This window comes from Sutcliffiella horikoshii, from assembly GCF_002157855.1.
In the GTDB taxonomy this organism is placed as follows: domain Bacteria; phylum Bacillota; class Bacilli; order Bacillales; family Bacillaceae_I; genus Sutcliffiella_A; species Sutcliffiella_A horikoshii_C.
Map to the genome: position 1 here is coordinate 1,783,035 of NZ_CP020880.1, position 56,817 is coordinate 1,839,851.

Below are 56,817 nucleotides of genomic sequence, written 5' to 3' on the forward strand. Positions count from 1 at the left end.
AAACGTCCTCCCAATACTACACAATCTTACGGTAATTGACAATATCCTCAAGCAGTTAACAAGGAGGAAATTATTATCGTGAAAAAGGTTGAATAATGGGGTGGAGTTTGCTAGTAATATATAAGGGAAGTTTGTATTTAGCTTCTTCATTAGAGTGAAGAACTTCGACAAATCCTATTATATACCGTTTTATTACGCACGGGTTGCAATCTCTCTAGGTGACACAAATTAGTCATATTTTCTTCAAATATAATTCACAAAGTATTTAGCAAATGTGATTTAATATACAGAGAGAATGTTGCCAAGCACTTGTTGCTCGATATGTGGATAAAACCCGTATTATAGTGTGGTAGTGAAAACGCATTCACATGCTCATTTGTACTTTCAAATGATTGCATTAAGGTTCAAAGGAGGAATATAAATGGCAAATTTGAGGACTTTGGACCAAGCGCCTGCTTCATTATCAGATGAACGTCCTCAAGGTATGGAAGTTGCTCCTTCAAAATGGAAAGACTTCTTAGCGCTAATTAAAATTGGAATTGTAAATTCCAATTTCATCACTACGTTTACCGGCCTCTGGTTAGCTATATATTTTACCCAGACAGATGGTTTTATCGCTAATTTGGATATTGTTCTTTTAACTATGATAGGATCTTCACTGGTAGTTGCAGGTTCCTGTAGTTTAAATAACTATATTGACAGAGATATTGATCATCTCATGTCTCGAACCAAAAACCGCCCTACCGTAACCGGAAGAATGAATCCAAAAGGAGCGCTTTATCTTGGTTTGTTCCTTACAGCAGTAGGAACCATCATCCTAGCTTTTACAACGATTACAGCAGCTGTAATCGGACTTATCGGGGCTTTCACCTATGTGGTTTTATATACAATGTGGTCAAAAAGGAGAAATACGCTTAACACTGTAATAGGAAGTGTGTCGGGTGCGGTGCCTCCGCTTATCGGATGGGCTGCAGTTGACCCGGGACTATCGTTGATTGCCTGGATATTATTTTTCATCATGTTTGTATGGCAAATACCACATTTCCTTGCCATCGCCATCCGAAGGTGCGAGGAATACCGAAATGCAGGCATTCCAATGCTTCCTGTTGTTCATGGCTTTGATATAACAAGAAGACAAATGCTTGTATGGGTTGCCTGTTTATTGCCGCTACCTTTTTGGTTGTTTGACCTTGGAGCGGGATTAATCGTACTTGCGACTCTGTTGAATTTAGGCTGGCTTGCGCTGAGCATAGCCGGTTTCAGGATGAAGGATGGAATGAAATGGGCAACATTAATGTTTGTCTATTCATTAAATTATCTAACTATCTTATTTGTTTCCATGATCATCGTGACCATCTTTTAAGATCAAGGAATATATTTGTACAACAAGAAGAGAGCACGACAGCTATTGCTTATAAAGGGTAGCTGTCTGTTTTCACGCACAACACCTCAAAATTTAAGGGTGAAATTACATAACCTGTGGTATAGTAAACAATGGGTGCGAAATTTGTCCTTTTGAGGTAAAAAGTGTATAGCTGGTATGGTGAAAACCGATTGGCTCTATAATTTGTGATTAGATTCTTTCTCTAAGCTTTGAAGGAATTTATCAATACATTCTACTTCACTCACTAAATATGAAAGAGGGGTTTGATTAGGCTATGAAGAAATGGCTACCTAATTGGCGTATAGTATCACTTTTCAGTGTAATGGCGCTATTCTTAGCAGGCTGTGGTAAACCGTTCTTATCTACACTTCAGCCAGTAGGTGAAGTGGCAGATATGCAAAAATCACTGATTTTGTTAAGCTCAGCAATTATGATTCTTGTAGTAGTTGTGGTTTCTATTATCTTCGTTTACGTTGTGGTGAAATTCCGCCAGCGTAAAGGCGATAAAGAAATAATTCCAAAGCAAGTGGAAGGAAGCCACAAGCTTGAAATCACCTGGACTGTTATTCCGATTTTATTACTTTTAATCTTAGCAGTTCCAACTGTATCTTACACTTTCAACCTAGCTGATGTCAGCGAAATGGATAAGGAAGAGTCTGATGCACTTGTAGTAAACGTTACTGCACATTTGTACTGGTGGGAGTTTGAATACCCAGAGTATGGAGTTGTAACAAGTCAAGACCTTTACGTACCGACAGATGAGAATGTTTACTTCAACTTGGAAGCAAGTCAAGTAAAGCACTCATTCTGGATTCCTTCTGCGGGAGGGAAAATGGATACAAACACGGACAACGTTAACCGTTTCTGGTTGAACTTCGATTCAGAGCGCGTTGGTCAAGCTGAAAACCTATTCCACGGTAAATGTGCCGAGTTGTGTGGGCCTTCCCATGCATTGATGGATTTCAAAGTGAAAACCATGCCTCGTGAAGATTTTGATCAGTGGATTGAAAACATGCAAGGCAAAGAGCATGCTGCAGATACTGATCTTGCGCAAGCTGGTGAAGAAATCTTCAACCAAAGCTGTATCACATGTCACGCGGTTGGTGCAGATGCACAAGCTGATGCTGGGGTTGCACCTAACTTAACAAACTTCGGAGACCGTACTAAAATTGCAGGTATATTAGACCATTCTCCAGCAAATCTGGAAAAATGGTTGAAAAATCCTGAAGAAGTTAAACCAGCAAACTTGATGACAAATACTTACGGTAACTTAAATCAAGAAGAGGTTGACGCTCTTGTTGAATATTTAATGTCATTAAAAGTGGACGAAGAATAGATTTTACAGAAAGGGAGGTTACATTGTGAGTACGTTAGCACAGAAAAAAGGCTTTGGCGCAACAGTATGGGATTACCTGACAACAGTAGACCATAAGAAAATCGCCATCCTTTACCTTATTGCCGGCGGTTTCTTCTTTATCGTCGGTGGCTTGGAAGCGATGTTTATTCGTATCCAGCTGGCAGTACCAAATAATGATTTTTTAGCTGCAGGCCTTTATAATGAAATACTTACTATGCACGGAACAACAATGATTTTCCTGGCAGCTATGCCATTATTGTTTGCGTTTATGAACGCAGCTGTTCCTTTACAAATCGGTGCACGTGACGTTGCATTCCCATTCATCAACGCACTAGGTTTTTGGTTGTTCTTCTTCGGAGGAGTATTCCTGAACATGAGTTGGTTCTTAGGTGGAGCACCTGATGCTGGTTGGACTTCTTATGCATCGCTTTCAATGGCATCTGATGGCCATGGGATTGACTTTTATGCGTTAGGACTTCAAATATCGGGTATTGGTACACTAATTGGTGGTATTAACTTCCTTGTTACAATCATCAACATGCGTGCACCTGGTATGACTTATATGCGTATGCCATTATTCACATGGTCTACGTTTGTAGCATCTGCTTTAATTCTTTTTGCTTTCCCTCCATTAACTGTAGGGTTGGCATTAATGATGTTTGACCGCCTATTCGGAACAGCTTTCTTTGATCCGAACCTCGGTGGTAACACAGTAATCTGGGAGCATTTATTCTGGATTTTCGGACATCCTGAAGTTTACATCTTAATCTTACCGGCATTCGGTATTTTCTCTGATGTATTCTCTACTTTCTCTAAGAAACGTCTGTTCGGATACTCTTCCATGGTATTTGCAACAGTATTAATCGGTTTCTTAGGATTCATGGTATGGGCTCACCATATGTTCACAACAGGTCTTGGACCGATTGCGAACGCAATCTTTGCGGTGGCAACTATGGCAATTGCCGTACCAACTGGTATTAAAATCTTTAACTGGATGTTCACAATGTGGGGCGGACAGTTACAAATCAATACAGCAATGCTTTGGTCAGTAGCATTTATTCCTACTTTCGTACTTGGTGGGGTAACAGGGGTAATGCTAGCTTCAGCTGCAGCTGACTATCAGTACCACGATTCTTATTTTGTAGTAGCTCACTTCCACTACGTAATCGTAGGTGGGGTAGTGTTTGGTCTATTCGCTGGACTTCACTACTGGTGGCCGAAGATTTTCGGTAAAATTCTAGATGAGACTCTAGGAAAGATTACTTTCTGGTTATTCTTTATTGGTTTCCATTTAACATTCTTTATCCAACATTTCCTTGGACTAATGGGGATGCCACGTCGTGTATTCACATTCGGTAAGGATTTAGGTTGGGAACTTGGAAACTTAGTTAGTTCCATTGGTGCTATTTTCATGGCACTTGCAACAGTTGTCTTATTCATTAATATCGTAAAGACTGCTTTAAGCAAGCAGACGGTAGCTGGCGATGCTTGGGGCTATGGCCGTACATTAGAATGGTCCATTCCTTCACCACCACCAGAGCACAACTTTACGCAAACACCACTTGTTCGTGGACTTGATCCGTTATGGGTTGAGAAGATGGAAGGTAAAAAAGGCATGACGCCTGCAGAACCAATCGGAGACATTCATATGCCAAACGGTTCTATTCTTCCGTTCATTATTTCATTAGGTTTATTTATCGCAGCATTTGGTGTTATGTATAGAGCTGATTATTCATGGGGTCTTCCATTGATGATCATTGGTCTATTAGTAACATTTGGTGCCATGTTCTTCCGTTCTATAATTGACGATCATGGATATCATATTCATAAAGAAGATCTTCTTGCTGAAGATGATGACAAGGGGGCGAAGCTATAATGCATACAGAAGAAAAATTCACAGCAGAAACTTTCCCAGCTTCGCCTGAAAAGGCGACCCTTGAAGGCAAAAACAAGTTTTTAGGCTTCTGGCTTTTCCTAGGTGGAGAGACCGTACTTTTTGCTTCATTGTTTGCAACTTATTTAGCTTTAAGTGGACCTGATTCTATTGTTTCTGGTCCGGACCAAAAAGAATTATTTGATTTAGCACTGGTCTTTGCTGCTACGATGATTCTTTTAACAAGTTCTTTAACAAGTGTGTACGCAATGTACCACATGAAAAACTTCAACTTCAAAAAGATGCAATTGTGGATGGGTATCACATGGCTTCTTGGATTATCTTTCTTAATCTTAGAGATCTATGAGTTCAATCATTATATCCATTTAGGCCATACAATTACTAGTAGTGCATTTGGTTCTGCATTCTACGTATTAGTTGGTACTCACGGTGCCCACGTATTCTTTGGTTTACTTTGGATTGGAACTCTTTTAATCCGTAACATGAGACGTGGTTTGGATCTATACAATGCTCCTAAGTTCTATGTAGCATCTCTATACTGGCACTTTATCGACGTTGTATGGTTATTCATCTTTACTGTTGTATATTTAATGGGATTGGTGTGATGACTGATGGCAAATACTCAATCAAATACAGGTAACCCAAAAGTAGACTTAGAATTCCGTCGCAAAAAGAATAAGGAAGAAATGAAATACCAGGTTGTATCCTTCGTATTGATGATTTTCCTTACTCTACTTGCATTCCTTGCAGTAGGAGCAGAGATGTCCAAGTACTTTATCGTACCGTTCATCATCTTGATGGCAATCGTACAGTGTATTTTCCAACTTTACTATTTCATGCATATGAACCATAAAGGGCATGAAACTCCAGCATTATTCTTATATTCTGGATTGGCAGTTGGATTAATTACAATCTTGGCATTTACTACTATCATCTGGTGGTAAAACAAAACAAAAAGGCAGCCCTTAGTGGCTGTCTTTTTGTTTTTTAGGAAATTATAAAATAGATGATGACACCGGAATGAGGACCTCGATGACGAGAATTCAGGAAAAGAGAAGTCCTCATCGCTCGTATGAAGACATCAGTTACGGGAAATCAGGGGGAGAGAAGACCTCATCGCTCGTATGAAGACATCAGTTACGGGAAATCAGAGTCAAGTCCATATTAATGTGTAAAAATAGTTACAATGAGATCTAATGCTAAATGTGTTATGGGGTTATGTTTTCAGGTCTTGTTCTTCTTAAAGGTTTAGGGTGTATTCTTTACCCCCTAGGGGGTAAAATTTTCCCTTTTTATGGCCCAGTCACTGTAAGCGCTTTTTTATTAACAAACATTAATGTGACAGTTCACATAATTCCGTTTAGGGAATTAAAAAACTATTTTACTTAGATATGGTGTATATACTTTGACTTACTCCATTCTTCCTCCATTTTCATCAGTACAGATCCAATTATACGTATTGCAGATTGATCGTTCGGGAAAATTTGAATTACCCTTTCTCTTCTCCTTATTTCCCTATTTACTCTTTCTAGCATATTGGTTGTACGTAAGTGTTTGTGAAGCTCAGCTTTTTGAGAATGAAACTGCATTGCATCTTCAAAGCCAGCATCCAACGTTTCAATTACCTTAGTAAACCCTTTTACTTCGTAATACTTCTCAATAAAGTCGCGCTTCAGTTCTCGGCTCAATTTAATGTTGGATGTTCTAAAGATTTCCTTGAGTTCTGTTTTTGCTTCTGAAGAGTTTTTCTTAGGAAAGGAGTCCATTATATTCCTAAGAAAATGAACACAACACCTTTGCCAAGAGGTTCCTAAAAAGGATTCTTTTATAGCAGCCACTAACCCTGCATGTGCATCAGAAATCACCATCTTAGGTGATTGTATCCCTCTTGATTTTAGGTGATCAAAGAAATTAGACCAACTTTCTTCTGATTCCCCATGGGTAACCCTTAACCCAATAATCTCTCTATGTCCTTCTTCGTTTACACCGCAAGCTATAAGTACTCCTTTTGAAACAACCCTATCGTTCTCACGAACTTTAATATACATGGCATCAACATATATGTATGGATAATAAAGGGTGTTTAGTGGGCGGTTTCTCCACTCATTAACTATTGGATCCAATGATTTAGTGAGGTTAGATACTAGTGATTTAGATACACCTTTTCCACACAGTTCTTCTACAATCTTGGTAACTTTACGAGTTGAGACTCCATTTACAACCATCTCAATCATAGAAAGAATTAGAGCTTGTTCGCATCGCTCATACTTTTGGAATACAGAAGTTGAAAATTCACCATCACGAGTTCGGGGAACCTTTAATGTGAGTGAGCCAGTGCCGGTAATTAATTCTCGTTCATAGTAGCCATTCCGATATCCTCTGCGGTCATCCGTTCTCTCGTGAGAGAGAGCATTAATATATTCGTCCCTTTCTTTCTCCATAAGCGAATTCAATACAAGGGCTAAAGATGCTTTTACCGGGGATCCTAAAGAGCTTTTTTCTACCTCGGCTTTAAGTTGTTCCAAATTTATAGTAATATTAATGTTGGTCATTATCATTGCCTCCGTGTGTGATTGTTTTTCGTCGAACACATTGTAACACGGACATTGATAATGGCCTTTCTTTTTACACAATTATATAGACTTAATCGAAATCAGGGGGAGAGAAGACCTCATCGCTCGTATGAAGACATCAGTTATGGGAATTCAGGAGAAGAGAAGTCCTCATCGCTCGTATGAAGACATCAGTGACGGGAAATCAGGGGGAGAGAAGTTCTCATCGCTCGTATGAAGACATCAGTTACGGGAAATCAGGGGGAGAGAAGTTCTCATCGCCCGTACGAAACCTCAGTGATGGGAATTCAGGAGGAGAGAAGTCCTCATCGCCAATTTAAAGCCCTTAGTGATAAAGGATTTTATTGAAATAATCAAATAGGAGCGCTAAGGGAAGATCCGGCCAAGGTCAATATTTCAAAACTATGCGAAAACCGAGAAAACGTCCCAAGAGATTATGATTTTGGAACGTGGTTTTAGGACGTGCTAGCGATTTTGTTCTTTAGTATAAGGATAGTACTGTTGATTTCCGTTCCAGGCGCTTCGCTTGCCTGCGGGCGGTCCGTGAGCCTCCTCGGCTTCGCCTGCGGGGTCTCACCTGTCCCTTCCTCCCGCGGGCGTCTGCGCGCCTTCCACTCCAATCAACAAGGTTAATTCGTTCACATTAGATCCTATATATAAATAGGCAATTACCTGAGTTTCCTGTAATAGTGATTACACCTCTTTTACCTAATTTATAGCAGTGGATTGGAGCAAATGGCGGAGACTCCAGCGGGGGAGTAACGGTAGGTTGAGACCCTTAAAGCGTTGTGAGGAGGCTCAAGCACCGTCCCGCGGAAAGGAATAGCGGCGATAGACCGACCACATATAGTTCATTTAAAATAGGAACATTGTCTAATTCATGACACTTTCTGTTAATCAGGGGTATCCTTTTTGTATCACATTGAACGAGCTTGGTCTTGTATAGTATAATATGGTTATGCATAGTGAGACAGATTTAAGTCTCGATTAAATTGAGGTGACAGCATAATGATTGGCAACTTGGATATGTTTGGATTCCAAGCTTTATGGAGTCCGTTTTTATTAATTTTCACCATTCTTACCATAGTATTATATTTGTATATAACAGGTAAAGGTAGACACCGCTTCAAGGACTCTGAGGAAATATCAAATAAGCAACGAACATTTTTCCTCATCAGTATGATACTGTTTTACCTTGTAAAAGGATCTCCAGTTGATTTGTTATCTCATTTGATGTTAAGTGCACATATGACGCAAATGGCGATATTATACTTGGTTATTCCGCCTATTTTACTGATGGGTATGCCTGCATGGGTTCTTAGAAAAATCATACATCTTCCGTTAGTAAAGCCGGTGTTCCGCTTTTTCTCAAAACCTCTTATTGCATTATTCGTTTTTAACGTATTGTTCTCTCTTTACCATATTCCAGTCGTATTTGATACGATAAAGGTTGATATGGTATATCATACAGCTTATACATCTGTTATGTTCTTAGGTGCGTTTATCATGTGGTGGCCACTGGTTAATCCACTTCCTGAAGAACAACGACTATCGGGCATCAAGAAGATTGGTTATATCATGGCGGACGGTATGTTATTGACACCTGCTTGTGCCTTGATTATTTTCGCAGATCAGCCTTTATACTCAACGTATTCTGAAATGACGGCATGGTTGGCAGCACTTGCCTTGTGTGTACCGGCAGGAACCTTAAGTGGTCTTGATCTTGGTGGACCAGAGTTGTTCAATGCTTTACCATTGGTAGAAGATCAACAACTCGGCGGTGTTATCATGAAAATCATCCAAGAAATCATGTACGGCAGTATTTTAGCCTATGTATTCTTTGGCTGGGCAAAACGTGAACGAGAAAAAGACGAAATTGACCTAAACAAAGCCATGCACCCCAAAATGGTCGAGTAAAGGAAAAAACAGCAACACTATATGGTTGCTGTTTTTCTATGTAGCATTATTACAAAATAATGAACATTTTATAATCATGTTGATTGATCGTGAAATGTTTCCTAAAATAAAGATGGAATAGAAGTACGAGAGGAGAACAAGATGGATCACTCAATCCCAATTATGCCTACAATAAGTACATTCTTTATTGTACTGAGCGCCATATTTGTCGCGATAGGCTGGTACTTAATTAGCAAACGCAAAATTGAAGCACATAAAAAAGCCATGTTTTTTGCAGCTATCTTCGCCATTATTTTCTTTGTCATCTACGCATCAAGAACAATTTTTGTCGGCAATACCAGCTTTGGAGGACCTGATGACATAAAAGTGTATTATACAATCTTTTTACTTTTCCATATCACCCTTGCTACAATCGGGGCTGTCATGGGAATCATCACCCTATGGACAGGCTACAAAAATAAGCTGGATAAGCATAGAAAACTTGGCCCGATAACCAGTATCATCTGGTTTTCTACCGCCATTACAGGCGTTGCAGTCTATATGCTTTTATATGTAATTTATCAAGGCGGCGAAACAACTTCTGTTTTCAAAGCAATATTAGGCCTATAAGAAACAAAAAGGTGGTTGGACTATTGTCCAACCACCTTTTTGTTTACGTGTTATATTTTAAAATTCATTTTAATAATACCTGCTTCGCGGGCAGAATTAAATGCAATCAATAATAAAGGTCCTACGATGAATCCCAGTATACCAAGGAGTTTTAAACCTAAATACATGGCAATCAAAGTTGCTAGAGGAGAAAGTCCGATATGACTTCCCATAACTTTTGGTTCAACAGTCCTTCTGATGATTAAAAGAACAATGGCCAAAATGGACAATTGTGTACCAAGACCAATATCACCGGTTATAAAATGAAAAATTGCCCATGGTCCCAAGATAACGATGGAACCAATAATAGGGATAAAATCAATTACCCAGATGATGAAAGACATTAATAATGCTACTTCAGGTGCAATAAATAACAATCCAATCAAGCTTGCGAAAAATATAATAACGCTGACAAGGAATTGTGCTTTAAAGAAACCGAATATTACATAAGATAATCTAGAGCTCATAAATTTAACCTTGGCTGCCGTTTCTTCTTTTAAATGTGAATATAGACCTGCCTTTAAGCGAGGCATATCAATTAAAAACAAGAATAGGGCAATCAGGTAGACAAGAAAACTCACCAAATAATTTGGTATGTTTGTGAAGATATTCTTAACATTTTGTATATTAAACAAGTCCGTTAAATATATTCTCAAATCATAAAGAAATTTGTCCACTTGCAAGCTAATTTCAGTCACAAACTCTGGTGGAAGATCTTCAGAAGCATTATTCATATCTAATTGGAAATCACGCCATACCCTATTAACTTCGTTTATGTAAGAAGGGGCATTTTCGACCAAGTTGATGCCTTCTGTAATTACTTTCGTTGTGAGGAAATATCCTATAATCCCGATACTTGTCAGGAATAAAAGAAATACAATGAAAACAGAAAGGTTTCGTTTCAGCTTTGCTCTCGCTTGTAAAAGCCTAACCAGAGGTTCAAGAAACAATGCAGTAATCAAAGCAATGATGATGGGAACCGATACCGGCAATATAAAAAATGCAATTACTGCTATTACAGCAATAATGATTAGTATAAAAAGTGTTCGAATACTAAACAGTGTTGACAATGGATGTCTCCTTTCTAATACCATACTCCTATATTAATTATAGTATGGATTTTATTGAAATAACAGTATGTAGGAAAATAAATATGTGAACGGTTTTTATTTATACATTCTTTTCATTGTAGAAGGGAAAAAGTAAACAAAAGTTAAACAAGCACAGCTTTAGCACAATGGCATACAATAATAAAACCCCTCAGGAGAAAAGGAGGTCTACATGATGTTGGTACTGAAAAAAGGACAGGAAGAGAGGAGTAATATGCTCCTGCAAACGGTTATCGCTATCTGCATATCAGATACTGGTGATTTTAAACTTCTTCCACCACGGTCGGTGGGAAGATTGTATTCAATTTTAATTAGAGACGAAATAAATCGTGCACTGATCCATTATGATGATGAAAATAACCTTAGCATTGACCTTTTTGTTGCCATTGTATACAACAAATGTATTCCGCAAAAATGCAAGGAACTTCAACAATTAATAAAAAATGAAATTGAAATCATTACAGGACAAACGGTATCGGCAATTCACATTTATGTAGACGCAATTTGTGTAAAGTAAATGTCATAAGAAAAAGGTGAAGCTAGGCCTATATGCCAGCGATTCACCTTCAAGAATGTTGCGTTATTTTATAGCATCCATACGTTCTTTAGCTTGTTTTAATAAAGAGGTCGAAGTGGATACGATATTTGATGGGAATGTTTCGCCTTCTCCATACTCCACGCCATGTGGATAGTAATGTTTACCTAATAGAGGTGTCAATAAGTTGATGATAGCATGAGATCCGCCAATATCACCTTCTACAGCATAACCTTGTACACGAAGGTAGAAAATGCCTTCTTTTGTTTCAAATTTACGGTCATAGGTTACTCGCTCATAATCCCACTGACCAGCAAGGTCAAAGCCTAAATCCTCCATAATGTCTGTCAAACGGGATAATTCCACTCTTTCATTTTCAAAGCCTGTATTTTCAATTCTCATGTATGTACACTCCTTTTTCTATCTCTGTGAAACCAAATAAAGTATGCTCCCTGTTAATAATAGTACGAAAGCGGTCAACTTTCAATAAGAGGTTCTCAATCTAGCCGTAGTCCAGCTAAGTTTTTTGGAAAAATTCATGATTTTGTAGAAAATGGTGAACCTAAAGATGTAGAAGATGATACCTTTATCCTCTTCCAAATGGTTGACTGCTATGTATGAAATATAACGGAGGTAGAAATATGCAAACAGTGAGAGATGTTATGACAACGAATGTAGATTTTTGCACGCCATTGGATAATGTTTTTGAAGTGGCTACCAAAATGAAAGACCTAGATGTAGGAGCTATTCCTATTGTGGAAAACGGTGAGCTTTTAGGAATGATTACAGATAGGGATTTAGTTGTTCGGGGGATTGCAGAAAAACATCCAGGTTCTAATCCTGTTACGAATGTAATGAGCGACCATTTAGTAACCATTGGTCCAGATACGTCTATAGCAGAGGCTTCTCATCTTATGTCTGAACATCAAGTCCGAAGATTGCCTGTAGTGGAAAACGGACATCTTGTTGGGATAGTATCCCTTGGTGATTTGGCAGTAAGGGATTACTCAGATGATCAAGCAGGAGATGCGCTTAGCGATATTTCAGAAAAATAACCTTGTTTAGAAAGCATAATATACTGTTGATTTCCGTTCCAGGCGCTTCGCTTGCCTGCGGGCGGTCCGTGAGCCTCCTCAAGCTTCGCCTTCCGGGGTCTCACCTGTCCCTTCCCCCCGCTGGCGTCTGCGCGCCTTCCACTACAATCAACAAGGTAATTTCACTTACCAAAAGATTAAAGAAAGGTATCTTAACGAATTAGTTGGGTTAGGATAAACGTTTATTTAACTTAATTTCTAGCTGTGGAATGGAGCCAATGGCGTAGACTCCTGCGGGGGGTAACGGTTGATTGAGACCCCGCAACGAAGTGAGGAGGCTCAAACATCGTCCCGCGGAAAGCGAAGCCATTTGCGGAATGGAACAGCGGCGAAAAAGCAATAACCAAAGTGTTCAGGAAGGCCGGTTGTTTTTAACCGGTCTTTTTAAATGTGAAAACAAAAGTATTCATTCTACTTTTATAGGGTATAGATAGAATAAATCTACCAATGTCTACTAAAACATAAAAACGTGAATGAAAGTGAATCTAGTAAATATAATGATAGAAAGGGAGGGAAAAAGAGAAATGAGGGGTTTATTCTTCTTGCTATTCATTGCATTTTGTTTATATTTATTTGTAAATGTGGAACCACATGAATTGGAACAGCTTATAAAAGAGCCACCACTCACTGGCCAAATCGCTCCTGAGAAAAGGCAATCTGAAGAACAGGCTTTTGTACAATCTGAAGTACAAATGGGGGAAGATATTGACGGATTAGCATCTTTCATGGGGGAAGAATCCCAAATCTTACTGGACAAGTTAGGTGAACCAGTGAGGAAGGATTTGTCCTCTTATGATTACGAATGGTGGGTTTATAATGAGAATCTGGAGAATTACATGCAATTTGGAGTAAGTGAGGGAAAGATCGTCACTATCTTTACAACTGGCAGTGAAAGTAAAGACGACCTGTTTGAAGTAGGGCAGTCTTACGAAATTCTGAATAATAAATTTAAGTTTACGGATAGTATAACGGTTTCCCATCAAGAAGGGTCTTATCGCTTTCAGTTAAAGCAAGAAGAGTTAGCAACAAGACCTCTTATTAAAGTGGAAGATTTCTATGTGCAGTTATACTTCGACGATTTTGAACAAACACTTTCAAGTATTCGTTATATAGATAGCTCGACACTGATAAAGCAAAGACCTTATGAACTTGTTTATAGAGGTCCTTTAGTGGAACCGAAGGAATTGAGTGAGGATAATTGGGCAAGGGTCGAGGAAGGGGACGCAAGACAGATCATCGACTTTACGAATATTATTAGACATCGCTTTGGTCTTTCACCAGTAGAATGGGACGAAGAAACAGCTGGGGTTGCATACTTACATAGTAAGGATATGAGGGAGGAAGACTATTTTTCCCATACATCTCCCACAAAAGGAACCTTGACGGATAGATTAACAGTAGGGGAAGTTCCATTTCGTTTAGCGGGTGAAAATATCGCAGCAAAATATGTGGACGGAGTTGCTGCGGTTGAAGGCTGGTTAAATAGCGAAGGGCACAGGAATACGCTGTTAAATCCAAGATTCACTCATCTTGGTGTAGGAGTGAAAGAAAAATATTACACTCAGAATTTTATTGAAACCTGGTAGAAAAGCAAAAAAGACAGTCATAGACTTTATGGCTGTCCTTTTTTGTTCATTAAGGTTATTTCCCCTGCGAGAAATAGTTCCCCATCCCATCTTCCAACGATTTGCAATACATCCCCATTAGTATAGGGGGGATGGTGACATTCGGTAATATATGGCTGCTTATACACTACTGTTGTTATTCCCGTATGATTTTGTATGCGACAAGTGGTTTCAAGTATATACATTTTGTGATAAAACCGCTTTTTTTCTGTATGTAAGGAAAGTATCGTCCCTTCTACTCTAGCTTCAGAAGGTACCATTGAAACATTCTTCCACCGTTCTTTCTGTTTTTTTGCCTCTTTAATTGTAATCCAATAAAAATAACCAATAAGAATAGGAATAACGATGGCAGTAACCATTCTATCCTTCCTCTCTAGATTCTTTTAGGAATTACAAAGAAACTGCCTGTAGCATGGGCAATCAGTACACCGTCACTTCGGTAAACTTTGCCTTCCATGACCAATAATTTTGAACCTTTGTGAATCACAGAAGCCACACAAGTAAAATGATCTCCTACGCCTTTTGCAACGTAATTTACTTTCATTTCAGTTGTAACTGCAGCTTTGTCATCAGGAATTAATTTGAAAGCAAGAGTCCCCATTGCAGAATCCAGCAATGTGGCTGTTAAACCTCCATGTAAAATATCTAAAGAGTTCTGTAACAATTCAGTATTTGGTATGGTCATGGTTAATGTATCCGGCTCTTGAAACTCGCTGTTGATTTCCATAAGTGCGCCGATATGTGTGCCGTTTGAACCATTTCTTTTGCGCTCAAGGCTCTTTAAATATAAGGAAGCAACCTGTTGTTCCTCCTCAGTAGCGTCTGTTAAAAAGGCATTCCACTGTTGCTTGATATCCATAACTCTGTCCTTCTTTCTCGAAAAGTCTACCTACATCTTAACAAGGGTGGGCAAGGAAGAAAAGAAAAATAGGCGAACGCTTTTACTTTTTCGAAATAAAATAAACTAGGCATATTAACGAGAGAGGGGTGAGAGAATGGCAACCAAACAAAAACATCCTAGCATTGAAAAGTTCAAAGAATTTGTAAAAAAACATCCAAAGCTTTCTCAAGAAGTTAAAAGCAAGAAAAAGACATGGCAGGAACTATTTGAAGAATGGTACTTATTAGGGGAAGAGGACGAAAGTTGGAAAAGTTTCCGTGATGAGGAGACACAAGAAGGTACAACAGAAAAAACAACCAAATCCACTGATGTTATTCCTCAACTGCTGCAATCAATAAAAAAAATGGATATGAACCAGATGCAATACCATCTGACAAATGTCAATTCTGCTATAGGGAATATTCAGCAGTTAATTTCACAGTTCATTCCGAATTCAACAAAAGGCAGTTCCCCGACTCAGGGTGTGAAAAATCCTTTTTCGTTTCGAAAAGATTAGGAATGGATGAGACATATGAGAAAAGACGTCTATGAGTATATCCAAAAAAAGAAAACGTTAAAAAGCTACTTAAGAGAACAGCCGATTTGGTATCGAACCTTAACTAGAAACCCAGAAAAGCTCAATGATTTTGAGTTGTCTTCCATGCACTATTATAAACAGACTATCCCCCATAAAGTGGAGAAATTCCAAAACTCTGTTCAAATGGCTTCCATGATGGTTCATATGTTTCAGACAATGAAGAACATGGACTAAACTCCACATCAAGCGCACCGCTTTTTAGCGGGCGTTTTTTTTTCTTATTCGAATAGAATATATACTCCTTTCTCACACTATAGAAAAAGCTATGAGAGAAAGGAGCAAAAAAATGAAGAAATCAATGATAATAATAATATGCCTCGTCACACTCGCGCTTGGAGGTTGTAAAGAAGAGCAGCAAAAGCCTGAAAGCGAAGGTGTATCAGGGGGAGAAGTGATGGAGGTCCTTTCCACACATACAACGTCAGATAAGAAAGACATCTCCATGACCATTCATCATACAGTCAAAGGTCAGGACATCTATTTAGAATGTATTATTACTCCAAATTTCGAATTTAAAGAGAGCAGAGAGACTAAAAAACAAGGGGAAGGCCAAGTAGTTGTGTACCTGGATAATAAAAAATGGGGCAACTTCGCTAAAGGGGCATTCATTCTTAAAGACGTACCAAGAGGTAAACATAACTTAACGGTCAAATTGCTGCATAATGACTTGACGGAATATGGAATCGAACAGACAATCCAAGTAGAAATTTAATCCCCCCTTAGGGTATTATACATCTCTAGAAAAACATGGTATGATGGATTTGGAGGTGTATACGATGATGATTGCTACTTTTGAGCATGTTCAAATGGTTGAAAAAGCGGAAGAATTAGCGAAAATGATCTGGCAGTCCGAACTTGCGGAAGATTATCATCGCTGTTTAAATAATTTACAACATGACGAAGAAGCACAGAAGCTTATCCGTGCATTCGATTCTATAAAAGAAAAATATGAGGAAGTTCAACGTTTCGGGAAATATCATCCCGATTACCGTAAAGTAACCCTCGAAACTCGTGAGTTGAAACGTAAAGTGGATCTCCACGAAACCATTCACGCTTTTAAACAAGCGGAAGATGCCATTCAAAAAACACTGGATGAAATAAGTGTGATGATAGGGCAGGCCGTATCGACAAATGTCAAGGTTCCAACAGGAAACCCATTCTTCGATTCCATGTCAAGCTGCGGTGGCGGCTGCGGCTCAGGCGGCGGCTGTGGATGTAAAGCAAGCTAAACCCAACAAGAAGCTGCAAAAACTGCAGCTTCTTTTTTGAATAAGAAAATTTATAGCTGTTGATTGGAGCAAATGGCGAAGACTCCTGAGGGAGATAGCGGTAGCTTGAGACCCCGCAGGCTTGCCGAGGAGGCTCTCGTCAGCCCCTAGGAAAGCGAAGCCATTTTGCGGAAATCAACTGCGGCGGATAGCCAATCAACTAAATTATTTAACTCTTAACCGAATGCAATCATCACAAAGGTTGCCACAACAGAACATCTTTTCTTGAGGTACATAAAAGCGGTGTCTGTAAACAAAAAGACCTTTATCTCTTCGCACAAAATGCGTTTCCACCGTTACTTTCTTCTTATGCATCGCTATCTTTGAACAAACACCAATAAAGGATCTGCCCTTTTCCTCCCAACCAGAAATATGTTCAGGATCAACCTCTACATATAGAAAAGGAATACCAGCTACATGTTTTCTGAAACAGCAAATGACTATATCATGTTTATTTAGTTCTTCTAAAAACACATCCCAAATCTGTTCCAGCTCCATGGAAAACGCCCTTTCTTTCTATTTAATGATCGAAATATTCCCTAATTGGTGTGCTTAAAGTATGTCATAATATTTCCATTCATGCTAAACTATAATAAAAACGTGGATCAATCTTCTTAAAGGGGTAAAATATATGCTATCACAAAGACAAGGCATTGTAGTGTGGCTCCATTCATTGAAGCAAGCCAAGCTGCTCAGGCGCTATGGAAATGTCATCTATATATCTAAAAAATTGAAATATGTTCTGTTCTACTGTAACAGTGAGGATACAGAAGTATTAGTGGAAAAGCTAAATAGGCAATCGTATGTAAAAAAGGTAGAAGTTTCTCATAAGCCTTCCATTAAAACTCATTATGAAAACTCCAGACCGGACAAAGCAAAAGAGTATGACTATAAGATGGGCTTATAAAAAAAGCAGTACAAACTTAAGTAATTAGGTTTTGTACTGCTTTTTTTTATTAACTAAAGATGTCCGACACTGATATGTTTCATGATTACCTTAAAGCGGGAATATAATGATTTAACCGCAATATTCCAATTAAATAGTGAAAGTAAAGCTCTTTCTCTGCGAAGACTTCAGTAGGTTTTACTTCGAATTGAATGATTTCCTTATCTAACTCTTTTGCCAAAGCTTGAAAAAGATCAGCGCGTTTATTCGGTTGGAATTGGTGGTTCGGAATTCCTTCCAAACTGATGTAAAGAGCTTGGAAATCACCAGGGTTTGTTGGTTTCATCACAACAACAAAAGATGATAGTTTTCGTTCATTTTTCACTGTATGGAGCATGATAAGATGTTGCAGTCTATTTTTATTACTTCTTGCCAGCTCCATAAGTTCATATATATCAGAGTAGCCTTCCCCGAGTTCTATAAATCGTTGTATCATGTTACTTCTCCTCTCAACGTGCTTTACTCAAACATACTTTACCATGTTCCATTTGAAAATTGAAGAGAATATAATGCTTGAAGGAGGTATGCCGATGCTTTGGTTCACCTTGATTCTAATAGCAGGTTTGATCATTTTGTATATTCATGACCATTTTTACGGGAAGAACGTTTCCCCGTCCAATAAGGGTCTACCTATTAAAGGGATGTTGGTAACAGGGATTTTATACTATCTTGTTCAAGAAGGTCTCTTAACCAAGGAAGAAGAAAAAGAATTAGAAGAAAGCAGTCTCGAAGAATTAGAAGGCTATGTTTCAGAGAAGGGCATCCTGAACCAGGACGAATGGGGAGAACTATGTTTATACCAATGTGAGACAAATGAGAATGTGTTTGATCTCGACATGCCAACATAATTATCTAACAAAAAAACCCTGCTCGGATGTCCGGGCAGGGTCCTTCCATCCCTTGAAACTAATCAAGGTTAAGAAGGCAAAGGGAGAGGAGAAACCGGAGGAAGAACTTATGGGGAAACGTAAGTCTTCTCCGCGGTTGGCAACAACATCACACGAAAGGATGTTGTTAACAATAAGTATGAACCAAAAGGTGTAATGCTATACACAATTGATAAAACTAAAATTGCGCCCGAGAAATGCTTTTGAAATTCATGTCGAATATGATAGGATATTGTTGATTGGTAATTTCGAAACAAAGTATGGTGAGAAAATGAGAGTAGTTTCAGGGAAATGGAAAGGTCGACAATTGAAAGCGGTTCCGGGAATGAATACGAGACCGACGACAGATAAAGTGAAAGAGTCCGTGTTTAATATGATTGGACCTTATTTTGACGGAGGTTTGGCGCTTGACCTATTTGGCGGGAGTGGATCTCTGGGTATAGAGGCGTTAAGCCGCGGAGTGGACAAGGTGATTTTTGTCGACAAGGATGGAAAAGCCATCCAGACAATCAAGCAGAATATAGAAGCTTTTCAAGTAGGGGAGCAGGTTGAAGTTTATCGAAACGATGCTGTCAGAGCATTAAACGCTTTAAAAAAGCGTGAAATCAAATTTGACTTAATCTTATTAGATCCCCCGTATAAGAAACATAACTTAGAAGAATTAATACATAAAATAAGCGAATATGAACTTCTGGAACAAAACGGACTAATTATGGCAGAACATAGCAATGAAGTGGAGTTGCCTGAAACACTTGGTGCGTTCCAGAGAACAAGAAAGGAAGTCTATGGGTTGACGGTCATCTCCGTTTACCACCATAGCAGTGGAGAAAAAGGGGGAGAATGACGTGGCAAGTGTAGCAGTTTGTCCGGGAAGTTTTGATCCGGTTACTTTTGGGCATCTAGATATCATCAAAAGAGCTTCAAAAGTATTTGATAAGGTGTATGTTTGTGTATTGAACAACTCATCTAAGAAACCACTATTTACTGTTGATGAGCGGGTTGATATGATCAAGCAGGTGACTAAAGAGTTTGGAAATGTAGAAGTAGAAGAATTCCATGGCTTGCTTATTGATTATGCACACAGCAAGAATGCCAGTTCTATAGTCAGAGGATTGCGTGCTGTTTCTGATTTTGAATATGAAATGCAAATTACATCTATGAACAGGGTGTTAGATGAAAGTATTGAAACATTATTCATGATGACCAACAACCAGTACTCATTTTTAAGCTCAAGCATTGTGAAGGAAGTAGCGAAATACAATGGATCCGTTTCAGAATTAGTTCCGCCGACAGTGGAAGCGGAACTGAAAAAAAAGTTTACTAATAAAGATTAAACTAAAAGCTCTTATGAAAGATTTATTTAATTTTCATAAGAGCTTTTTTCTTTGTCTTAATTTAAGCATGTTCGTTTTTAACTGCTCCTCTTAACAGAAGCAACAGGTATATCCATAACATTGTAATCGTAAATATCGGACCATATGTCTGAAACAGACCAAAGGCGGTTTCCCAAAAACCTTCAGGCAAATATGGTGAAAAGACAGGAAGCTCTCCGTCAGCTGTTTCAAACCCTTTTAACTTTTGATTTAACGGGTGCCATAGAATAAAAGTAATGACTGCTGCAAAGATACCATGCAGGATACGGGCAAGAAAAAAAGGTTTAAAGCGAATATCAGACTCCGCCAGAATGCTTGCAACCTGTGCTTGAACGGAAAATCCACTGAAAGCGAGGAAAAAGCTTGTCACGATAATCTGTTCCATTAGACTGACCCCTGAAATTTCACTTGTCAGTTTTCCGCCAAGCGTTATTTCAAACAGGCCTGAAATGAGAGGATAACTAAGATCTTTTGAAATATCGAAAATTCCAAGTAAAACACTGATAATGGCTGCAAGTATTGCTGTAACAGAAAATAAGGAAAGCATGCTGTTTAACACCGAAAAGAGGATCAAGAATCCCCCCACCATTAATAGTGTCTGAACAGAGGACAATACCGCATCTCCAAGTAGCTTGCCAATAGGCTTATTGTTTTTTAGACGCGTTTTGTGTAATTCAGAAAAGGCTCTTCTGATGGAAACTTTTTGAGGGGTTCTAGAAAGGTCTTCTTGACGCTTGGAAACATAGTAAGGACCATAAAATCGCATAATTAAACCGACACAAATATTTCCTAAATAATGGGCCGCAGCAAGTATAATCCCGACCTTAGGATTGTGGAAAAAGCCAACAGCTATAGCACCAAAAATAAATAGTGGATTTGATGAATTGGTGAAGGAAACAAGGCGTTCGCCCTCGATTTGTGTAATTTGGTTTTCCTGACGCAGTCTCACTGTTAATTTCGCTCCAGAAGGATAACCCGACGCCATTCCCATTGCCCATACAAAACCTCCGACTCCAGGCACCCTGAAGAGTGGTCGCATTAATGGCTCTAGTATAACGCCGATAAAAGCCACAACCCCAAATCCGATCAGCAGCTCACTGATTATCAAAAAAGGTAAAAGAGAGGGGAATACTATATCCCACCACATATTAAGTCCCCTTACACTTGCTTGAAAAGAAGCTTGAGGGTTAAGAATAAGGGATAGTGTAAGCAGGGAAATAATAATAGCAAAAATAACTGTCTTGACTTTCGAATAGTCCAACCGATTAACCCCCTTCATAAGCATATAAAACAAGTAATATATCCACTACTTCAAATTAAGAATTAGCTCTCCATTTCTTTTTTGTACAAGAATGAATGGGTTTTTGTTAGAATAATAATAATTACCCCTTAATTGGCAACCAGGTTTGTCCCGTCACCTTACCTTTCAATATACGTAAAAGGGATGGTGGAATAGAACCTAAAATGACCCAAGTCTTCACAGTTTGTTCACCAAGAAAAAGGATTAGCGTATGATACATTATAGGAATCAAAGGATAATGGTATAGGACTTGATAATTTGGTTGCTGTAAAGCTTAGGTGGCTGTACACAGCTTGAGGTGATAACTTGAAGGAACCTATAGTAGGAATAGCATTGGGATCTGGTGGGGCACGGGGTTTTGCACACCTTGGCGCACTGAAAGTATTGCAAGAAGAAAACATAAGCGTGGATCTTATCGCCGGAAGTAGTATGGGGGCACTTGTAGGAAGCTTCTATGCAATGGGACATGATATGGATCGCCTTTATAAAATTGCCACTGCATTCAAACGAAAGTATTACTTGGACTTTACTGTACCGAAAATGGGATTTGTAAGTGGAAACCGGGTGAAGGAACTTATCCGGATGTTCACTCAAAACAAAAACATTGAAGAATTAGACATCCCCCTTTCCATCGTTACGACAGATCTGGAAAAGGCGGAGAAAGTAGTTTTAACGAGCGGTCCTATATCCGATGCCGTGAGGGCTAGTATTTCCATTCCAGGAATTTTTGTACCTGAAAAGGTAAATGGCCGTTTGCTTGTCGATGGTGGAGTGGTAGACCGTGTTCCTGCTAGCGTAGCAAAAGAAATGGGTGCGGATATCGTTATCGCAATAGACGTTTCGCAAGTCAAAACGAATGAACCGGTTAATTCGATTTTCGATGTTATTTTGCAAACAATTGATATTATGCAAAATGAGTTGGTCAAACGAAGTGAAACAGAGGCTGATGTCATGATCAGGCCTGCTGTTGCTCATTACAGTTCACGGGCATTTACCAACATTGAGGAAATTATCCGAATCGGTGAAGAAGCAACTAGACTGCAAATTCCCTATATTAAGAAGACGATAGAGGAGTGGAAGGAGAAACAGCAACATGAAAAGTAGATATTTTATGAGGTCCCTGTTAATTGGGATAGTGCTGGCGGTGGTCTTGAATTTTGTGACATTGCCTTATTATGTAACACGTCCAGGTGATGCACAGGAATTAAGACCACTTGTATCTGTAGAAGGCGGGGATGAAGACGAAGGAAGCTTTATGCTGACCACGGTTAAAATGGGAAAGGCCAACATTTTTACGTATGCTTTTGCAAAAGTAAGCGAATACCAAAATATCTTCCCTATTAACCAGATCCGTGCTGAGGATGAAACGGATGAAGAGTATAACTACCGCCAGTTACATATGATGGAAAGTTCCAAGGAAACAGCTATAAAAATAGCTTATGAGAAGGCCGGTAAAGAGGTCGAACTTGTTTCTAAGGGAGTATATGTTTTTAGTGTAAAAAAAGGACTAGCAGCTGAAGGTAAGCTAGATATTGGCGACCGTATTACACATATTGATGGGAAAGAAACAGCTACAGCAGAGGAACTGATGGAAGTGGTCGGGGAAAAATCCATCGGAGACACAATAGAGCTCACTTATGATCGAGACGAGGAAGAAAAAACAACTTCCATTACATTAGGAGAGCATCCGGAAGATCCAGACCGTGCTGGCCTTGGAATCAGTTTATTGACTGATTACGAAATTACGATGGATCCACCTATTACCATAAATTCCGCACAAATTGGAGGGCCATCAGCAGGTTTGATGTTCTCCTTGGAAATATATAACCAACTTCTAGACGAAGACATTTCCAAAGGCTATGATATCGCAGGCACAGGAGCAATCAATGAAAAAGGAGAAGTGCTCCGAATCGGCGGCATCTCCCAGAAAATTGTTGCAGCCGATAACTCAGGAGTTGATATTTTCTTTGCGCCGAATGAAAAAGGTGCAGAAGGCTCCAATTATCAAGAAGCTCTTGTAGCGGCAGAAGATATTAACACATCCATGAAAATTGTACCTGTAGATACATTTGAAGATGCGGTTGAGTATTTGGAGCAGTTGGAAACTAAAAGTGAATAAAGGGAAAACGCCTCACCATTTTTTGGATGAGGCGTTTTTCTTTTTTTAAAGATAAGGAAGTATAAAATCCTGTTGATTTCCGTTCCAGGCGCTTCGCTTGCCTGCGGGCGGCCCGTAAGCCTCCTCACAACGCTTATGGCCACTGAAATAGTCTTTGATGTTAGATTTTATTAAGCCACCGCTGTTGATTTCCGCAAACGGCTTCGATTTCCACCGGGACTTTAAGCCTCCTCGGGCTACGCCCTGCGGGGTCTCAACATTGTCGCTACTCCCCCGTAGGAGTCTCCGCCTAATGCTCCAATCAACAGCGGAGCATTACCAAGTAACTAAAAAGGACCGGGCGGTTTTTGCCCGGTTTTTCTTAGATGGACCTAGCTTCTGTTTCATCGTAGCGTATAGGCGGTTTGGAGAACTCCTGCAACATCCAATCACTCCGAGCAGGCTCTTGAAACTTCATGGCATAAGTATTTGTTGCTCGAATATCCATATCAAGCATTTCATTTTCCACACCAGAAACTTTAGAAAGTATGGGGATTTCCACTTCTTTTTTAATCTGCTTTAAATAGGCCTGTCCACGCTTTGACATCCCTAACAAACGAATATACTCACTTTGCTTAGAAGCGGAAACCTTCAGCATTGTATCTTTTTTCGTATTGGTGAGAAGATGGGTGCACATACGCTGCAGTCTTGTCCAAGTGTATCTTTTTGTTTTTAACTTTGTCATAAATTCATGGAAGGAGGAACTTTCTTTCATCGTATGTATTAACCTATGTTCGAGACCTTCTTCGACTTCGTATACCGCTGAGAGCTCTGAGGGGGTGCTACAGAGTATGCGATATTTAAGGAGTGTAAAGTAATCCTCCCATTGATGAAAACTGCCTACATGCTGCTTATAGTGGCCTAACAGATCATAAGTAGGTTCAGGCACAAACCTTTGGACCTTCTCAATGTTCCCGCTATTGTCAAAAAGATGTTTCCTTATGCTTGTTGCACTAGCAATGGAAGAATCATTGAATTCGGGATCATGATAGCCTGCACCGGTTCGTTCAATCGTGCAAGGTCGCATGGAACTTTTTTGCTCTTGTATCGCTTTCACATAATGAAACCCAAGGATGTTATTTGGTTTCGTCAGATCTAAAACTTTTTCCTTGTTTTCGGTCAACCTTAAGAAGGCCAAGGAAGAGGCTTTTGGAAAACTGTACCCCTGAGCGATAAATTCTTGAACAAACGTATCATATGTTTCTTTATGTTCGTTCATCAATTGAATGGTACGTTCAAAATCTTGAATATTTCCCTGTTCGCTACCAAAGCAAACATTATCGCATTTTAATCCAGACAAAATAGAAATGGAACCACTAGCAAAAACTTCTGCTTTCTGAGTAGCAAATGCGTATGGTAACTCCACAACAATGTCAATGCCGTTAGAAAGGGCCATTTTTGTGCGGGTCCACTTGGAAACAAGTGCAGGTTCTCCCCGTTGAAGGAATTGTCCACTCATTACAGCAATAACAACTTCTGCACCTGTAAGTCTCTTTGATTCTGTCAAATGAAACAAATGCCCATTATGAAAAGGGTTGTACTCCACAATTACACCTAAGGATTTCATCTCACACCCACTCCATCTATATTTCATTCTTCAATTATTTACTTGGATACTTGTTCAAAATACGTTATTATGTCTATAATTATAGTGTAAAGAAAAAATATTGACAAATAAACTTGCGAAAGCTATAATTACTTTTGTTGCCTTGAGGTGAATATCTTGTTGAAATGGACATTATTCCAGTTAAATCAGTTACAACATAAAGGTTTAGAAATCGATGAAACAGTTGATGTAAGTGAAATTACGGCACATAGTGAAATTCGATCTGTCAAACCAGTTCACGTAACTGGAAGAGCTGATTTAAGTTCAAAAAAAGCTACGTTTCATCTAACTGTGGAAGGTAGTATGGTTTTACCATGTTCACGTACGTTGGTTGATGTGGACTATCCTTTTACGATAAAAACAACTGAAACTTATCTTTTTCAGCCTGACGAGTATGAAACGGACGAAGAAGAGTTGCATACGGTCGAAGGAGACGTTGTCGATTTAATTCCAATTATTCGAGAAGCGATTATCCTCGAAGTGCCGATGCAAGTTTTCAGTGACTCTCCCGATAAGGAAGAGGCAGCTCCCCAATCCGGTAAAGACTGGGGCGTCATTTCAGAAGAGGAAACACAGGAAAAAGTGGATCCAAGACTTGCAGGACTGGCTAAGTTTTTTGAGAAAGACAAAGAGTAGACATTACATGATGTAGTAGATGCTCATTTTTTAAGGAGGTGGGAAGAATGGCTGTACCTTTCAGAAGAACGTCTAAAACTGTAAAAAGAAAGCGTCGTACACACTTTAAACTACAAGTTCCTGGTATGGTAGAATGCCCAAGCTGCGGTGAACAGAAATTATCACACCGTGTATGCCCGGCATGCGGTACTTACAAAGGGAAAGAAGTAGTAAATAAATAATAAAAAAAGCATAGGGCTGATGCCTTGTGCTTTTTTTATTTGACTTCCTTTCTAAGTGACTACAAATATCCCCCCACACCCGCCAATAAATAAGTTAAAATAAACACAATACTCCAAAAAAGGTGGTCCGCAAAATAATGACAGAAACGAAAGTCCACACTCACATAGATGAAGACCAATTCTTCTGGTTTACCATCAACCGTCCAGACAAACGAAATGCCATCGATTATGATGTCATGAACGAATTAATATCTTCACTAAAGCAAGTAAGAGAAAACCATGCCATCAGAGCTTTCATCATCACGGGAAATGGAAATCAATCCTTCTGCTCCGGTGGGGACCTATCTGTATTTCACGCATTACATACAAAAGAAGAAGCCTATAGCATGCTTTCAAAAATGGGAGAAATATTATATGATCTCATGACCTTGCCGGTGCCAACCGTTGCTTTAATAAATGGTACCGCAATTGGGGGAGGATGTGAAATTGCTGCCTCATGTGATCAGCGCTGGGCTGTTTCTCATGCAAAGCTTGGATTTGTTCAGGGAAGACTGGGCATAACCACAGGTTGGGGAGGAGCGAGCATGTTAATGGAAAAGGTGCCACATGCGAGTGCAATCAAAATGCTGTCGTCAGCTAGTACATATACAGCAAGTGAAGCAGTGGAGTTAGGCTTTATCCAAAAAGCAGTCTCATTTTTTGATTCTCAGTCATTACGAGAGGAGTTTGCCGTTTCTTCCGCAGTATTAAGAAGCTATAAAAAAAGTTTCATATCTAAGTGGGAACAGTCAGCTTTAAAAGAAAGAATGCTAGCTGAGATAGAGCAATGTTCTATTCTTTGGGAACAAGATGAACATCACGATGCCGTAAAAGTGTTTCTAGAAAACAAGAAAAAATAAGAGAATATAGGGCATTTTACTCAACGTTTAGTCTATCTTTTCTATTACACGCATATGTATAGGGTAAAAAAGTGTGTTAGGGGGATAGCAATATGTCTACTGTTCGTCAAGATGCTTGGACTCAAGATGAAGATTTATTGTTGGCGGAAGTGGTTTTACGATATATACGAGAAGGTGGCACCCAATTGACTGCGTTTGAGGAAGTAGGGAAAAAGCTTTCTCGAACATCTGCTGCATGTGGTTTCAGGTGGAATTCTTATGTGAGAAAACAGTATGCAACAGGAATTGAACTGGCAAAGAAACAACGTAAAGAGCTAAAGAAAGAGCAAGCTGCTCCACAGACGGTTGCCTTTGAAAATACTTATAATGCAATTAATAATAAATTGTATGCAGGTGATAACCTGACGATATCGGCAGTGATCGGTTATTTGAACCATCTGGAGCAACTAGAAAATGAATATACAAAAATCAAAGAAGAGAATTGTAGTTTAAAAAAGAAAGTGGAACAGCTAGAAGCTGACCTTAAACATCTAGCAGAGGCTAAGCTGGAACTGGAATCATCCATGAATTTGGTAGAAGAAGATTATCGTGCTTTAATTGAAATCATGGAGCGTGCCCGGAAAATGGTCGTACTGCAGGATGATGAAAAAAACAAAAAAGTGAAATTCCAAATGGATCGTAATGGAAATTTGGAGAGAGTGGAAAAATAGCACCTAAAGATTGAGACCATCCTTAACTAGGGTGGTTTTTTCGGTTAGTTAATAATAATTATAGTTAAAAGGGTACATATTGAAGTATTAGTTGTATAATGAAAAAGGAATGGAATGATCTGGATGGTTCCTGAAAGGGGAGATATCATGCCTGAAATTCATACTGAGCACCCTGTTCTTCTTTTTGATGGGGTATGTAATTTGTGTAATTCAATGGTGACTTTTGTGATTAAACGTGATCAAAACGCGACTTTTAAATTTGCTTCGCTTCAATCTGAAGTGGGACAAACCATTTTAATGGAGCACTCTCTCCCTTTGGACCAGTTTGATAGCTTTTATTATGTAGAAGGCAAGAAATTATATACAAAGTCTACAGCGGCTTTAAAAGTGGCAAAAAAATTAGATGGCGCGTGGAAGCTTTTCTATCCATTGATTATTATACCTAAACCTTTAAGAGATATAGTTTATTCCTTTGTTGCGAAAAATCGATATAGATGGTTCGGAAAGAAAGATCAATGTATGTTGCCCAATCTGGAAATGAAAAAAAGATTTTTATAGGAGAGGAAGAGAGTAATGAGCACTAAAACACGATTGACAGGCTCGATATTTCTTTCGAAACTAATTACGCAATATGCATTTATTCATGAAAAGACTGTGGGGAAAACAGCCGGAGAATATATTCGCCAAATAGGATTACGAACAGGGGAATGGATCGAGGACTTTTACGGTAACAGAGAAGATGATTGGTCTGTAAACAAATATGCAGAAGTGATTGTAGATTTGAAAAATTCCATTGGTGGGGAATTCTATATCTCATCCATTACTCCTGAGTATGTAATTATAAAAGCGAACCGCTGTCCTTTTGGCGAAATGGTAAAGGATGCTCCACATCTTTGTAATATGACTTCTAGTGTTTTTGGAGGTATTGCCTCGCGAAAGTTTGGCTACGGGAAAGTTGATTTGAAAAAACGGATAGCCGTTGGTGACCTTGGCTGTGAAGTGGTTATCTCTTTTAAAGCAAATGAATTCAGCTATGGGGATGTTTATGAAAATCTACCTCGGACACCTGAAAATGTAGACCCTTTTCAATGGGAAAATGAAACGATTGTGTTGTTAAATGAGGAGCTCCGTAAAAGTGATGAACTGGTCGTCAAGTTATTGGACGAATTGGAAAGCTTGAAAAAACAGGTGCAAACGGGAAGAAATTAATTTATACCAAAGTAAAAGGTAATTGCCTGATTTGCGGCAATTACCTTTTTTAAATTAATCGGTTGTTTCCTCTTTAGTGGAGAGTCTTTCTTGAGCCTTGACTCCTTCTGGATACCACACAAGCGGGTTTTCTCCTAGGTCGCGTTCCACATCATAATGCACTGAAGTGAACCCCATGCGATTCCAGAAGTCAGCTGATTTGACACGTGGGTTCGTTTTGATTGGAAGTCCAAATCCTTTTGCGAAATCAACCAGTTCTTTTCCAAATCCTTTACGCTGGTAGTTTGATAATACTTCTAATTTCCATAACTCTAAATAATCTTGACGAGGTTCAAAATATTTATCAAGCTCTTTGGAAACTCGGTACAGGCTCATCCTTGCCACAAGTTTTTCACCAAAATAAATACCGTAAAATGGTGATTCGCTGTCATTTTCGATAATGTTATCTTGGAGATCTTCCAACATTGATAGTTCTTGTATGCCGTATTCCCTAAACTGTTTGAACTCTTCCAGTGTTTTATAGTTAATTGATAGTTTTTTAACAGTCATATACATTTCCCCCTTGAATATCTCTAATAGAAGCGCTTACCACTATACATATTAAGCAGAATGGTTTATTTTAATATTAATTATATAACAAAAAAACAAAAAATTCTGCAATAATTTTAGAAAGCGCTTGCAATTAAAGAAGGAAATCGAGGAATTATGTAGAAATAGTAGTTTGTTAGGGATTTAAATTGCAAGTTCTTTAGAAAGGGGATTACTCCATGCAAAAAATACTGATTGCTAATCGAGGAGAAATTGCAGAACGAATCATACGAACATGTCAACGATTAGGGGTAGAAACAGTTGCTATATATTCTGACGCTGATAAAGATTTGCCATATGTTCAGCAAGCGACAGTAGCAAGACATGTAGGTGAGGCCCCACCTCAAAAATCTTATTTAAACGTAGAACGAATTTTGGAAATCGCGAAAGAAGAAGACGTGGATGGTGTCCACCCAGGGTACGGTTTCTTATCGGAAAATGGGGAGTTTGCACAAGCGCTCCACGATGCAGGACTGACATTTATCGGTCCAAGTGTAGACGTCATCAAATTAATGGGAGATAAATTATCATCTCGCAGAGCCATGATTAAAGCTGGCGTCCCTGTCGTTCCTGGCTCTGAGCAGCCTGTTGAATCATTAGAGGAAGCGTTGGTTCTTGCAGAGAAGATCGGTTTCCCTGTTATGTTAAAAGCCAGTGGTGGTGGCGGTGGAATTGGAATGCACCGCTGTGAAAACAAAGAGGATATTGAAAATACCTTCGAGCAGACCAAGAAACGAGCGAAAGCTTATTTTAAAAATGAAGATATGTTTATTGAAAAATACGTTGGGAATGCCAAGCATATAGAGGTGCAAATCTTCGGAGATGCCCATGGAAATGTCGTACATATGTTTGAAAGGAACTGTTCTGTTCAAAGACGGAATCAAAAGGTAATTGAAGAAGCGCAAAGTCCTGCTATGAGTGAAGAGACTCGAAAGAAAATTTGTGAAGCAGCTGTTTTGGCTGCCAAAGAAGTAGATTATAAAAATGCAGGCACAGTTGAGTTTATCATGGATGAAGAAGAAAACTTCTATTTCCTTGAAATGAATACAAGACTTCAAGTTGAGCATCCGATAACTGAATGCATCACTGGCCTTGATCTTGTAGAGTGGCAGCTTCAGGTGGCTGCCGGGGAAAAGCTTCCGCTGCAGCAGGAGGAAATCACAAGCACCGGACATGCAATAGAATTTCGCTTATATGCAGAAGATCCAGTCAAATTCTTTCCTTCACCTGGGCTTATTACTAAATGGCACCTTCCAAGTGAAGAAGGAGTCAGAGTGGACAGCGGTTATGGTCTGGATTTAAAGGTAACACCATTTTATGACCCTATGATTGCTAAAATAATCGTTTCAGGTGATACAAGAGAAGCGACAATTGAAAGGGCTAAAGAATATTTAACGGCTGCTTCGGTAGAAGGGATAAAAACGAATCTTCCGTTTTTAATTCGTGCCATTGAGACGAATGAATTTGTCTCGGGTCAATATCATACAGGTTTCATTCAATCGATGAATCCAATTACAACTTAAAAATAATACAACAAGAGATCGGGAGGAAATTAAGATGAAAAAAGTAGAAGCGGCAATGGCAGGTACAGTTTGGAAAGTGTTAGTGGAAGTGGGCGACGAAGTAACAGCTGGTCAAACTGTAATCATATTAGAGTCAATGAAAATGGAGATCCCTGTGGAAGTGATGATGGACGGTAAAGTAGCATCCATCTCAACAGCAGAAGGGGAATTCGTAAATGATGGAGATGTGTTACTGGAGTTGGAATAGTCTTTTACAACGTTGAGAAGAAAGCGGGGATTAAGATGATAAAAACCACCAATGATTTAGAACAAGAGTTTCAAGAAACGGTTGAAACAATCAAGAAGGGCGGAAGTGAGAAGTATCACGAGAAATTAAAAGAACAAAACAAATTATTTGTTCGTGATCGCCTTGCTCTTTTATTTGATAACGGACAATATGAAGAAGATGGACTTTTTGCCAATAATAAAGCAAAGGGTCTCCCAGCTGATGGTGTTGTAACGGCTATAGGAAAAATAAATGGACAAACAGTGTGTGTCATGGCAAACGATTCTACTGTAAAAGCAGGTTCATGGGGAGCAAGAACGGTAGAAAAAATTATTAGAATTCAAGAAACAGCCGAAAAACTAATGGTTCCTATCCTTTATCTGGTTGACTCTGCCGGAGCGAGAATTACGGACCAACTTGATATGTTCCCAAACAGACGTGGAGCAGGGAAGATCTTTTATAACCAAGTGAAGCTTTCTGGAATGGTCCCACAGATTTGTCTGTTGTTCGGTCCATCCGCTGCTGGAGGAGCTTATATTCCGGCTTTCTGTGACATTGTGGTCATGGTAGACGGTAATGCATCCATGTACTTGGGCTCTCCTCGTATGGCAGAGAAGGTCATTGGGGAGAAGGTAACACTTGAAGAAATGGGTGGAGCGAGAATGCACTGCTCTGTGAGTGGTTGTGGAGATGTCCTCGCTGCTACGGAAGAAGAAGCAATTCAGCAAGCCCGTAAGTACCTTGAATATTTTCCTGGCAGTTACCAAGAGAAGTCAAAAGAAATGGATCCAGTAAGCCCTAAAGAAGGTAAGGAGCTAACGGATATCATCCCTGTAAATCAAAATGCTCCATTTGATATGTATGAAGCGATAGATCAGCTAATTGATGCAAACAGTTTCTTTGAAATCAAGAAACTATTCGCACCAGAGTTGATAACCGGTTTTGCCCGTATGGATGGGAAGGTAGTCGGAATCATCGCTAACCAGCCAAAAGTGAAGGGCGGCGTGCTATTTGTAGATTCTGCTGATAAAGGTGCCAAGTTCATTCAGCTTTGTGATGCATACCATATTCCATTACTGTTCCTTGCGGATGTTCCAGGTTTCATGATTGGGACAAAAGTGGAACGTGCAGGCATTATCCGCCACGGAGCTAAACTTATTGCAGCGATGAGTTCTGCAACTGTGCCGAAAATCTCTGTTGTGGTAAGGAAGGCTTATGGTGCCGGACTTTATGCAATGGCTGGCCCGGCATTTGAACCGGATTGCTGCATAGCACTTCCAACGGCACAAATCGCCGTGATGGGACCTGAAGCGGCTGTCAATGCAGTATATTCCAACAAAATTAATGAAATTGAAGATCAAAAGGAAAGAATTGCTTTTGTACAAGAAAAGCACCAAGAATATAAAGAACATATTGATATCTATAAATTAGCTTCCGAAATGATTGTAGATGATATTGTACCTGCAAAAGATTTGCGAAGTGTATTGATTAGTCGATTCCATTACTATTCAAGTAAGCAAATGACATTCAGCCATCGTAAACATCCGGTATATCCGGTATAGTCAACCAAAACATCCAGTGTCCATTTGAGGCACTGGATATTTTTATGGGCATGGTACTTCTGACGAAAAAGAACAGTACAATCCAAAACGATATATTGGTACAATAAAGAAAAACAGGACTAAAGAAGGAGAACCGATGAGAATTGGAATTGTTGGCGGAGGTGCTGTAGGTCTCTTATATGCCTTTCAGTTATCAAAAGTATTTACAGTCACTCTCTATGTAAAACGGGATGAAGCATTACAAACTATAAAGAACCAAGGCATAACAATATCGAATAATGATCATAAAAAGGAAACTAGAAATGTTAATGTCATGAAGTGGGAGAGCGATGTCCCTTTAAAGGATGACTTATACATAGTGGCAACGAAACAATATGGCTTATCTGAGATCCTGCCCGTTTTGGAAAAGTGCACAAAAGATCAATCCATCCTTTTTCTTCAAAATGGGATGTCTCATATTGACATGCTAGCACACATCTCTCATGCCGAGATATTATTGGGGATAGTGGAGCATGGGGTGAAGAAGAATAATGATTGCACTATAATGTGGACAGGAAAAGGTCGTACGAAACTGGCAGGTTATCCTGAAACACAAGCTGATTTACACGCATCTTCTTTTATAAATAAGTGGAGGGATACAATCGGTTTGGATTTTCCGATTGAAGTTTGCGAAGACTTCTATGAAATGATGATGGAAAAATTACTTGTCAATGCCATCATCAACCCCTTGACGGCTATATTTGATGTTCGCAATGGAGAGCTGTTAACAAATCCTTATTTCCAAAAGTGTATGAAGCAGTTATATAATGAAATAAAATTTTTGGTCCAAGTGGAGAAGAGGGAAGAAGTGTGGAATCATATCTGCTCCATTTGCGAGAAAACAGCAGATAACATCTCTTCCATGAAGCGTGATATAAATGAAGGCAGACAAACCGAAGTCGATGCCATATTGGGATTTGTCATAAACTTGGCTAAAAAACAAGGAAAATCAGTACCGTTAACAGAATTTATTTATGAAGCTGTCAAAGGGCTTCAAAACAATGCAAGCAGTTAATACCTCTTATGCAATTTCACCTTGCTTGTAAAATGCAAAAAATAATGAAGTAAGTGAAAAGAGGTATGATGAAATGTCGGGATTTTTAGCAGGAACTTTCGCTACAATCGTTACGCTTCCTATTTTTGCGCTGATTGTGTTTTATTTTATTGCTAAAGCAGTAACAAGGAACAATAAAAGGTCCTTTCATTTGGCGATTGATTCTTCGACGCTTTTTTTTATCTTAGCTGTACACTTTATTATAATCATAATCTGGGAAACATCGCTTTTATCGGTCATTTTAACTGTATTACTAATAATGGCGACAGTGATGGTTTTGACACACTACAAACTTAAAGAGGAAATACATTTTAAAAAGGTGTTCAAAGGGTTTTGGCGTTTAAATTTCCTGCTTTTTTTCCTGGCCTATTTTTGTCTAATGACATTCGGAATAATTAAACGGGTTTTTGATGCATTTGCTTAAGCAATATTTTTTGAAACAATGGAAATCAATGCTATACTCATGGAGATATTAACACATATGAACGATTCAGAAAGGACGTACTTTATGAATGTAGTAGAATTAACGCTCCCTACTATTAATAAGTTTTCCTCCGCTTATTTATCACAAAAGGAGAGCATTCTTCCCTTTTTTACATATAATCCGTTTTCTGTAGAGACATACACACAGAGAAACGATCATTTGAAAAATAGAAGCTTCAGGAGAAGAGAGCTAGCTGCACATCTTCTTGAATTTAATCAAAGGTACCATGCAGATGAACAAACCTTACATAGCATTGAAAAATTAAATGACAGCCGGTCGGTAGTGGTGATCAGTGGGCAACAAGCTGGTTTAATGACTGGCCCAATTTATACTATTTCTAAAATCCTCAGTACAATTAAGCTTGCCCAAGAGCAGGAGCTAAAACTTGGTATACCGGTTGTTCCTGTTTTTTGGATAGCAGGAGAAGACCATGATTATCAGGAAATCAATCATGTGAATCTACCGAAAGATAATGAAATAGAAAAACATGTTTTTCCTATGAAAGAAGCCGGCAAAAAAATGGTATCAGAGCTTCATTATGACAAAAAAAAATTACATGCATGGTTACTTGAAACAATTAATTCCTATGGAGAAAGTCCTTATACAAGGGAGTTAAAAGAAGAATTAGAGCATGCACTGGAGGTATCTGCCACATTTGTGGATATCTTCGCAAGCTTGATTACAAAACTCTTTAAAGGTACTGGTCTGGTATTAGTTAATGCAGCAGATCCTTCCTTGCGTAAACTGGAAACCCCTTATATGCAACAACTACTATTGAAGCATGGTCAAATTCGCAATGGAATGCTTCATTCACAAAAAGAACTCGAGGAACAAGGGTTTACACCGATGCTCGAGATTGACTCAGAATCCATGAATATATTCTTCCACCAAAACGGTGAACGCGAGCTCCTATATTGGGATGAAACGAAGCAGATTGCTTATTTAAAGGATTCAAACCATCAGTTTACAGTGGAACATTTAAATAAGTTGATGGAAGAACAACCTGAAAACTTCTCCAATAATGTTGTAACTAGACCGCTGATGCAGGAGTTTATGTTCCCCACCCTTGCTTTTATCGGAGGTCCGGGTGAAATCAGCTACTGGGCTGAACTTGGTCGATGTTTCCGTGCCATGGATCTTGAAATGCCGCCTGTTGTACCAAGAATATCTTTGACTTTATTGGAAAGGCACATTGATCGAACATTACTCGAATTGAATGAAAACATTGAAGATGTGGTGGAAAAGGGGCTGGAGGAAAAAAGGAAAGCCTGGTTGTATAAGCAAGAACTTGAAACAATAGAAGCTACCTTGGCGTCTTATCGTGAACAATATGCAACTATTCATGATCAATTCCGACAAGTGGGTAATACTACGTTGCCGCATCTTCGAAAGACATTTGAGAAGAATTGGAATCTGATTGATAAACAATTCACTTATATCCATCGTTTAATAGAGCGTTCAGCATATGAAAAACATGAAAATATGATGAACAAATATGAACGTGTCGAACTCGCAGTCTTGCCTAAAGGTATGCCGCAAGAGAGAGTATGGAATATCTATTATTTCCTTAACAAGTATGGCCTGGATTTTGTCCAAAGACTATCTGAATTGCCATTGGAGCATAACGGAAAGCATAAAATAATAAAACTTTAAGAAAACAGCGGGTAAAATCCTGCTGTTTTTTTATATTCTTTTTCTGACAATCACCAATAAAGAAGGGAGTCGTAAACGAACATATACTGAAGAATGGTAGCCTATTGTGTTTGTCCGGGGTCAAAAAGAGCCAAGTTTGACCTAAATTCGTCCTTTTGTCAAAAAATGTTGTAAAAAGATGAAAAACGAAAAAAAAGTAGGCTTAAAGGATTTTCTTTTAGGGAAGAGAATAGTACAATAAAGTAAGTGGAGAGAAGTGGGGGATTGTGGGGGAAAGTAGAAGAAAGGTGGGAGAGCCAAATGTTCATGGGGGAATATAATCATACAATTGATGCAAAAGGGCGTATGATTGTGCCTGCAAAATTCCGTGATCATTTAGGTGAAACCTTTGTTCTTACCAGAGGCCTCGATAAATGCCTATTTGGCTACCCGCTCTCTGAATGGAAAACAGTTGAAGATAAACTGAAACAATTGCCACTTACTAAAAAGGATGCCCGTGCATTTACACGTTTCTTCTTTTCTGGTGCTTCTGAGTGTGAATTGGACAAGCAAGGCCGAGTGAATATTGCGACCCCACTTGTTCAGTATGCGCAGCTAGATAAGGAATGCGTGGTGATCGGAGTGTCTAATCGAATAGAAATCTGGAGCAAGGAAAACTGGAACTCATTTGTGGAAGACTCGGAAGACTCCTTCGCAGAGATTGCAGAAAACCTCGTGGATTTTGACTTATAAAAGGGATTTCATTACATCGAATACTAAGAACAGCCTGGATAAAACAAGATAGTCGGTGAGAAAATACCGATAGAAAAGAAATTGCAGCATCTTAGAGGAAAACAGCTTAGAGCTAGAAAGGCGGTGGAAAATGTTTCACCATGTAACAGTACTACTCAATGAAGCAGTAGAAGGTCTTAACATTAAAGAAGATGGCACGTATGTTGATTGCACATTAGGAGGTGCAGGGCATAGTTCCGAAATTGTAAAACAGTTATCAGACAAAGGAAGATTGATCGCGTTTGATCAAGATGACCATGCTCTAGAACATGCAAAGAATGTGTTACATAACTACCTGGACCGGGTCATTTTCATTAAAAGTAATTTTAAGCATCTGAAAGAGAAATTGTACGAGCAGGGAATCACCAAAGTGGATGGAGTGTTATTCGACCTTGGGGTTTCATCTCCTCAATTGGACACACCTGAAAGAGGTTTTAGTTACCATCACGAAGCACCTCTGGATATGCGAATGGACATGAACAGTCCGCTTAGTGCTTATGATGTTGTCAATGAGTGGCCTTATGAGAAGCTTGTAAGGATTTTCTTTCAATATGGAGAAGAGAAATTTTCCAAACAAATAGCTAGAAAAATCGAGGAATATCGAAAATCAAAGCCGATTGAAACAACGCTTGAGTTGGTGGAAATCATTAAAGACGGCATACCTGCTCCCGCTAGGAGAACCGGCGGACATCCTGCCAAAAGAGTATTCCAAGCAATAAGAATTGCAGTAAATGACGAGTTGGGTGTTTTTGAAGATGCTATTCATCAAGCAATTGATGTCTTGAAAGTCGGGGGAAGAGTTTCTGTTATTACCTTCCATTCACTTGAAGACAGAATGTGTAAAGTAGCCTTTAAAGAGAAAAGTCAGTTGCCACAACTGCCGCCAGGACTTCCAATCATCCCGGAAGAATTTCAACCGATACTCAAACTTATCACTAGAAAGCCGATACTACCTAGTGAAGAGGAACTAGAAGCCAATAATCGTGCAAGATCGGCCAAACTAAGAATTGCAGAAAAAGCGAAAGACTAAATATAAAATAATGTAGACTAGGGGGAAAGAGAATGAGTAACTTAGCTCACAAAATTCAGAGGCAGCATGAAGAACGCATACAACAGTCGCCAAAAAGGCAATTGGTCGTAAAGAAACGTTCGAAAATTACTCTTGGGGAAAAAATACTTGGCTATATGTTTATCGGTATGCTGGCATTTGGTTCCATCCACGTTATTACGAACCATGTAAATATCTATCATGTGAATAGCGAAATACAAACGCTTGAAGGATCCATCGAATCGCAATTAAAGGAAAATCGTGAACTTGAACTTCGGGTAGCGGAAGAAAGCAGCTATGAAGTCATTCTTGAAAAAGCGAAAAACCTTGGTCTGACATTAAACGAAAACAATGTGAAGAACGTAGGGAACTAAATGAGTACCTATAACATCGTTCATAAAAAAAGAATTCACTTAGGAGCAGCAATTCTACTCGGATTTTTTGCGTTGCTCTTTTTTCTATTGATTGGGCGATTTTTTTACCTTCAAGCAACCGGAGAAGCACATGGACATAATTTATCAGCGGAGGCCAGTGAAAGATATAATGTCGATAAGACAATAGATGCAACAAGGGGGTCCATTTTTGATAGAAGTGGCGACCCGATTGCCGAAGACACACCTTCCTTCAATCTCGTGGCGGTGTTGGACGAGGCTTTGACAACAGATGATAAGAAACCTCGTCATGTTGTTGATCCAGAAGACACTGCTGCAAAATTGGCCGCTGTCTTAGAGGTTAATCAGAATGAAATCTTAGAAAAACTACAGTTAAATCGTAAACAAGTAGAATTCGGAGCATTGGGCAGAGATCTTCCCTTATCCGTCAAAAAAGAAATAGAAGACATGAAATTGCCGGGTATCGGATTTGTGGAAGGTTCCAAACGCTTTTATTTCAACGGCAAATTTTCCAGTCACGTGGTGGGTTTTGCAAGAGCAAATGATGATGGTGTAGTTTCTGGTGTAACAGGTCTTGAAAAAATGTTAGAGGATGAACTAAAAGAACAGAATGGTTCATTAGCCGTCAAAACAGATAATAAAGGGATTAAACTCTCTATGGACTCAGATGTATCCTATGTTCCTGCAATCAACGGGAAAAATGTGCATCTGACATTAGATAAGACAATACAGACATTTTTAGAAGAAGCAATGAACAACGTAGTAGAGGAATACGAACCGGAACGTATCATTGCAATTGTTGCAGATCCAAAGACAGGGCAAATACTTGCGATGGGATCTCGTCCAACCTTCGATTTAAACACCAGAGAAGGTTTGACGGATAATTGGAATAACGATGCAATATCGTATCGCTATGAGCCAGGTTCCACTATGAAAATCTTCTCCCTGGCTGCAGCCATTGAAGAAGGAGTATACAATGGCTCTGAACTCTATCAGTCTGGTTCTTATAGTCTCCCTAAAGATCCTATTCCTGTGTACGATCACAATAGGTCAGGGTGGGGAACCATATCTTTCGATGAAGGCGTTCAGCGTTCCTCAAACGTAGCTTTTGCTCTACTTGCAGATAAGATGGGGACAGATACACTATTGGAATACATTCATGCATTTGGGATGAATGAACCAACAGGTATAGACCTCCCAGACGAAACAACAAGTAACATTAACTACGATTATTACAGAGACCGCATCTCTACTGCATTCGGTCAAGGGTCGGCTTTTACCCCGATCCAACAAATCCAAGCCGCAACGGCCATTGCAAATGATGGGAAGATGATGCAACCGTATGTGGTGGATAAAATAGTCGATCCAAACACAAATGAGGTTGTATTAGAAAATAAACCGAAACAAAAAGGCACACCTATATCTGAAAAAACTGCTGACAAAGTGTTAGAAGTATTAGAATCAGTTGTGAGTTCAGAGAACGGAACAGGTCGTCCATACAGTATCGAGGGATATAAAGTGGCAGCAAAAACAGGAACCGCTCAAATCCCAGGACCAGGAGGTTATTTATCTGGTCATGGCGAATACATCTATTCTATTACAGGGATGGCTCCTGCCGATGATCCCGAGTTATTGATGTATGTGGCGGTAGAAAAGCCGAAAATTGCTCAACATGAAAACGGAGCAGGTCCTGTATCGGGAGTGTTCAATTCCGTGATGCGTCGCAGCTTACAATATTTGAGCATCCAACCTGATGAGAATCAACAAAACACTCCGAAGAAGAAAAGTGTTGGGATGAAAGTGCCTAATCTTGTCGGTAAAAATATTCAGGATGTATCTTCTGGCTCTAACGGCCCTGAATATGTGATGGTTGGTGAGGGATCAAAGGTATTGAAACAAACCCCTCAACCAGGCCGTGAAGTCATTAAAGGCGAAAGGGTCATTCTGTTAACAGAAAAATCTCCGGCACTCCCGGATATGACGGGATGGAGCCTGCGTGATGTTCGAAAGATATCCAACATACTCAAACTTGAAACCGAGATTATCGGAAATGGTTACGTACTAAATCAGAATATCATTCCTGGAACCCCGGTAGAACAGGGGAACAATCTAGTTGTGGAATTGGGCTCAAACAGACCTTTACCTCAAACGGATGAGCAGGAAGAAGAAACGGAAGAAACAGAATCAGAAGAAGATTCTGAGGATAGTTAACTTAAATGCACTGTTAAAGGCATAGACCTTTGGCAGTGTTTTTTTATGTTAAGAAATATAAAAACAGTTGATTTCCGTTCCAGGCGCTTCGCTTGCCTGCGGGCGTCTGCGCGCCTTCCACTACAATCAACAAGGTAATACCATACACTGAAAGATTGATAAAATGATCTCTCACGGAGTAACTGTAAAAACATAAACATTTAGTCCATTTAATTTCCAGCTGCGGATTGGAGCAAATGGCGAAGACTCCTGAGGGAGATAGCGTTAGGTGGAGACCCCGCAGGTTTGCCGAGGAGGCTCCAGCAGCGCCCCTAGGAAAGCGAAGCCATTTGCGGAAAGGAACAGCGGCGATTAACCGATTGACTAAAATTTTTACATTAAAAGATCTATGCTCGGTTTTTATTACAAATTCTGGGGTTCAAAATAAGAGCTTCTCGTGAATTACAGCCCAATACTATGTTCTAACCTCGTTCGTACAAGCATATATTACTACGAATATTAAAGGGGGTTCATAGGATATGCGGGTATCTCATGTGACGGTTCGGAGAAGGTTGACCATTGTGCTTCTTGTAGGAATTCTACTTTTCAGTATTATTGATTTACGCCTAGGATATGTTCAATTCGCATTGGGGAATATGCTAACAGACCGTGCAAAAGATTCTTGGAGCAGGAATATTCCCTTTGAACCAGAACGGGGAGAGATCCTTGATCGAAACGGGGTTCCATTGGCAACGAATATGAGTGCACCGACGGTTCTAGTGGTACCGAGACAAATTAAAGATCCTAATGACACGGCTGAAAAACTTGCAGCTGTCTTAAATATGTCCAAAGAAAAGGTGTACAAGCTAGTAACGAAAAGTTCCTCTATGGAAAGGATCAACCCTGAAGGAAGAAAGATTTCTCATGAAAAAGCGAAAGAGATAAGAGCATTAGGGTTAAAAGGGGTATACATTGCTGAGGACTCAAAACGCCATTATCCATTCGGTAGTTATCTTTCCCATGTATTAGGTTTTGCAGGGATTGATAATCAGGGCTTAATGGGATTGGAACTATACTATGATGAACAATTAAAAGGAGAAAAAGGATACGTACAATTTTATTCGGATGCAAAGGGAAGAAGAATGCCGGATATACCAGATGATTATGAAGCCCCACAGGACGGTTTAGACTTGAGGCTAACGATAGACTCGAAAGTCCAGACAATCATGGAAAGAGAGTTGGATCTTGCGCAGGAATTGTATAACCCTGATGGAATCATTGCAATAGCGATGGACCCAAATACAGGAGAAATCCTGTCCATGTCAAGCAGACCGGATTTTGATCCTGCTGAATTTCAAAATGTTGCACCTGAGATATATAACCGGAACCTGCCTGTATGGAGCACGTATGAGCCTGGATCAACGTTTAAAATTATCACCCTTGCAGCCGCCTTGGAAGAAAATAAAGTCAACTTGAAAAATGATACCTTTAACGACAGCGGTGCAGCTATGGTTGATGGAGCACGGCTTCGTTGTTGGAAAAAAGGAGGACATGGCCACCAGACATTCCTTGAAGTGGTTCAAAATTCATGTAACCCAGGTTTTGTTGAGCTGGGCCAACGTTTAGGTACCGAAACTTTATTTAATTATATAAAGTCTTTCGGCTTCGGTGAGAAGACAGGAATCGACTTGGCTGGAGAAGGAAAGGGGATTCTATTTAAACCTGAAAAAGTAGGTCCGGTAGAGCTAGCAACTACTGCATTCGGACAAGGGGTATCGGTTACTCCGATTCAGCAGGTTGCGGCGGTTTCAGCAGCAGTGAACGGCGGAATACTCTATACTCCATTTATTGCGAAAGAGTTTGTAGACCCTATTTCAGGAGATATAGTTTCGAGAAAAACACCAGTTGAGAAGAGACGGGTTATTTCAGAGGAAACATCTTCCCAGGTCCGTTATGCACTAGAAAGCGTAGTTGCCCAAGGAACTGGTCGTAATGCTTTTGTAGAGGGCTATCGAGTTGGTGGGAAAACGGGAACCGCCCAGAAAGTTAAAGATGGTCGTTATATGGAAAATAATCATATTGTATCTTTTATAGGTGTTGCACCTGCGGATGATCCCCAACTTGTTGTGTATCTTGCTGTCGATAATCCGAAGGGAACCGTTCAGTTTGGTGGTGTTGTAGCAGCCCCGATAGTTGGGAATATAATGGAGGATAGCCTAAATGCTTTGGGAGTAGAAAAGAGAAAAGGACAAATCGAAAAAGAATTGCAATGGCCGGATGTACCTCTTGTAGAAGTTCCTGATTTAAAAGGTATGACAAAAAAAGAACTTCTCCAGCAACTAGTTACTCTCAAACTTGATATTAGCGGGGATGGGGATACAGTTGTTCAGCAAGCGCCGGCTCCTGGTACAAAAGTGGAAGAAGGGTCGACTGTTAGGGTCTTCATGTCCGGGAAAAGCAAATCTGATGAAGAATAAAATGTAGCTGATTGGTTTAATTTCCCTAAATAGGATAGAATGGTGATTAAGGTAATTTATGAAAATTGTCGTTATCTTTCACCATCTATCCTTAAAGTCTTTCATTCGGCATTTAGGTCTTCAAGTAAGCCAAAGGGGTTTGATTCGTATGAAACTTCAACAATTAATTCAATACCTTCACAGATATGAAGTATCCTCAAAAGTTAACCCTGAGATATCTTCCATTGTCATGGATTCCCGTAAGGTTAGTGAAGGGAGTTTATTTTTTTGTATCAAAGGGTACACGGTAGATGGGCATCAATTCGCGCAGGAGGCAGTGAATAAAGGGGCTGTCGCCATCATCTCAGAAAAGCCATTAGATGTTGCTGTTCCGGTCATCGTTGTTCCCGACACGATGAGGGCAATGGCTATTTTAGCGGATGTATTCTTCCAACAGCCTACACATAAACTTCACTTGATAGGTGTTACCGGTACAAATGGAAAAACGACAACCACACATATCATAGAATCCATTTTCCAACATCATCAGAGAAAGACTGGTATGATTGGCACCATTTATATGAAAATAGGAAACAAAACATATCCTGTAAAAAATACCACACCAGATGCATTAACTTTGCAAGACTCCTTTCACCAAATGGTTGAAAAGAAAGTAGACACTGTGGTGATGGAGGTATCCTCCCATGCACTCCATATGGGAAGGGTGTATGGATGTGACTTTGATGTGGCGGTGTTTACCAATCTTACACAAGATCATCTCGATTATCATAAAACGATGGAAGAATATCGATATGCCAAGTCTTTGTTATTCTCTTCATTAGGAAACTCCTATAATCTTGCAAAGCCGAAGTATGCCGTCTTGAATGCTGATGACCCTGCAAGTGATATTTATAAAAGAGCAACTGCCGCTCAAGTTATAACTTATGGAATAAACGAAACCAGCGACATCATGGCGAAAAATGTGAAGACATCGGCTAAGGGCACCACATTCGACCTCGTGTATGATAATAAAACCGTTCCTATAAATTTGAAATTGGTCGGACAATTTAGTGTGTACAATGTTCTTGCTGCAATAAGCGCCAGTTATGTTTCCAATATCCCCATGGAGACCATCATTCCGGTGGTTGAAAATATGAGGGGGGTGCCTGGACGTTTTGAAGCTATCGAAGCAGGGCAGGACTTTACAGTAATTGTTGATTACGCTCATACTCCTGACAGCTTGGAAAATGTGCTAAAAACGACCAAACAACTTTCTCAAAACAATATATATTGTATTGTAGGTTGCGGAGGCGATAGAGATCGTTCAAAGCGTCCGTTGATGGCTGCAGTCGCAGTGAATTATGCGAGCAAAGCTATATTCACATCCGACAATCCTCGTTCTGAAAATCCACTTCAAATCTTTAAAGATATGGAAGCTGGTGTAAAAGAGAGGCACTATGAAATTGTGGAAGATAGGCGAGCGGCGATTTTTAAAGCAATAGATCAAGCTAAATCCGGTGATGTTGTCCTTATTGCAGGCAAAGGTCATGAAACCTATCAGGTCATAGGGGATAAAGTGCTTGAATTTGATGATAGAAAAATTGCTTTGGAAGCCATACAGTCGAAGCAAAGCTCATAGACTGTTAAGGTGTGTATGACTTTATCCAACAATTAGACCATTGCCTAAGCCTTACAATATCCCAGAAATTTAACAGAGGATAATGAAAAAGTGTTATTTTAACAAGAAATAATAAAAAGATAAAAAAAAGTATTTTCATATCAACCAAAAACCGCTAAAATTTACTTTTGGTATAACATTTAACTTAATGCAATTTCCTAGCTGTTGATTAGAGCACAGGGCGAAGACTCCTCGAAAATGCTACGCATTTTCTTCGTGCGATGTATCGCTGTCGAAGCTTTCCTTGTCCTGAGGGAGGTAGCGCTAGGTAGAGACCCCGCAGGCTTGCCGAGGAGGCTCGCGTCAGCCCCTAGGAAAGCGAAGCCCGGTGCGGAAATCAACAGCGGTGGTTGACCAGAAAAAAATCTAAACGAAAAAACGGGTATTATCTGCCGGATCTAATAGGTGGATAATACCTCTAATCATGAGATTCAAGAGAGGAGGGAATAACGATGGAACAACAGGTTATCTTATTTGCTATCGTTATGTCTTTTTTAATTACTGTATTAGTATCACCAATATTTATTCCCTTCCTGCGAAGACTGAAATTCGGTCAAAGTATTAGAGAAGAAGGGCCACAATCCCACCAAAAGAAAACTGGCACCCCGACAATGGGAGGAATTATGATACTCCTGTCCGTTGCGGTAACAACTCTTGTCATCACAGGCCAATTTGCGGAAACTTCCGTTGAAACGTACCTGCTGCTTTTTGTGATGGTAGGATACGGACTGTTAGGTTTTCTGGATGATTTTATTAAAGTTGTTCTCAAAAGAAACCTAGGGTTGACTTCCTTGCAGAAGTTAATTGGACAGATCTTAATTGCAGTTATCTTCTATTTTGTTTTTGTGCAATTTGAATTCTCCACTGCGGTCAGTGTACCGGGAACAAGCATTTCTATTGAATTAGGATTCTTCTATGTTCTCTTTCTAATTTTTTGGCTGGTTGGATTTTCAAACGCAGTCAATCTGACTGATGGACTGGATGGGCTTGTATCAGGAACTGCTGCTGTAGCTTTCGGAGCATTTGCTATTCTTGCTTGGTATCAGTCACAATTTGAAGTGTCCATTTTCGCTGTTGCAGTTGTAGGTGCGTTACTTGGATTTTTAGTATTTAACGCTCATCCTGCCAAAGTGTTCATGGGAGATACAGGTTCACTAGCGCTTGGTGGTGCTATTGCGACTGTAGCCGTCTTATTGAAATTAGAAATTCTGCTTATTATTATCGGTGGAGTTTTCGTAATGGAAACACTCTCCGTTATTATCCAGGTCATCTCTTTCAAAGCGACAGGAAGAAGGGTCTTTAAAATGAGTCCACTTCATCATCACTATGAGCTTGTCGGTTGGTCAGAATGGCGCGTAGTTGTCACTTTCTGGACAGTCGGGCTGTTGTGTTCGTTGCTTGGAATTTATTTAGAGGTGTGGATCTAATATGAAGAAAATCAACCAATACGACGGAAAAACGGTTCTTGTACTAGGTTTAGCCAAAAGCGGAACTGCAACTGCAGATTTGTTACATAAGTTGGGGGCAAAGGTGATTGTCAATGACAGAAGTCCTTTAGAGGGGAACGAACAAGCTGAATATCTGCTTTCTAAAGGCATGGAAGTTGTTTGTGGTGGACATCCGACATATATCTTTGATCAGAAAATTGATGTTGTTTTTAAAAACCCGGGCATTCCCTATCATAACCCCTTGGTACAAATTGCGACTGAAAAAGAAATTCCCGTTCTTACCGAAGTAGAACTTGCCTATCAAATCAGTGAAGCACCAATTATCGGAATTACGGGATCTAATGGGAAAACCACCACTACCACGCTGATTGACGAAATGCTAGCTGCGGATAAAAAATCACCATTAATAGCCGGCAACATCGGAAATGTATCGGTAGAAGTGGCTCAGCAAGCTACTGAGAAAGATATCATGGTTACGGAATTATCATCCTTTCAATTGATGGGAACGGATATATTCAGACCGAAGATATCTGTCTTTCTTAATCTTTTTGAAGCCCATCTGGATTATCACGGAACCTTGGATGAGTATGGAAAAGCAAAAGCAAAAATTTTCTTCAACCAAACCAAAGAAGATTATGCAGTAGTCAATGCTGACGATGCCCAAGTGATGAAACTTTCGGAAGGAATTCAGCCTTTCATCGTTCCATTCTCCACAAACAAAACAGTTGATGGTGCTTACTTAAAAGATAATTATGTATGCTTTAAAGATGAGAAGATTATCTCTATAGACCAAATTGTGTTGCCAGGAAAACATAATTTGGAGAACATTCTGGCAGCTGTGGCAGCTGTAAAACTTTCAGGAGTCAGTAATGAAGCAATTATAGAGGTGCTTACGAGCTTTTCAGGTGTAAAACATCGTTTGCAGTTCATTGGGGAGCGCGACGGCAGAAGGTTTTATAATGACTCTAAAGCTACGAACATTTTAGCTACTCAAAAAGCTCTTTCCGCATTTGAAAACAATGTAGTTTTACTTGCAGGTGGGCTTGATCGCGGAAACGAGTTTGATGACCTCCTACCTTACATGAGTAACGTCAAAGTACTCGTAACTTTTGGTGAGACAGCGGAGAAATTGATGCGCACCGCTTCTGAAGCTGGAATAAAACAATTAAAACATGTCGATAATGTGGAAAAAGCCGTACCGGTGGCTTATGAAATGTCTGAGAGCGGAGATGTCATTTTATTGTCCCCTGCTTGTGCAAGCTGGGATCAATATAAAACATTTGAGCAACGAGGAGACATTTTTATAGACGCCGTGCATAAGCTTAAATAAGGGCTTGGCCACATGTTCAAGAGGCTTTGTTCTGATAGCTTCCCTACTTAAATGTAGGGAAAGCATACGGACAGAGCCTTTTTCTGGCTATTGGCATGAACGTTTCTTTAACGTTTAGGCTCCATCTGCCCTAATTTTTGTAGTAGAGGTGTTTTCACGTTGGCAAACAAGCGATCAACTCCGGACATAATATTAATTTTAACCACACTAACCTTGCTTGCAGTGGGACTTATCATGGTCTACAGTGCAAGTGCGGTATGGGCTGATTACAAATTTGAAGATACATTCTTCTTCGCCAAAAGGCAGATGCTATTTGCTGGACTCGGTGTAGTTGCGATGTTTTTTATCATGAACGTCGACTATTGGACATGGAGAACTTGGTCGAAATTAATTATTCTGGTATGTTTTTTCTTGCTTGTCATCGTTTTGATTCCTGGTGTCGGAATGGAGCGGAATGGTTCTAGAAGTTGGATTGGAGTTGGAGCGTTCTCGGTACAACCATCAGAGTTTATGAAAATAGCCATGATTGCATTTCTAGCAAAATACTTAAGTGAAAATCAAAAAAAGATTACTTCCTTCAAAAAAGGACTGGTTCCGAGTCTTTCACTCGTATTTTTGGCTTTTGGAATGATTATGTTGCAGCCCGATCTAGGGACAGGAACTGTAATGGTTGGAACGTGTATTGTCATGATCTACGTTGCAGGTGCGAGGATCAGTCACTTTGTTGGTTTAGGCCTTGTCGGTGTAGCCGGATTTATTGTTTTGATTCTTTCGGCACCATACCGGATAAAACGAATCACTTCCTTTTTGAATCCATGGGAAGATCCATTAGGAAGCGGCTTCCAGATCATTCAATCCTTATATGCAATTGGGCCAGGCGGATTGCTTGGATTAGGACTTGGTCAAAGCAGGCAGAAGTTCTTTTATTTACCTGAACCGCAGACAGACTTCATTTTTGCTATATTGGCAGAGGAACTCGGGTTTATCGGAGGCACATTTGTTGTTCTACTATTTGCATTGCTACTATGGAGGGGAATTAGGATTGCACTAGGTGCCCCTGATTTGTACGGCAGCTTCTTAGCGGTGGGAATCATCGCCATGATTGCTATCCAGGTCATCATAAATGTAGGAGTAGTAACCGGCCTGATGCCAGTAACTGGAATCACTCTCCCTTTCCTAAGTTATGGAGGCTCTTCGTTGACCTTGATGTTGCTAGCCGTCGGTATCCTCTTAAACATAAGCAGATACGCGAAATACTAACAAAAGCCGAAATCAGCACCCACTGGTTTCGGCTTTCGTGTTGTGTAAGAAATTTTAAACTAATCGGATTGTGGAATAGTCTTCTTGGTGATTCTTTATCGTCGTGATGAAGGCCTTAGTGACGAAGAAAAAATAGAAGAGAAGTCCTCATGGCTGTTATGAAAACCCAAGTGACAAGGAAAAAGGACGAGAGAAGTCTTCATCGCTGTTATGAAGACGCCAGTGACAAGGAAAAAGGACGAGAGATGTCTTCATCGCTGTTATGAAGACCCCAGTGACAAGGAAAAAGGAGGAGAGAAGTCTTCATCGCTGTTATGAAGATATCAGTGACAAGGAAAAAGGAGGAGAGAAGTCTTCATTTATTAGAGAATGTAGCGCAAAGGCAAGCTCCTGCCTATAATTCAAAGCATATGGGACCATGATTAAATTCTGGCAGTTACCAGAGTAAGTGCTTTTGTGTTACATATCAGGACATAATATGACAAAAAATAAAAATTTGATTACAATAACTAATATTCGTTGCACATCTTTAACAAGGGATATACTATTAAAGTATTGTGTTAACACTGTCTGCACAACTACATTTCATAACAAATACTTACACCAAAGAAAAATATGCAGATGACAAATAATAACAGGTTTATAATCCAATAACATTAGGGTATGTAAACATAGTCCATTTTTAAATGAATTACATAATTGTCATGAACCAAACTTTAAACCTTCAATGTGATGGGCCGGTGTACCGATATATGCCGAAATGCATAGTATATTAATAATCAATTTTGGGCCTACATCACGATTTTAATGAAGGAATATTTGCTACTTAAAAAGGTTATGGAAAATGTTATATGAACGTGGATTTAGGAGGATTTATATGGAAGCTTTATTAAAGGAACTACAAGAGAAAGAAGTGGGCAAGGTACTCCCTAATGAACCACTTGCAAATCATACGACGATGAAAATTGGCGGTCCAGCAGATGTACTTGTGGAGCCCAAAAGTTTAGAAAAACTTCAAGAAACAATGGAGACCATCAATAAATACAAGGTGAAATGGACGGCAATTGGCCGAGGATCCAATCTATTGGTCTCAGATCTTGGTATTGAAGGGGTCGTAATAAAACTCGGGAACGGAATGGATCACCTTGAACTAGAAGGTGAGGAAGTGCATGTTGGAGGAGGATATTCCTTAATCAAGCTCGTTACCATCATCAGTAAAAAAGGATTGACAGGTCTTGAATTTGCTGGAGGAATACCTGGCTCAGTAGGTGGCGCAGTCTATATGAATGCAGGCGCTCATGGATCAGACATGTCTAAAGTATTAAAAAAGGCCCATATCTTGTTTGAGGATGGAAAGATGGAGTGGTTGACTGCAGATGAACTGAACTTCTCCTATCGAACATCGATTCTTCAAAAAGAGCGACCGGGAATTTGCTTAGAGGCAGTTTTAAATGTAGAACAAGGTAATCGCGAAGAAGTAGTCGCACAGCTTCAGAAAAATAAAGATTATCGTCGTGATACTCAGCCGTTTTCTTACCCATGTGCCGGTAGTATCTTCCGGAATCCACTTCCTGATTATGCTGGACAGCTGATTGAAAAAGCCGGATTAAAAGGACACAAAATTGGCGGCGCGAAAGTTTCTGATATGCATGCAAACTTCATTGTAAACGATGATGGCGCAAAAGCTCAGGATGTATTGGACCTAATTGAATACATTAAGGAAACGATCCTTGAGAAATACAATATCCAATTAGAAACGGAAGTTGAAATTATAGGAAGAAAATAGTAGTTTTTTTCCGTTTTTTTCACCCCACATATGATATAATTATGCTAGAAAATCATTGTAAATTACATGCGTAGCTTCAAGGCGCGCGGTGGGGTGAAATTGTTTTTAATGGAAAAAGGGAAAGTAGTGACGCTAGAAGACCGTGTACCTAAAATCAAACAACAGAGAAAGCAAAAAGCTAACAGAAGATTAATCATATATCTTTCATTATTCTTCATTATGTTGTTTTTGATCATTTACTCGCAATCTCCACTTAGTAGGGTTTCTGGCTTAACTGTAAGCGGTAATTTACATGTAACAGATGAGGAAGTCATAACATTAAGTGGTGTGACCAAAGAGACAAGCATCTGGCGTGTGAACGAAGAAAAAGCAGCTGAACTAATTCAGCAACACAAAGAAATTGCATCAGTGGAAGTTCAGAGAATCTTTCCTAACAGTGTTGAGATCACGATCGATGAATTTAAGCGGATAGCATATATATATGAAAATGGAAACTATTACCCTGTCATGGAAAATGGCAAAATGCTCTCTGTTTTGGATGAAGAGGATTCTTTGCCTGATGATGCTCCACTCATGTTGAATTGGAAGAATGGGGAGATGGTGGAGAATTTTATTGTCGAATTAATAAAATTACCTGAATCCATTATCTACTCTATTTCAGAAATACATCATACACCAACAGACATCGATCCTTACCATATAACCATGTTCATGAATGACGGTTATGAAGTAAGTGCAACGATCAGAGATTTCTCGGACAAGATGGCCGCCTATCCTTCCATTGTGGAACAGTTGGATCCAGAAGTTAAAGGTGTTATTAACTTGGAAGTAGGTACATTCTTCAAACCGTACGATACAGGTGGAGAGGAAGAGGAAGAAACAGATGAAAGTGACAGGTAAACATGTTGTCTTGTCCTTTGTTTGTCTAGTCCTTGGATTTATCGTCTCTTACTCGTTTCAACTTACAAGCGAGGAAGAAGTCGTAGGTACAGACAGACAATGGCAACGTGATAGGGCAATTAGGGAAACCTTAATCAGAACAGAAGAACGAAACCTGGAATTGCAAAATGAATTACAAGAAAAACAAGAAGCGATTCAAACCATAGAAGAAGAGCTTGCAGAAGGTGAACAGCTTTTATTTAACTTGGTCGAAGATGTGGAAAAACTCCGCATGTTCAATGGAAATGTTAAAGTCCAGGGAGAAGGGGTGGAGGTTACCTTAGCAGACGCCTCTTATGTTCCTTCCGAGGAGAATATCAATAATTATATCGTGCATGAAAGTCACGTGTTTAAGGTAATGAATGAGCTGTTTATATCAGGTGCTGCAGCGATAGCAATAAACGGACAAAGAATTACTAAAGACTCCTATATCATTTGCAATGGTCCTGTTATAACCATTGATGGAAATCAATATCCTGCGCCGTTCGTCATAACTGCAATTGGAGACTCTGAGGTGCTCATACCTGCACTCAGTATCCTAGGCGGGGTGAAAGATCAACTGGTTGCTGATAATATTACAGTGAAGATGCAAAAAAAAGATCAAGTAGTTCTTGACCCTGTTATTCAATAAGGCTGAATGCATGCTTTGTGGTGAGGTAAGGTGTTCAAGATGGACAAACGCAAATTTAGTTTTACCATTATTACAATTATTGTGGGATTGATGATTGCCATTCAATTTCAAACCGTACAGCAGCCAATCATCCGTGATACGCGCGATACATGGCAACTTAGAAGCGATTTGAATCAGGAGCAAGAAATACAATCACAAATTATCAAAGAAATAAGAAAGTATGACAAAATACTTGAAGACTATTCCAAAGAACGTGATGAATCTAAAGAGACTATCGTTCGGGAAACGTTGGAAGAACTAAAAGTCAAAGCAGGGCTAACAGAAATGAAGGGACCGGGCATAAAGTTGACAGTCAAACCATTGTTTGACGAGGATGTCCTAGGTAATATACAGGAAAATATATCTGCAGATCTCCTCAGGAGGTTTGTTAATGAATTGAATTCCTATGGAGTGGAAGAAATAAGTATTGCCAACCAGCGGATTGTCAGCAATACGATAATTAGAGAAATAAATGGTAGGACGAAGGTAAACAATGCGTGGATACCTAATGCAAACTTTGAAATCATCGTAATTACAAGTGACCCGACGAAGCTTTATAATCGCCTGCAAGTATCCCGGGCAATGGATGAATTTGCGATAGAAAACCTATTGCTAGAAGTTTCCACACCAATTAATGAAGTAACCGTTCCGGCTTATGACGAACAGATACGTGTAAAGCATTTGGAACCGGTAAAAACCGGGAAGGAGGGGAACTGATCATGTGGCTTCCTCTTCTGGGCTTGATTGTGGGAATTGTTTTGGGGCTATATTCCGAGATACGGGTTCCTGATGAATATTCCAATTACTTATCGATTGCGGTGCTTGCTGCACTTGATACATTGTTCGGTGGAATTCGTGCTCATCTACAAAACAATTATGATGATAAAGTATTTGTATCCGGTTTTTTCTTTAATATCCTACTTGCAGCAAGTTTAGCTTTTCTAGGCGTACATCTTGGTGTAGACTTATATTTAGCTGCAGTTTTTGCTTTTGGAGTAAGGCTATTTCAGAACATAGCAGTGATAAGAAGAATATTATTGTCAAAATGGTCGCTTTCTAAAGAAAAAAACGAAAAAAAATGATTTTAAAAAAGGGAAAACATCATATTTGTGGAATACTTTCTAATATAATATGTTTTTCAAGTGTTGTTCTTAAATAATTGGTTTTTTTAGGAGTAGAAGGAGGTGCCATAGAATGAACAGCAATGAAATATACGTCAGTTTGGACATCGGTACATCCAGTGTTAAAGTAATCATTGGAGAAATGGTGAATGATACTTTAAATATTATTGGAGTCGGTAATGTAAAATCAACAGGTTTAAGAAAAGGATCTATAGTAGACATAGATGAAACTGTTCATTCCATCAATAAGGCGGTTGAACAGGCTGAGAGAATGGTAGGGATGCCAATTAACAGAGTGGTCGTTGGTGTCACCGGAAACCATGTACAACTTCAAGATTGCCATGGAGTGGTAGCAGTTTCAAGTGAAAACAGGGAAATTGGGAACGAAGACATCGCTAGGGTAATAGATGCCGCGCAAGTCTTTTCCATCCCTCCTGAGAGAGAAATCATTGATTGTATTCCAAAACAGTTCATCGTTGATGGATTGGATGAAATTAATGATCCGCGTGGAATGCTTGGTGTTCGCCTAGAGATGGAAGGTACCCTTATCACCGGGTCAAAAACAGTCTTACATAACTTACTGCGTTGTGTAGAGAAAGCTGGTTTGGAAATAACGGATATCTGCTTGCAGCCACTTGCTTCTGGTTCGATTGCACTGTCTAAGGACGAACGCAATTTAGGGGTGGCACTTGTGGACATTGGTGGAGGTTCAACTACCATTGCCGTATTTGAAGATGGATTCCTAAAGGCAACAAGTGTCTTACCTGTTGGCGGAGAGTACATCACTAAAGACATTTCCATAGGTTTACGTACATCCACAGAAGACGCAGAAAAAATCAAACAAAAACATGGACATGCCTTTTATGACCATGCATCCGATGAAGAAGTATTCAGTGTACCGATTATCGGAAGTGATCAGCATCAACAATTCAGTCAACTTGAAATCTCTGATATTATAGAAGCAAGAATGGAAGAGATCTTTGAGCTTGTACAACACGAGATTAAAAGATTAGGTGTCCGGGAGATTCCTGGAGGCTATGTATTAACTGGCGGTGTAGTAGCAATGCCAGGTGTCCTGGAATTGGCACAGTTGATACTTAACAATAATGTAAGGAAAGCTGTTCCGGATTATATAGGCGTAAGAGAGCCTCAATATACTACAGGAGTAGGTCTTATCCAATTTGCATACAAAAATGCAAAACTGCAAGGCAGAAAAATTGAAACTACATCAGCACCTAGCGAATACCCGGAAAAACGTAGTGGAAAACAAACTCAACAAAAAGTAAAGCAAGCAAAGCAACCAGTAAACGAAGAAGAAAAAGTAGGCAACAAAGTAAAAAAATTCTTCGGACTATTCTTTGAATAAGAATAAGGAATAACATAGCTGTTGATTGGAGCACAGGGCGAAGACTCCTGAGGGAGATAGCGCTAGGTGGAGACCCCGCAGGCTTGCCGAGGAGGCTCCAGCAGCGCCCCTAGAAAAGCGAAGCCCAGTGCGGAAATCAACAGCGGTGTTTTAACAGTTACTAGCTTTAGCTTGCAAGTACTTTCGAGAAATAGGAGGAACAGTCATGTTAGATTTTGATAACAGTATCGATCAATTAGCTACCATAAAAGTAATCGGAGTTGGTGGAGGCGGAAACAACGCTGTAAACCGTATGATAGAGCATGGTGTTCAAGGAGTAGAGTTCATCGCTGTTAACACGGATGCTCAAGCTCTTAACCTATCAAAAGCAGAAGTAAAAATGCAAATCGGAGGCAAACTTACTCGTGGACTTGGAGCAGGTGCAAATCCTGAAGTAGGGAAAAAAGCTGCCGAAGAGAGTAAAGAGCAGTTAGAAGAAGTACTTAAAGGTGCAGACATGGTATTTGTCACAGCTGGTATGGGCGGAGGTACCGGTACTGGTGCAGCTCCTGTAATCGCACAAATTGCACGTGATCTTGGTGCATTGACTGTCGGTGTTGTAACAAGACCGTTTACTTTCGAAGGTCGTAAGCGTGCTACTCAAGCAGCTGGCGGTATTGCTTCCATGAAAGAAGGAGTAGATACGTTAATCGTTATCCCTAATGATCGTCTTCTTGAGATTGTTGATAAAAACACTCCAATGTTAGAAGCGTTCCGTGAAGCAGATAACGTCCTTCGTCAAGGTGTACAAGGTATCTCTGACCTGATTGCTACTCCAGGTTTAATCAACCTTGACTTTGCTGATGTGAAAACAATCATGTCCAACAAAGGTTCTGCATTGATGGGAATTGGTGTTGCTACAGGTGAAAACCGTGCAGCAGAAGCAGCGAAAAAAGCTGTATCTTCTCCTCTACTTGAAACTTCTATCGACGGAGCTCAAGGTGTATTAATGAACATTACAGGTGGCACTAACCTAAGCTTGTATGAAGTACAGGAAGCTGCAGACATCGTGGCATCTGCTTCTGATCAAGAAGTGAACATGATTTTCGGTTCTGTAATCAATGAAAACCTTAAAGACGAAATCGTTGTAACGGTTATCGCTACAGGGTTCAGCGAAGCAGAAATTAATCATACAAAACAAGGTGCACGTCCAGTGTTCGGCGCTCAAAAAGCTCCGGCGCAAAAGCCACAACAACCGCAACGCGAAGTTAGACGTGAAGAGCCTGTTCAACAACAACAGGAACAACAAGAGCCACGTCGCCAGCAACAACCACAGCAACAAGAAGAAACGTTGGATATCCCAACATTCTTACGAAACAGAAATCGCCGCCGCTAATTTTCATTAGCTCCAGGCTAAACCCAAAGCATCAAACCATTGAAAGTGAAAATGGTTTGGTGCTTTTTTATTATTAAGGAAGTATAGGTACGGTTGATTTCCGTTCCAGGCGCTTCGCTTGCCTGCGGGCGGTCCGTGAGCCTCCTCAGGCTTCGCCTTCCGGGGTCTCACCTGTCCCTTCCTCCCGCGGGCGTCTTCGCGCCTTCCACTCCAATCAACTAGGGGACTTCATTCATTTAAGGGTTTATGAAAAAGCATCTTACCGAGTTAACATTGGATAAGCATTAACTTAACATCTACTTAATTTTAGCTGTGGATTGAAGCAAATGGCGTAGACTCCAGCGGGGGAGTAACGGTAGGTTGAGACCCCTGAAGCGTTGTGAGGAGGCTCAAGCACCGTCCCGAGGAAAGCGAAGCCGTTAGCGGTTAGGAACAGCGGTGTTAAACCAAACAACAATACTTTACAACATCTTTCCTATCTCTAAGTATCCCCTCCGACAAATAAGCAAAAAAACCTTCAAAAATTGTATTCTACCATCGGCAGGAACTGACAGACTTTCTAATAGTAGTGATTTATACTAGTTTCAAACATAAAAAGGTATAAATGAGGGACTAAACTTGACCGTATATTTAGATGCGATCTGGCTATTGAATTTTGGGTTTGATTTCCTGCTTTTAAAGATTACTGGTATCATCCTGAAACGAAAAATGGTGTCTTGGAGACTAATGCTGGGGGCATTTTTGGGTTCTTTAATTGTAGTACTCATGTTTACCCCACTACAGTCAATTGTTGCAAATCCATTCGTCAAAATGCTTTTCTCCCTCACGATTATACTCGCTGCATTCGGGTTCCATAGGCTCAGGGTATTTATAGAAAATCTAATTGTATTCTATGTTACTACCTTTTCTGTAGGCGGTGGTATGCTGGCAGTTCATTACGCCTTGCAAGTGGATCAACGTTTCGCCAATGAAACAGTTCAAAGCTTGACCAC

General features: G+C 39.7%; 60 protein-coding genes (1 of these 60 cut by a window edge). 50 read left to right on the top strand and 10 right to left on the bottom strand.

Going from position 1 to position 56,817, the window contains the following annotated elements:
- Window positions 1-421: 421 nt before the first annotated feature.
- The 5 genes from cyoE to ctaF all read left to right on the top strand — a co-directional run bounded on the left by cyoE (window position 422) and on the right by ctaF (window position 5,579).
- A complete protein-coding gene (gene cyoE, locus B4U37_RS09250; protein ID WP_088018007.1) occupies window positions 422-1,363 on the top strand; it encodes a heme o synthase in 942 nt (313 codons plus the stop codon).
- 295 nt (window positions 1,364-1,658) lie between these two features.
- Window positions 1,659-2,720, top strand: coding sequence for a cytochrome c oxidase subunit II (coxB, locus tag B4U37_RS09255; protein ID WP_088018009.1), 1,062 nt, complete (start codon window positions 1,659-1,661; stop codon window positions 2,718-2,720).
- Window positions 2,721-2,745: 25 nt separating this feature from the next.
- Window positions 2,746-4,617, top strand: coding sequence for a cytochrome c oxidase subunit I (ctaD, locus tag B4U37_RS09260; RefSeq protein WP_088018010.1), 1,872 nt, complete (start codon window positions 2,746-2,748; stop codon window positions 4,615-4,617).
- On the top strand, window positions 4,617-5,240 hold the full coding sequence (locus B4U37_RS09265) for a cytochrome (ubi)quinol oxidase subunit III (protein ID WP_010193000.1): 624 nt from the start codon (window positions 4,617-4,619) through the stop codon (window positions 5,238-5,240). The genes ctaD and B4U37_RS09265 overlap by 1 nt, the downstream gene beginning before the upstream one ends.
- 6 nt (window positions 5,241-5,246) lie before the next feature.
- A complete protein-coding gene (gene ctaF, locus B4U37_RS09270; protein WP_010192999.1) occupies window positions 5,247-5,579 on the top strand; it encodes a cytochrome c oxidase subunit IVB in 333 nt (110 codons plus the stop codon).
- 441 nt (window positions 5,580-6,020) lie between these two features.
- Here ctaF and B4U37_RS09275 read toward each other — a convergent pair whose 3' ends face one another.
- Window positions 6,021-7,187, bottom strand: a complete 1,167-nt coding sequence (locus B4U37_RS09275) for an IS256 family transposase (RefSeq protein WP_088016864.1) — start codon at window positions 7,185-7,187, stop codon at window positions 6,021-6,023.
- Between the two features lie 234 nt (window positions 7,188-7,421).
- On the opposite strand from B4U37_RS09275, the gene B4U37_RS22550 reads away from it, so the two are divergent.
- From B4U37_RS22550 to B4U37_RS09285, 3 genes are all read left to right on the top strand, one after another.
- Window positions 7,422-7,556 carry a hypothetical protein gene (locus B4U37_RS22550; RefSeq protein ID WP_281252780.1) on the top strand — a complete coding sequence of 45 codons (135 nt, stop codon included), beginning with the start codon at window positions 7,422-7,424 and terminating at the stop codon, window positions 7,554-7,556.
- Between the two features lie 660 nt (window positions 7,557-8,216).
- Window positions 8,217-9,125, top strand: a complete 909-nt coding sequence (gene ctaG, locus B4U37_RS09280) for a cytochrome c oxidase assembly factor CtaG (RefSeq protein WP_088018011.1) — start codon at window positions 8,217-8,219, stop codon at window positions 9,123-9,125.
- A gap of 141 nt (window positions 9,126-9,266) precedes the next feature.
- Window positions 9,267-9,734, top strand: a complete 468-nt coding sequence (locus tag B4U37_RS09285; RefSeq protein ID WP_088018013.1) for a DUF420 domain-containing protein — start codon at window positions 9,267-9,269, stop codon at window positions 9,732-9,734.
- 50 nt (window positions 9,735-9,784) lie between these two features.
- On the opposite strand, the gene ytvI is transcribed toward B4U37_RS09285, so the two are convergent.
- Window positions 9,785-10,843 carry a sporulation integral membrane protein YtvI gene (ytvI, locus tag B4U37_RS09290; protein WP_088018015.1) on the bottom strand — a complete coding sequence of 353 codons (1,059 nt, stop codon included), beginning with the start codon at window positions 10,841-10,843 and terminating at the stop codon, window positions 9,785-9,787.
- 211 nt (window positions 10,844-11,054) lie between these two features.
- Between ytvI and B4U37_RS09295 the strand changes: the two genes are divergently transcribed.
- Complete coding sequence (locus tag B4U37_RS09295) at window positions 11,055-11,399, top strand: Asp23/Gls24 family envelope stress response protein (RefSeq protein ID WP_088018016.1); 345 nt, start codon at window positions 11,055-11,057, stop codon at window positions 11,397-11,399.
- 63 nt (window positions 11,400-11,462) lie between these two features.
- On the opposite strand, the gene B4U37_RS09300 is transcribed toward B4U37_RS09295, so the two are convergent.
- Complete coding sequence (locus B4U37_RS09300; RefSeq protein ID WP_010192994.1) at window positions 11,463-11,819, bottom strand: YugN family protein; 357 nt, start codon at window positions 11,817-11,819, stop codon at window positions 11,463-11,465.
- Between the two features lie 239 nt (window positions 11,820-12,058).
- On the opposite strand from B4U37_RS09300, the gene B4U37_RS09305 reads away from it, so the two are divergent.
- Together B4U37_RS09305 and B4U37_RS09310 are read left to right on the top strand one after the other, a co-directional pair.
- Window positions 12,059-12,472 (top strand): CBS domain-containing protein, encoded by a 414-nt coding sequence (locus B4U37_RS09305; protein ID WP_088018017.1) that lies wholly within the window; start codon window positions 12,059-12,061, stop codon window positions 12,470-12,472.
- 563 nt (window positions 12,473-13,035) lie between these two features.
- Window positions 13,036-14,097 carry a CAP domain-containing protein gene (locus tag B4U37_RS09310; RefSeq protein ID WP_088018018.1) on the top strand — a complete coding sequence of 354 codons (1,062 nt, stop codon included), beginning with the start codon at window positions 13,036-13,038 and terminating at the stop codon, window positions 14,095-14,097.
- Window positions 14,098-14,123: 26 nt separating this feature from the next.
- Here the strand turns inward: B4U37_RS09310 and B4U37_RS09315 are convergent, their stop codons facing one another.
- Window positions 14,124-14,495: a hypothetical protein gene (locus B4U37_RS09315; RefSeq protein WP_088018019.1), complete on the bottom strand. Its 372-nt coding sequence runs from the start codon at window positions 14,493-14,495 to the stop codon at window positions 14,124-14,126.
- 14 nt (window positions 14,496-14,509) lie between these two features.
- Entirely contained in the window at window positions 14,510-14,995 is a 486-nt protein-coding gene (locus B4U37_RS09320; RefSeq protein WP_088018020.1) for a PaaI family thioesterase, read from the bottom strand.
- Window positions 14,996-15,131: 136 nt separating this feature from the next.
- Between B4U37_RS09320 and ylbD the strand changes: the two genes are divergently transcribed.
- From ylbD to B4U37_RS09340, 4 genes are all read left to right on the top strand, one after another.
- Complete coding sequence (gene ylbD, locus B4U37_RS09325; protein WP_088018022.1) at window positions 15,132-15,533, top strand: YlbD family protein; 402 nt, start codon at window positions 15,132-15,134, stop codon at window positions 15,531-15,533.
- Between the two features lie 15 nt (window positions 15,534-15,548).
- Window positions 15,549-15,788 carry a YlbE-like family protein gene (locus B4U37_RS09330; RefSeq protein ID WP_088018023.1) on the top strand — a complete coding sequence of 80 codons (240 nt, stop codon included), beginning with the start codon at window positions 15,549-15,551 and terminating at the stop codon, window positions 15,786-15,788.
- 112 nt (window positions 15,789-15,900) lie between these two features.
- A complete protein-coding gene (locus B4U37_RS09335; RefSeq protein WP_088018024.1) occupies window positions 15,901-16,326 on the top strand; it encodes a hypothetical protein in 426 nt (141 codons plus the stop codon).
- A gap of 67 nt (window positions 16,327-16,393) precedes the next feature.
- The gene (locus B4U37_RS09340) at window positions 16,394-16,843 is read left to right on the top strand and encodes a YlbF/YmcA family competence regulator (protein ID WP_088020224.1); all 450 of its coding nucleotides are present in this window, start codon (window positions 16,394-16,396) and stop codon (window positions 16,841-16,843) included.
- Between the two features lie 204 nt (window positions 16,844-17,047).
- On the opposite strand, the gene B4U37_RS09345 is transcribed toward B4U37_RS09340, so the two are convergent.
- On the bottom strand, window positions 17,048-17,380 hold the full coding sequence (locus B4U37_RS09345) for a hypothetical protein (protein WP_088018025.1): 333 nt from the start codon (window positions 17,378-17,380) through the stop codon (window positions 17,048-17,050).
- 133 nt (window positions 17,381-17,513) lie between these two features.
- On the opposite strand from B4U37_RS09345, the gene B4U37_RS09350 reads away from it, so the two are divergent.
- Entirely contained in the window at window positions 17,514-17,789 is a 276-nt protein-coding gene (locus tag B4U37_RS09350) for a YlbG family protein (RefSeq protein WP_010193017.1), read from the top strand.
- An 85-nt stretch (window positions 17,790-17,874) separates the two neighbouring features.
- Here B4U37_RS09350 and B4U37_RS09355 read toward each other — a convergent pair whose 3' ends face one another.
- Window positions 17,875-18,264, bottom strand: a complete 390-nt coding sequence (locus B4U37_RS09355) for a DUF7147 family protein (RefSeq protein ID WP_088018026.1) — start codon at window positions 18,262-18,264, stop codon at window positions 17,875-17,877.
- Between the two features lie 94 nt (window positions 18,265-18,358).
- Here B4U37_RS09355 and B4U37_RS09360 point away from each other — a divergent pair, with 94 nt between their 5' ends.
- From B4U37_RS09360 to coaD, 3 genes are all read left to right on the top strand, one after another.
- A complete protein-coding gene (locus B4U37_RS09360; protein ID WP_088018027.1) occupies window positions 18,359-18,676 on the top strand; it encodes a hypothetical protein in 318 nt (105 codons plus the stop codon).
- Window positions 18,677-18,986: 310 nt separating this feature from the next.
- Window positions 18,987-19,559: a 16S rRNA (guanine(966)-N(2))-methyltransferase RsmD gene (rsmD, locus tag B4U37_RS09365; RefSeq protein ID WP_088020226.1), complete on the top strand. Its 573-nt coding sequence runs from the start codon at window positions 18,987-18,989 to the stop codon at window positions 19,557-19,559.
- Window position 19,560: 1 nt separating this feature from the next.
- On the top strand, window positions 19,561-20,049 hold the full coding sequence (gene coaD / locus B4U37_RS09370; protein WP_010193023.1) for a pantetheine-phosphate adenylyltransferase: 489 nt from the start codon (window positions 19,561-19,563) through the stop codon (window positions 20,047-20,049).
- Between the two features lie 61 nt (window positions 20,050-20,110).
- On the opposite strand, the gene ylbJ is transcribed toward coaD, so the two are convergent.
- On the bottom strand, window positions 20,111-21,367 hold the full coding sequence (gene ylbJ / locus B4U37_RS09375) for a sporulation integral membrane protein YlbJ (RefSeq protein WP_034774366.1): 1,257 nt from the start codon (window positions 21,365-21,367) through the stop codon (window positions 20,111-20,113).
- A gap of 327 nt (window positions 21,368-21,694) precedes the next feature.
- On the opposite strand from ylbJ, the gene B4U37_RS09380 reads away from it, so the two are divergent.
- The gene (locus tag B4U37_RS09380) at window positions 21,695-22,492 is read left to right on the top strand and encodes a patatin-like phospholipase family protein (RefSeq protein ID WP_088018029.1); all 798 of its coding nucleotides are present in this window, start codon (window positions 21,695-21,697) and stop codon (window positions 22,490-22,492) included.
- Entirely contained in the window at window positions 22,482-23,507 is a 1,026-nt protein-coding gene (locus B4U37_RS09385) for a SepM family pheromone-processing serine protease (RefSeq protein ID WP_088018030.1), read from the top strand. Before B4U37_RS09380 ends, B4U37_RS09385 begins: the two co-directional genes overlap by 11 nt.
- Window positions 23,508-23,868: 361 nt before the next feature.
- Here B4U37_RS09385 and B4U37_RS09390 read toward each other — a convergent pair whose 3' ends face one another.
- Entirely contained in the window at window positions 23,869-25,113 is a 1,245-nt protein-coding gene (locus B4U37_RS09390) for a nucleotidyltransferase (RefSeq protein WP_088018031.1), read from the bottom strand.
- Window positions 25,114-25,272: 159 nt separating this feature from the next.
- On the opposite strand from B4U37_RS09390, the gene B4U37_RS09395 reads away from it, so the two are divergent.
- From B4U37_RS09395 to B4U37_RS09420, 6 genes are all read left to right on the top strand, one after another.
- A complete protein-coding gene (locus B4U37_RS09395) occupies window positions 25,273-25,788 on the top strand; it encodes a YceD family protein (RefSeq protein ID WP_010193031.1) in 516 nt (171 codons plus the stop codon).
- 47 nt (window positions 25,789-25,835) lie between these two features.
- On the top strand, window positions 25,836-26,009 hold the full coding sequence (gene rpmF, locus B4U37_RS09400) for a 50S ribosomal protein L32 (RefSeq protein ID WP_010193033.1): 174 nt from the start codon (window positions 25,836-25,838) through the stop codon (window positions 26,007-26,009).
- Between the two features lie 137 nt (window positions 26,010-26,146).
- The gene (locus B4U37_RS09405; protein ID WP_088018032.1) at window positions 26,147-26,908 is read left to right on the top strand and encodes an enoyl-CoA hydratase/isomerase family protein; all 762 of its coding nucleotides are present in this window, start codon (window positions 26,147-26,149) and stop codon (window positions 26,906-26,908) included.
- Window positions 26,909-27,000: 92 nt separating this feature from the next.
- A complete protein-coding gene (locus tag B4U37_RS09410; protein WP_088018033.1) occupies window positions 27,001-27,618 on the top strand; it encodes an RsfA family transcriptional regulator in 618 nt (205 codons plus the stop codon).
- A gap of 147 nt (window positions 27,619-27,765) precedes the next feature.
- Window positions 27,766-28,176 (top strand): thiol-disulfide oxidoreductase DCC family protein, encoded by a 411-nt coding sequence (locus B4U37_RS09415; RefSeq protein ID WP_245840074.1) that lies wholly within the window; start codon window positions 27,766-27,768, stop codon window positions 28,174-28,176.
- Window positions 28,177-28,191: 15 nt separating this feature from the next.
- Window positions 28,192-28,827, top strand: a complete 636-nt coding sequence (locus tag B4U37_RS09420; RefSeq protein ID WP_088018035.1) for a methanogen output domain 1-containing protein — start codon at window positions 28,192-28,194, stop codon at window positions 28,825-28,827.
- Between the two features lie 54 nt (window positions 28,828-28,881).
- On the opposite strand, the gene B4U37_RS09425 is transcribed toward B4U37_RS09420, so the two are convergent.
- The gene (locus tag B4U37_RS09425; RefSeq protein ID WP_088018036.1) at window positions 28,882-29,382 is read right to left on the bottom strand and encodes an N-acetyltransferase; all 501 of its coding nucleotides are present in this window, start codon (window positions 29,380-29,382) and stop codon (window positions 28,882-28,884) included.
- 212 nt (window positions 29,383-29,594) lie between these two features.
- Here B4U37_RS09425 and B4U37_RS09430 point away from each other — a divergent pair, with 212 nt between their 5' ends.
- From B4U37_RS09430 to spoIIGA, 23 genes are all read left to right on the top strand, one after another.
- The gene (locus B4U37_RS09430) at window positions 29,595-30,938 is read left to right on the top strand and encodes an acetyl-CoA carboxylase biotin carboxylase subunit (protein ID WP_088018037.1); all 1,344 of its coding nucleotides are present in this window, start codon (window positions 29,595-29,597) and stop codon (window positions 30,936-30,938) included.
- Window positions 30,939-30,972: 34 nt separating this feature from the next.
- On the top strand, window positions 30,973-31,185 hold the full coding sequence (locus tag B4U37_RS09435) for an acetyl-CoA carboxylase biotin carboxyl carrier protein subunit (RefSeq protein WP_010193042.1): 213 nt from the start codon (window positions 30,973-30,975) through the stop codon (window positions 31,183-31,185).
- A 35-nt stretch (window positions 31,186-31,220) separates the two neighbouring features.
- The gene (locus B4U37_RS09440) at window positions 31,221-32,765 is read left to right on the top strand and encodes an acyl-CoA carboxylase subunit beta (protein WP_088018038.1); all 1,545 of its coding nucleotides are present in this window, start codon (window positions 31,221-31,223) and stop codon (window positions 32,763-32,765) included.
- Window positions 32,766-32,901: 136 nt separating this feature from the next.
- Window positions 32,902-33,819: a 2-dehydropantoate 2-reductase gene (locus B4U37_RS09445; RefSeq protein WP_088018039.1), complete on the top strand. Its 918-nt coding sequence runs from the start codon at window positions 32,902-32,904 to the stop codon at window positions 33,817-33,819.
- Between the two features lie 73 nt (window positions 33,820-33,892).
- The gene (locus B4U37_RS09450; RefSeq protein WP_088018040.1) at window positions 33,893-34,282 is read left to right on the top strand and encodes a DUF3397 domain-containing protein; all 390 of its coding nucleotides are present in this window, start codon (window positions 33,893-33,895) and stop codon (window positions 34,280-34,282) included.
- Between the two features lie 57 nt (window positions 34,283-34,339).
- Window positions 34,340-35,995, top strand: a complete 1,656-nt coding sequence (gene bshC / locus B4U37_RS09455; protein ID WP_157663758.1) for a bacillithiol biosynthesis cysteine-adding enzyme BshC — start codon at window positions 34,340-34,342, stop codon at window positions 35,993-35,995.
- A 300-nt stretch (window positions 35,996-36,295) separates the two neighbouring features.
- Window positions 36,296-36,727, top strand: a complete 432-nt coding sequence (mraZ, locus tag B4U37_RS09460; protein WP_010193049.1) for a division/cell wall cluster transcriptional repressor MraZ — start codon at window positions 36,296-36,298, stop codon at window positions 36,725-36,727.
- Between the two features lie 130 nt (window positions 36,728-36,857).
- The gene (gene rsmH, locus B4U37_RS09465; protein ID WP_088018042.1) at window positions 36,858-37,796 is read left to right on the top strand and encodes a 16S rRNA (cytosine(1402)-N(4))-methyltransferase RsmH; all 939 of its coding nucleotides are present in this window, start codon (window positions 36,858-36,860) and stop codon (window positions 37,794-37,796) included.
- A 32-nt stretch (window positions 37,797-37,828) separates the two neighbouring features.
- Window positions 37,829-38,188 (top strand): cell division protein FtsL, encoded by a 360-nt coding sequence (ftsL, locus tag B4U37_RS09470; RefSeq protein WP_010193053.1) that lies wholly within the window; start codon window positions 37,829-37,831, stop codon window positions 38,186-38,188.
- Complete coding sequence (locus tag B4U37_RS09475; protein WP_088018043.1) at window positions 38,189-40,417, top strand: penicillin-binding protein; 2,229 nt, start codon at window positions 38,189-38,191, stop codon at window positions 40,415-40,417.
- 518 nt (window positions 40,418-40,935) lie between these two features.
- Window positions 40,936-42,873 (top strand): stage V sporulation protein D, encoded by a 1,938-nt coding sequence (locus B4U37_RS09485; protein ID WP_088018045.1) that lies wholly within the window; start codon window positions 40,936-40,938, stop codon window positions 42,871-42,873.
- 148 nt (window positions 42,874-43,021) lie between these two features.
- Window positions 43,022-44,491: a UDP-N-acetylmuramoyl-L-alanyl-D-glutamate--2,6-diaminopimelate ligase gene (locus B4U37_RS09490; protein ID WP_088018046.1), complete on the top strand. Its 1,470-nt coding sequence runs from the start codon at window positions 43,022-43,024 to the stop codon at window positions 44,489-44,491.
- Between the two features lie 491 nt (window positions 44,492-44,982).
- Window positions 44,983-45,957 (top strand): phospho-N-acetylmuramoyl-pentapeptide-transferase, encoded by a 975-nt coding sequence (gene mraY / locus B4U37_RS09495; RefSeq protein WP_010193057.1) that lies wholly within the window; start codon window positions 44,983-44,985, stop codon window positions 45,955-45,957.
- A gap of 1 nt (window position 45,958) precedes the next feature.
- Window positions 45,959-47,308 (top strand): UDP-N-acetylmuramoyl-L-alanine--D-glutamate ligase, encoded by a 1,350-nt coding sequence (gene murD, locus B4U37_RS09500; RefSeq protein ID WP_088018047.1) that lies wholly within the window; start codon window positions 45,959-45,961, stop codon window positions 47,306-47,308.
- A 159-nt stretch (window positions 47,309-47,467) separates the two neighbouring features.
- Entirely contained in the window at window positions 47,468-48,568 is a 1,101-nt protein-coding gene (gene spoVE, locus B4U37_RS09505) for a stage V sporulation protein E (protein ID WP_088018048.1), read from the top strand.
- 877 nt (window positions 48,569-49,445) lie between these two features.
- Window positions 49,446-50,354, top strand: a complete 909-nt coding sequence (gene murB, locus B4U37_RS09510; protein ID WP_088018049.1) for a UDP-N-acetylmuramate dehydrogenase — start codon at window positions 49,446-49,448, stop codon at window positions 50,352-50,354.
- Window positions 50,355-50,447: 93 nt separating this feature from the next.
- Window positions 50,448-51,254, top strand: a complete 807-nt coding sequence (locus B4U37_RS09515) for a cell division protein FtsQ/DivIB (RefSeq protein WP_342354025.1) — start codon at window positions 50,448-50,450, stop codon at window positions 51,252-51,254.
- Window positions 51,238-51,924, top strand: coding sequence for a DUF881 domain-containing protein (locus tag B4U37_RS09520; RefSeq protein WP_088018050.1), 687 nt, complete (start codon window positions 51,238-51,240; stop codon window positions 51,922-51,924). The genes B4U37_RS09515 and B4U37_RS09520 overlap by 17 nt, the downstream gene beginning before the upstream one ends.
- A gap of 39 nt (window positions 51,925-51,963) precedes the next feature.
- Window positions 51,964-52,680 carry a DUF881 domain-containing protein gene (locus B4U37_RS09525; protein ID WP_088018051.1) on the top strand — a complete coding sequence of 239 codons (717 nt, stop codon included), beginning with the start codon at window positions 51,964-51,966 and terminating at the stop codon, window positions 52,678-52,680.
- Window positions 52,681-52,682: 2 nt separating this feature from the next.
- A complete protein-coding gene (locus tag B4U37_RS09530; protein WP_010193065.1) occupies window positions 52,683-53,045 on the top strand; it encodes a small basic family protein in 363 nt (120 codons plus the stop codon).
- A 112-nt stretch (window positions 53,046-53,157) separates the two neighbouring features.
- Window positions 53,158-54,450, top strand: a complete 1,293-nt coding sequence (gene ftsA / locus B4U37_RS09535; RefSeq protein WP_088018052.1) for a cell division protein FtsA — start codon at window positions 53,158-53,160, stop codon at window positions 54,448-54,450.
- Between the two features lie 205 nt (window positions 54,451-54,655).
- A complete protein-coding gene (gene ftsZ / locus B4U37_RS09540) occupies window positions 54,656-55,825 on the top strand; it encodes a cell division protein FtsZ (protein ID WP_088018053.1) in 1,170 nt (389 codons plus the stop codon).
- A 618-nt stretch (window positions 55,826-56,443) separates the two neighbouring features.
- Window positions 56,444-56,817: the start of a sigma-E processing peptidase SpoIIGA gene (gene spoIIGA, locus B4U37_RS09545; protein WP_088018054.1), read on the top strand. Its footprint extends 556 nt past the window's final position; only the first 374 of its 930 coding nucleotides appear in the window; it begins with the start codon at window positions 56,444-56,446; its stop codon lies off the right edge, out of view.

What these genes read in the sequence shown, in the direction of transcription:
- cyoE (WP_088018007.1), top strand. Translation starts at nt 422, where the DNA reads ATGGCAAATTTGAGGACTTTGGACCAAGCGCCTGCTTCATTATCAGAT.
- coxB (WP_088018009.1), top strand. Translation starts at nt 1,659, where the DNA reads ATGAAGAAATGGCTACCTAATTGGCGTATAGTATCACTTTTCAGTGTA.
- B4U37_RS09265 (WP_010193000.1), top strand. Translation starts at nt 4,617, where the DNA reads ATGCATACAGAAGAAAAATTCACAGCAGAAACTTTCCCAGCTTCGCCT.
- ctaF (WP_010192999.1), top strand. Translation starts at nt 5,247, where the DNA reads ATGGCAAATACTCAATCAAATACAGGTAACCCAAAAGTAGACTTAGAA.
- B4U37_RS09275 (WP_088016864.1), bottom strand. Translation starts at nt 7,187, where the DNA reads ATGACCAACATTAATATTACTATAAATTTGGAACAACTTAAAGCCGAG.
- B4U37_RS22550 (WP_281252780.1), top strand. Translation starts at nt 7,422, where the DNA reads ATGAAGACATCAGTTACGGGAAATCAGGGGGAGAGAAGTTCTCATCGC.
- ctaG (WP_088018011.1), top strand. Translation starts at nt 8,217, where the DNA reads ATGATTGGCAACTTGGATATGTTTGGATTCCAAGCTTTATGGAGTCCG.
- B4U37_RS09285 (WP_088018013.1), top strand. Translation starts at nt 9,267, where the DNA reads ATGGATCACTCAATCCCAATTATGCCTACAATAAGTACATTCTTTATT.
- B4U37_RS09295 (WP_088018016.1), top strand. Translation starts at nt 11,055, where the DNA reads ATGATGTTGGTACTGAAAAAAGGACAGGAAGAGAGGAGTAATATGCTC.
- B4U37_RS09300 (WP_010192994.1), bottom strand. Translation starts at nt 11,819, where the DNA reads ATGAGAATTGAAAATACAGGCTTTGAAAATGAAAGAGTGGAATTATCC.
- B4U37_RS09305 (WP_088018017.1), top strand. Translation starts at nt 12,059, where the DNA reads ATGCAAACAGTGAGAGATGTTATGACAACGAATGTAGATTTTTGCACG.
- B4U37_RS09310 (WP_088018018.1), top strand. Translation starts at nt 13,036, where the DNA reads ATGAGGGGTTTATTCTTCTTGCTATTCATTGCATTTTGTTTATATTTA.
- B4U37_RS09315 (WP_088018019.1), bottom strand. Translation starts at nt 14,495, where the DNA reads ATGGTTACTGCCATCGTTATTCCTATTCTTATTGGTTATTTTTATTGG.
- B4U37_RS09320 (WP_088018020.1), bottom strand. Translation starts at nt 14,995, where the DNA reads ATGGATATCAAGCAACAGTGGAATGCCTTTTTAACAGACGCTACTGAG.
- ylbD (WP_088018022.1), top strand. Translation starts at nt 15,132, where the DNA reads ATGGCAACCAAACAAAAACATCCTAGCATTGAAAAGTTCAAAGAATTT.
- B4U37_RS09330 (WP_088018023.1), top strand. Translation starts at nt 15,549, where the DNA reads ATGAGAAAAGACGTCTATGAGTATATCCAAAAAAAGAAAACGTTAAAA.
- B4U37_RS09335 (WP_088018024.1), top strand. Translation starts at nt 15,901, where the DNA reads ATGAAGAAATCAATGATAATAATAATATGCCTCGTCACACTCGCGCTT.
- B4U37_RS09340 (WP_088020224.1), top strand. Translation starts at nt 16,394, where the DNA reads ATGATTGCTACTTTTGAGCATGTTCAAATGGTTGAAAAAGCGGAAGAA.
- B4U37_RS09345 (WP_088018025.1), bottom strand. Translation starts at nt 17,380, where the DNA reads ATGGAGCTGGAACAGATTTGGGATGTGTTTTTAGAAGAACTAAATAAA.
- B4U37_RS09350 (WP_010193017.1), top strand. Translation starts at nt 17,514, where the DNA reads ATGCTATCACAAAGACAAGGCATTGTAGTGTGGCTCCATTCATTGAAG.
- B4U37_RS09355 (WP_088018026.1), bottom strand. Translation starts at nt 18,264, where the DNA reads ATGATACAACGATTTATAGAACTCGGGGAAGGCTACTCTGATATATAT.
- B4U37_RS09360 (WP_088018027.1), top strand. Translation starts at nt 18,359, where the DNA reads ATGCTTTGGTTCACCTTGATTCTAATAGCAGGTTTGATCATTTTGTAT.
- rsmD (WP_088020226.1), top strand. Translation starts at nt 18,987, where the DNA reads ATGAGAGTAGTTTCAGGGAAATGGAAAGGTCGACAATTGAAAGCGGTT.
- ylbJ (WP_034774366.1), bottom strand. Translation starts at nt 21,367, where the DNA reads ATGAAGGGGGTTAATCGGTTGGACTATTCGAAAGTCAAGACAGTTATT.
- B4U37_RS09385 (WP_088018030.1), top strand. Translation starts at nt 22,482, where the DNA reads ATGAAAAGTAGATATTTTATGAGGTCCCTGTTAATTGGGATAGTGCTG.
- B4U37_RS09390 (WP_088018031.1), bottom strand. Translation starts at nt 25,113, where the DNA reads ATGAAATCCTTAGGTGTAATTGTGGAGTACAACCCTTTTCATAATGGG.
- rpmF (WP_010193033.1), top strand. Translation starts at nt 25,836, where the DNA reads ATGGCTGTACCTTTCAGAAGAACGTCTAAAACTGTAAAAAGAAAGCGT.
- B4U37_RS09405 (WP_088018032.1), top strand. Translation starts at nt 26,147, where the DNA reads ATGACAGAAACGAAAGTCCACACTCACATAGATGAAGACCAATTCTTC.
- B4U37_RS09410 (WP_088018033.1), top strand. Translation starts at nt 27,001, where the DNA reads ATGTCTACTGTTCGTCAAGATGCTTGGACTCAAGATGAAGATTTATTG.
- B4U37_RS09415 (WP_245840074.1), top strand. Translation starts at nt 27,766, where the DNA reads ATGCCTGAAATTCATACTGAGCACCCTGTTCTTCTTTTTGATGGGGTA.
- B4U37_RS09420 (WP_088018035.1), top strand. Translation starts at nt 28,192, where the DNA reads ATGAGCACTAAAACACGATTGACAGGCTCGATATTTCTTTCGAAACTA.
- B4U37_RS09425 (WP_088018036.1), bottom strand. Translation starts at nt 29,382, where the DNA reads ATGTATATGACTGTTAAAAAACTATCAATTAACTATAAAACACTGGAA.
- B4U37_RS09430 (WP_088018037.1), top strand. Translation starts at nt 29,595, where the DNA reads ATGCAAAAAATACTGATTGCTAATCGAGGAGAAATTGCAGAACGAATC.
- B4U37_RS09435 (WP_010193042.1), top strand. Translation starts at nt 30,973, where the DNA reads ATGAAAAAAGTAGAAGCGGCAATGGCAGGTACAGTTTGGAAAGTGTTA.
- B4U37_RS09440 (WP_088018038.1), top strand. Translation starts at nt 31,221, where the DNA reads ATGATAAAAACCACCAATGATTTAGAACAAGAGTTTCAAGAAACGGTT.
- B4U37_RS09445 (WP_088018039.1), top strand. Translation starts at nt 32,902, where the DNA reads ATGAGAATTGGAATTGTTGGCGGAGGTGCTGTAGGTCTCTTATATGCC.
- B4U37_RS09450 (WP_088018040.1), top strand. Translation starts at nt 33,893, where the DNA reads ATGTCGGGATTTTTAGCAGGAACTTTCGCTACAATCGTTACGCTTCCT.
- bshC (WP_157663758.1), top strand. Translation starts at nt 34,340, where the DNA reads ATGAACGATTCAGAAAGGACGTACTTTATGAATGTAGTAGAATTAACG.
- mraZ (WP_010193049.1), top strand. Translation starts at nt 36,296, where the DNA reads ATGTTCATGGGGGAATATAATCATACAATTGATGCAAAAGGGCGTATG.
- rsmH (WP_088018042.1), top strand. Translation starts at nt 36,858, where the DNA reads ATGTTTCACCATGTAACAGTACTACTCAATGAAGCAGTAGAAGGTCTT.
- ftsL (WP_010193053.1), top strand. Translation starts at nt 37,829, where the DNA reads ATGAGTAACTTAGCTCACAAAATTCAGAGGCAGCATGAAGAACGCATA.
- B4U37_RS09475 (WP_088018043.1), top strand. Translation starts at nt 38,189, where the DNA reads ATGAGTACCTATAACATCGTTCATAAAAAAAGAATTCACTTAGGAGCA.
- B4U37_RS09485 (WP_088018045.1), top strand. Translation starts at nt 40,936, where the DNA reads ATGCGGGTATCTCATGTGACGGTTCGGAGAAGGTTGACCATTGTGCTT.
- B4U37_RS09490 (WP_088018046.1), top strand. Translation starts at nt 43,022, where the DNA reads ATGAAACTTCAACAATTAATTCAATACCTTCACAGATATGAAGTATCC.
- mraY (WP_010193057.1), top strand. Translation starts at nt 44,983, where the DNA reads ATGGAACAACAGGTTATCTTATTTGCTATCGTTATGTCTTTTTTAATT.
- murD (WP_088018047.1), top strand. Translation starts at nt 45,959, where the DNA reads ATGAAGAAAATCAACCAATACGACGGAAAAACGGTTCTTGTACTAGGT.
- murB (WP_088018049.1), top strand. Translation starts at nt 49,446, where the DNA reads ATGGAAGCTTTATTAAAGGAACTACAAGAGAAAGAAGTGGGCAAGGTA.
- B4U37_RS09520 (WP_088018050.1), top strand. Translation starts at nt 51,238, where the DNA reads ATGAAAGTGACAGGTAAACATGTTGTCTTGTCCTTTGTTTGTCTAGTC.
- B4U37_RS09525 (WP_088018051.1), top strand. Translation starts at nt 51,964, where the DNA reads ATGGACAAACGCAAATTTAGTTTTACCATTATTACAATTATTGTGGGA.
- B4U37_RS09530 (WP_010193065.1), top strand. Translation starts at nt 52,683, where the DNA reads ATGTGGCTTCCTCTTCTGGGCTTGATTGTGGGAATTGTTTTGGGGCTA.
- ftsA (WP_088018052.1), top strand. Translation starts at nt 53,158, where the DNA reads ATGAACAGCAATGAAATATACGTCAGTTTGGACATCGGTACATCCAGT.
- ftsZ (WP_088018053.1), top strand. Translation starts at nt 54,656, where the DNA reads ATGTTAGATTTTGATAACAGTATCGATCAATTAGCTACCATAAAAGTA.